Origin of the sequence: Pseudomonas sp. FP198 (assembly GCF_030687895.1) — a bacterium.
In the GTDB taxonomy this organism is placed as follows: domain Bacteria; phylum Pseudomonadota; class Gammaproteobacteria; order Pseudomonadales; family Pseudomonadaceae; genus Aquipseudomonas.
The window spans coordinates 113473-170819 of record NZ_CP117452.1 but is presented as its reverse complement, the minus strand read 5'-3'; the positions used below and the strand labels follow the sequence as shown (position 1 = coordinate 170819).

The window sequence follows — 57347 nt, the reverse complement described above, 5'->3', positions numbered from 1 at the left end:
CTACTGCAACCCGGACCTGGACAAACTGATCAGTGCCGGCAAGACCACCAGCGAACAAGGCGTGCGCACCAAACTCTACGAACAGGCCCAGGCACAGATCCAGCAACAAGCGCTTTGGCTGCCGCTGGCGCACCCGACGGCATTCGCGCTGACCCGCAAGGATGTGCAGGGTTATACGGTGAGCCCGTTCGGGCGGCAGGATTACTCCAAGGTCAGCCTCAAGTAACCCGGCCTAGCCCCAGCCCCCTTGTGGGAGCGAGCCTGCTCGCGAAATCGGTTTGTCAGCCAATTTTGAGTCAACTGATACACCGCATTCGCGAGCAGGCTCGCTCCCACAAAGGCTCCATATTGTCAGCCCCTGCCTACATCCACCCACGCTCCGCCATCGACAACGGCTCCCCATCGCCGACGATAAAATGGTCGAGCACCCGCACATCGATCAGCTCCAGCGCGTCCTGGAGCCGCTCGGTGAGCATTCGGTCGGCCTGGCTGGGCTCGGTGCTGCCGGAGGGGTGGTTGTGGCACAGGATCACGGCGGCGGCGTTGTGGGCCAGGGCGCGCTTGACCACTTGCCGGGGGTGAACACTGGTGCAGGCGATAGAACCACGAAAAAGCGCCTCGAATGCCAACACCTGATGTCGTGAGTTGAGAAACAGGCAACCAAAAACCTCGTGGGGTTCGTGGCGCAGCATTGACTTGAGATAGTCGCGAACAGCCTGCGGATCTTCCAGCATCGACTTCTGTCGAGTCCGCGCCGCCAGATGTCGCCGGCCCATTTCGAGCACCGCGCGCAACTGGGCGAATTTCGCCGGGCCCAGCCCCATATGGCTGCTGAACGTGAGCTGATCTGCCTCAAGCAGCGCCCGCAGGCAGCCAAATTGGGACAACAGATGTCGAGCCAGATCCACCGCGCTTTTACCCGACACACCCGTGCGTAAAAATATCGCCAGCAGCTCGGCGTCTGAAAGACTCTCCGCCCCCGACACCAACAATCTCTCCCGTGGCCGCTCGGCCACCGGCCAGTCCCGAATACTCATGGCATCTCCCTGATAATGGGCGCCGCTGTTCCGTAGCGGACGCTGTGATATCTTAGCCCATCTTTTTTGCAGGCGATTTGTACCCAGGCAGGCTGCTGCCGAGGGTTCGCCCCGCACTGACCATTAAAATCGAAAGGCAGGCCTATGCAGCGGCTGTATCGGAAACGCATCGTTCTGGGCGTCGGCGGCGGCATTGCCGCCTACAAGAGCGCCGAGCTGGTTCGCAGGCTTATCGACCAGGGCGCCGAAGTACGGGTCGTCATGACCCGCGGCGGCAGTGAGTTCATCACCCCGCTGACCATGCAGGCCTTGTCCGGACACCCGGTCCACCTGGATCTGCTCGACCCGGCGGCCGAGGCCGCCATGGGTCATATCGAGCTGGCCAAATGGGCTGACCTGGTGCTGATCGCCCCGGCCACGGCCGACCTGATCGCCCGCCTGGCCCAGGGCATCGCCAACGACCTGCTGACCACCCTCGTACTCGCTACCGACGCCGTGGTCGCCGTGGCGCCGGCCATGAACCAGGCCATGTGGCGCGACCCCGCCACCCAGGCCAACCTGCAACTGCTCGAAAGCCGCGATCTGAAAGTCTTTGGCCCAGCCTCTGGCAGCCAGGCCTGCGGCGATGTCGGCATGGGCCGCATGCTCGAAGCCAACGACCTGGTTCAGTGCGCCGCCGACTGCTTCCAGCGCCAGGCGCTGACCGGCAAGCATGTGCTGATTACCGCCGGCCCGACCCAGGAAAACATCGACCCGGTGCGCTACATCACCAACCACAGCTCGGGGAAAATGGGCTTCGCACTGGCCGAAGCCGCGGTCGAGGCGGGTGCGCGGGTGACGCTGATCACCGGGCCGGTGCACCTGCCGACCCCGGATCGGGTGACCCGCATCGACGTCGTCAGCGCCCGGGACATGCTTGCGGCCTGTGAGGCATCGATCCCGTGCGACCTGTTCATCGCCTCGGCGGCGGTGGCGGACTACCGCCCCGAAGTCGTTGCGCCGCAAAAATTGAAGAAAGACCCTACGAGCGGCGATGGCCTGCTCCTGCAAATGGTACGCAACCCGGACATCCTGGCCACCATCGCCACCCGTCCCGATCGTCCATTCAGCGTCGGTTTTGCCGCCGAAACCGAACACCTCCTCGATTACGCCGCGCGCAAGCTCAAGGACAAGAATCTGGACCTGATCGTCGCCAACGACGTCGCCAACCCGAGCATCGGCTTCAACAGCGAAGAGAACGCCTGCAGCGTGATCGACCGCCAGTTGCACGCCACGCTTTTCGCCCAGACCAGCAAGGGCAAGATTGCCCGCCAACTGATCACTTTCATCGCCGAACGGCTGAACCAGGTTTAATTTCAATGCACGCTCTACAAGCCAAGATCCTCGACCCTCGCATCGGCAGTGAATTCCCGCTGCCGCAGTACGCCACGCCGGGCTCAGCCGGCCTCGATCTGCGGGCGATGCTCAAGCAGGACACGATCCTGGAACCGGGCCAGACCCTACTGATACCCACCGGCCTGTCGGTCTACATCGGCGATCCGGGCCTCGCCGCGCTGATTCTGCCGCGCTCGGGCCTGGGCCATAAGCACGGCATCGTGCTGGGCAACCTGGTGGGCCTGATCGACTCCGACTACCAGGGCGAACTGATGGTGTCCTGCTGGAATCGCGGCCAGACCGCTTTCAACATCGCCGTGGGCGAACGCATTGCCCAACTGGTGCTGGTGCCGGTGGTCCAGGCCCATTTCGAATTGGTCGAGGAATTCGACGAGAGCCAGCGCGGCGCCGGCGGTTTCGGCCACTCCGGTAGCCACTGATCCGGCTGCTCGGGCCGGACAGCAGGCCCGGCCGCTTTATTAAGCTTCTGTTTCAGGACGAAAAATGCGCAACGGCTCCAGGCGACGTTTCCCATCCGGAATCAACGTTTTAGACCGTTCGGGCTGGGGTAACGCTGTCTCATGGCACTTTCCCACCGCGAACTCTCTGTCAAAAACGCCGTCATACCCTTCAGCTTGAGCCTGCCGACGCCCGTCGTCGGCCTGTCCAGTCACTTTCCTGATAGAGCGCCCCGCCCATGAACACCCCAGCCGCAATCGCCCCGATCTTCCCTGACAGCATCTTCCGCGCCTACGACATCCGTGGCGTCGTGCCGGAAACCCTGACGGCTGAAACCGCCTACTGGATCGGCCGCGCCATCGGCTCCCAGAGCCTGGCCCAGGGCGAACCGAACGTGAACGTCGGCCGCGACGGTCGCTTGTCCGGCCCGGAGCTGGTCGAGCAGTTGATCAAAGGCCTTGCCGACAGCGGTTGCCACGTCAGCGACGTCGGCCTGGTGCCGACCCCGGCGCTTTACTACGCCGCCAATGTCCTCGCCGGAAAATCCGGCGTGATGCTCACCGGCAGCCACAACCCGTCGAACTACAACGGCTTCAAGATCGTCATCGCCGGCGACACCCTCGCCAACGAGCAGATCCAGGCCCTGCACACCCGCCTCAAGACCAATGACCTGAGCAGTGGCCAGGGCAGCGTGACCAAGGTCGATATCCTCCCGCGCTACAACGACGAAATCGTCAAGGACGTGAAACTGGCCCGCCGCCTGAAAGTCGTGGTCGATTGCGGCAACGGCGCGGCCGGCGTCATCGCTCCGCAACTGATCGAAGCGCTGAACTGTGAAGTCATCCCGTTGTTCTGCGACGTCGACGGCAACTTCCCCAACCATCACCCGGATCCGGGCAAGCTGGAAAATCTTGAGGACCTGATCGCCAAGGTCAAGGAAACCAACGCTGACCTGGGCCTGGCCTTCGACGGCGACGGTGACCGCGTGGGTGTGGTGACCAATACCGGCAGCGTGGTGTTTCCGGACCGCCTGCTGATGCTGTTCGCCAAGGACGTGGTGGCACGCAACCCCGACGCCGAGATCATCTTCGACGTGAAGTGCACCCGTCGCCTGGTGCCGCTGATCAAGGAATATGGCGGTCGCCCACTCATGTGGAAAACCGGCCACTCGCTGATCAAGAAAAAAATGAAACAGAGCGGCGCCCTGCTGGCCGGCGAAATGAGCGGCCATATCTTCTTCAAGGAGCGCTGGTTCGGTTTTGATGACGGCATCTACAGCGCGGCACGCCTGCTGGAAATCCTCAGCAAGGAGAAATCCACCGCCGAAGAACTGTTCGCGACCTTCCCGAACGATATTTCTACGCCGGAAATCAATATCCATGTGACCGAAGAGAGCAAATTCAGCATCATTGATGCACTGCACGACGCCCAGTGGGGCGAAGGCGCCGAACTGACCACCATCGACGGTGTGCGGGTCGACTACCCACAAGGCTGGGGCCTGGTTCGCGCCTCCAACACCACACCGGTGCTGGTGCTGCGTTTCGAGGCCGACAACGAGGCTGAACTGCAGCGCATCAAGGATGTGTTCCACAGCCAACTCAAGCGTGTTGCACCTGATCTCCAACTACCGTTCTGATTTGAATCACCACCGGAGCCCTGAATGACCCTCGAACGCGAAGCCGCCGCCAACACCGCCAAGGTCCTGTCCGAAGCGTTGCCTTACATCCGACGCTACGTCGGCAAGACCCTGGTGATCAAGTACGGCGGCAACGCAATGGAAAGCGAGGAGCTCAAGACCGGCTTCGCCCGCGACATCGTGCTGATGAAGGCGGTGGGCATCAACCCGGTGGTGGTTCACGGCGGCGGTCCGCAAATCGGTGACCTGCTCAAGCGCCTGTCGATCGAAAGCCACTTCATCGACGGCATGCGCGTGACCGACGCCCAGACCATGGATGTGGTGGAGATGGTCCTCGGCGGCCAGGTGAACAAGGACATCGTCAATCTGATCAACCGCCACGGCGGCAGCGCCATCGGCCTGACCGGCAAGGACGCCGAACTGATCCGGGCGAAGAAACTCACCGTAACCCGCCAGACGCCGGAGATGACCCAGCCGGAAATCATCGACATCGGCCAGGTGGGCGAAGTGGTCGGCATCAACACCGACCTGCTGAACCTGTTGGTCAAGGGCGACTTCATTCCGGTCATCGCGCCGATCGGCGTGGGCGCCAATGGCGAGTCGTATAACATCAACGCCGACCTGGTGGCGGGCAAGGTTGCCGAGGCACTGAAAGCTGAAAAGCTGATGCTGCTGACCAACATCGCCGGCCTGATGGACAAGACCGGCAAGGTCCTGACCGGGCTGTCGACCCAGCAAGTCGACGACCTGATCGCCGATGGCACCATCTACGGCGGCATGCTGCCGAAGATCCGTTGCGCGCTGGAAGCGGTCCAGGGCGGCGTTGGCAGTTCGCTGATCATCGACGGCCGCGTGCCGAATGCGATCCTGCTGGAGATCTTCACCGATACCGGCGTGGGTACGTTGATCAGCAATCGCAAGCGTCACTAAGCGACACCTGTAAAAAAAGACCCCGCTCAACCTGGTTGAGCGGGGTCTTTTTATTTCACTTTTCAGATGAGCTTTTGTGGCGAGGGAGCTTGCTCCCTCGCCACAAGATCAAAAACCATTTAAACGCCGAACTGGGCGCGATAGGCCTCAACCGCCGGCAAATGCTGCTTGAGCTGCGGATCGTCAGCCAAGAACTCCAGCACCTGGTTCAGCGACACAATGCTGATCACCGGGATACCGAAGTCGCGCTCCACTTCCTGGATCGCCGACAGCTCGCCGTTGCCGCGCTCCTGGCGGTTCAGGGCGATCAGCACGCCGGCAGCCTTGGCGCCTTCCTGGGAAGCGATGATCTGCATCACCTCGCGAATGGCGGTACCGGCGGTGATGACGTCGTCGATGATCAGCACTTCGCCGGTCAACGGCGCGCCGACCAGGCTTCCGCCTTCACCGTGAGCCTTGGCTTCCTTGCGGTTGAAGCACCAGGGCAGGTCACGGTCATGGTGCTCGGCCAGGGCGACGGCGGTAGTGGCGGCCAATGGGATGCCCTTGTAGGCCGGGCCGAACAGCACGTCGAACGGAATGCCGCTTTCAACGATGGCCGCGGCATAGAAGCGGCCCAACTGCGCCAGGGCGGTTCCGCTGTTGAACAGGCCGGCGTTGAAGAAGTACGGGCTGGTGCGCCCGGACTTGAGGGTGAATTCACCGAAGCGCAAAACGCCGCGATCGATGGCAAAGCGAATGAAATCGCGCTGATACGCCTGCATGAAAAAAGCCTCAAATACCGCGGATTTAGCTAAATAGGTAGACGGCGTGTATCATACACGCACGTGATTTTTGGGGCCATTTATGCGGATCATCAGTGTGAACGTCAATGGTATTCAGGCTGCAGTGGAGCGTGGTTTGCTCAGTTGGCTGCAAGCACAGAATGCCGACGTCATCTGCCTGCAGGACACCCGCGCCTCCGCCTTTGAACTGGACGATGCAGCCTTCCAACTGGACGGTTACTTCCTTTACGCCTGCGATGCCGAAGTCCCCGCCCAGGGTGGCGTGGCTTTGTACTCGCGGCTGCAACCGAAGGCTGTCATCAACGGTCTCGGTTTCGAGACGGCGGACCGCTACGGGCGCTACCTGCAAGCCGATTTCGACAAGGTCAGCATCGCGACCTTGCTGCTCCCTTCGGGGCAGAACGGCGATGAAGATTTGAATCAGAAATTCAAGTTGATGGACGACTTCGCCCGTTACCTTGATAAACAGCGGCGCAAACGTCGCGAGTACATCTACTGTGGCTCGCTGTACGTGGCGCAACAGAAGCTGGATATCAAGAACTGGCGCGACAGCCAGCAGTCGCCTGGCTTCCTGGCGCCGGAACGGGCCTGGATGGACGAGATCATCGGCAACATGGGTTATGTCGATGCCTTGCGCGAAGTCAGCCGCGAAGGCGACCAGTACAGCTGGTGGCCGGATAACGAGCAGGCAGAGATGCTCAACCTCGGCTGGCGCTTCGACTACCAGCTGCTGACGCCCGGGCTGCGCCGCTTCGTCCGCAGCGCCCGCCTGCCACGCCAGCCGCGGTTCTCGCAGCATGCGCCGCTGATCGTGGATTACGACTGGACGCTGACCATCTAAGCGTCCTTTCACCCACAAAAAAACCGACAGTAATGTCGGTTTTTTTGTGAGCGCCGGAAACCACTGTGGGAGCGAGCCTGCTCGCGAAAGCGATGGGTCAGCCGACATCAATATTGACTGATAGATCGCCATCGCGAGCAGGCTCGCTCCCACAGGGCAGGTTTTTGCTGATCGTTATTTGACCAACCGCCAGGTAAACGGATACCGATATGGCTGCCCTTCATTGGCCTTCACGCCAGCAATGATGGTCAGCACCAACGCACCAATGGCCACCAGGCCAAACAGGAAGAAACCAATCACCACGATCATCAGCAGCAGACTGATCGCCGCGGCGATCGCCACAGTGATCTGGAAGTTCAGCGCTTCCTTGCCTTGGGCATCGATGAACGGGTCGGATTCACGCTTGACCTGCCAGATGACCAGCGGCGCGATCAGCGAACCGAACGGAATGAAAATGCCCAATAGTGCAGACAGGTGACAAAACATTGCCCACTGCCGCGCTTCTCTGCTCGGCTGGGGCAACAGGACTTGCTCATCACTCATGACACTCTCCTTGTCTGAAGCGCAAAAAAAATCAGTCGGCCAACGCGGCCTTTTGCAATTCGAAGATTTCGCTCATGCCTTTCTTCGCCAGCTCCAGCATAGCGGTCAATTCTTCCGGCTGGAACGGCGCGCCTTCGGCGGTGCCCTGAACCTCAATGAATCCGCCAGCGCTGGTCATGACCACGTTCAGGTCGGTCTCGGCGGCGGAGTCCTCCAGGTAATCCAGGTCCAGCACCGGCTCGCCCTGGTACATGCCCACCGACACCGCGGCGATCATTTGCTTGAGCGGATCGCCGCCCTTGAGGCCGCCACGCTTCTTGATCACTTTCAAGGCATCGGCCAGCGCAACCATGGCACCGGTGATGGAGGCGGTGCGGGTGCCGCCGTCAGCCTGGATCACGTCGCAATCGACATACAGCGTCACATCGCCCAGCTTGGACATGTCCAGCGCGGCACGCAGCGAACGACCGATCAGACGCTGGATTTCCAGGGTCCGTCCGCCCTGCTTGCCACGACTGGCCTCGCGCTGGTTCCGCTCGCCGGTAGCCCGCGGCAGCATGCCGTATTCGGCAGTCAACCAACCCTGGCCCTGGCCCTTGAGGAAACGAGGCACGCCGTTTTCGACGCTGACGGTGCAGATGACCTTGGTATCACCGAACTCCACCAGTACAGATCCCTCGGCGTGTTTGGTGTAGTTGCGGGTAATGCGGATCGAGCGAAGCTGATCGGCAGCGCGACCACTTGGACGTTTCATAGGGAACACCTGTACAGAGGACGGAAAACTGCCGGCATTATAGAGCCGCGAATCGTCATAGGGCAGTTCTAATAAACTGACGCGACGGGTGAACGCACTCAAAGCCCCGGCCGACGGGCTGCAGCGCTTTGTAACCGGAGCTGTTTGGGCGCTTGCGTCCCACTGCGCTACAATCCTGCGCCTTTGCTGCCCTTCGGCATCCACCCACAGATCCCAGGCCCCACAATCAACGGTTGTGGCCGGCCTGCATTGCGAGGAACCCCAATGGTGCACAGCATGACCGCCTTCGCCCGCGTCGAAAAGGCCGGCGCCCAAGGCACGCTGAGCTGGGAGCTGCGCTCGGTCAACAGCCGTTACCTGGAGCCGCACCTGCGCTTGCCCGAGTCCTTCCGCGACCTCGAAGGCGGCGTGCGTGAAGCGCTGCGCCAGGGCCTGTCCCGGGGCAAACTGGAGTGCACCCTGCGCTTTACCGAAGAGAGCAGCGGCAAAACCTTGCAAGTGGACCGCGAGCGCGCCGCGCAATTGGTCGCCGCCGCCGAAACCGTCGCCAGCCTGATCAACAATCCCGCCGCCCTGAACCCACTGGAAGTCCTGGCCTGGCCGGGCGTACTTGTGGGCGACGCGAGCGACCCGCAGGCGCTGAACGCCGAGGCGCTGGCGCTGTTCAATCAAGGGCTGAACGAGCTCAAGGCCGGCCGCGAGCGCGAAGGCGCGGAACTGGCCCGACTGATCAACGAGCGCCTGACCTCCATTGAAGAAGACGTCGCCACCCTGCGCGAACTCGTTCCGCAGATGCTCGCCACCCAGCGCCAGAAAGTCCTCGACCGCTTCGCCGACATGAAGGCGGAGCTGGACCCGCAGCGCCTGGAACAGGAAATGGTCATGCTCGCCCAGAAGAGCGACGTGGCCGAAGAACTGGATCGCCTGAGCACCCACATCATCGAAGTCCGCCGGGTGCTCAAGTCCGGTGGCGCGGCCGGCCGCCGCCTCGACTTCCTGATGCAGGAGCTCAACCGCGAAGCCAATACACTGGGCTCCAAAGCCTTCGACCCGCGTAGCACCCAGGCGGCGGTCAACCTCAAGGTGTTGATCGAACAAATGCGCGAACAAGTGCAGAACATTGAGTAAGGCTAAACCGACATGACCCACAGCACCGGCACCCTCTACATCATTTCCGCGCCCTCCGGCGCCGGCAAGACCAGCCTGGTCAAGGCGTTGATCGACGCCGAACCGCAGATTCGCGTCTCGGTCTCCCACACCACCCGCGCCATGCGTCCTGGTGAAGTGAACGGCGTGAACTATCACTTCGTCGACCGCGAAGAATTCGTGCGGATGGCCGAGCACGGCGACTTCCTGGAGCGCGCCGAAGTCTTCGGCAACCTCTACGGCACCTCGCAAAGCGTTCTCCAGCAGACCTTGGACGAAGGCCACGACCTGATCCTGGAAATCGACTGGCAAGGCGCCGAGCAGGTGCGCAAGTTGATGCCCCAGGCCCGCTCGATCTTTATCCTGCCGCCGAGCCAGCAGGCCTTGCGCCAGCGCCTGACCAACCGTGGCCAGGACAGCGACGAGATCATCGAAGGGCGGATGCGTGAAGCAGTCAGCGAAATGAGCCACTACGTTGACTACGATTATCTGATCATCAACGACGATTTCTCCCACGCGCTGGACGATCTGAAGGCGATTTTCCGCGCCAGCCAGCTCCAGCAGAAACGCCAGCAGCAACGTTTCGGTAAATTACTGGCCGAACTGCTGGGCTGAACAGCCCTTCCCAAAACCGCTGCGACGGCTTTACATTGGTAGTCGCAGCGCGCCGAGGGGTTTGCTCAAAAAATCAGCGCTTCCCTAAACGCTGGTGTTTTTTTAAACTGTCGAGTCCGCTCGCCCAACCGGGCAGCGCGCATATTGCATTCGCTCCGAGGAATACCATGGCCCGCGTAACCGTTGAAGACTGCCTAGAACACGTGGAAAACCGCTTTGAGCTGGTCATGCTCTCTACCAAGCGTGCCCGTCAACTGGCCACCGGTGGCAAAGAGCCGTTGGTCCAGTGGGAAAACGACAAGCCTACCGTGGTAGCGCTGCGTGAAATCGCCGAAGGCCTGATGAGCTACGAGTTCATCGCCAACGCTGAAATCGTTGAAGACGAACCGCTGTTCGCAGCGTTCGAGGACGAGTCCAACGAGGCGGTCTAAGCCTATGCCTGGTCGACGTAGCACGGCGCGGGGTCACAGCAGACGGCAGGAGTCATCATCATGCCGAGCATAGACGCCCTCGCCGATCGCTTATCGGCCTACCTCGGCACGGACCAGGTCAACCTGGTCCGCCGAGCCTATTTCTACGCCGAACAAGCCCACGACGGCCAGCGCCGCCGCAGCGGCGAGGCGTACGTCACGCACCCGCTTGCGGTGGCGAATATTCTTGCCGACATGCACATGGACCATCAGAGCCTGATGGCGGCGATGCTGCATGACGTGATCGAAGACACCGGCATTGCCAAGGAAGCGCTGCAAGCGCAGTTCGGCGAAACCGTGGCCGAGCTGGTCGACGGGGTCAGCAAGCTGACCCAGATGAACTTCGAGACCAAGGCCGAGGCCCAGGCCGAGAACTTCCAGAAGATGGCCATGGCCATGGCGCGCGACATCCGGGTGATCCTGGTCAAGCTCGCCGACCGCTTGCACAACATGCGCACCCTGGAAGTGCTGTCCGGCGAAAAGCGCCGGCGCATCGCCAAGGAAACCCTGGAAATCTATGCCCCCATCGCCAACCGACTGGGGATGCACGCGATCCGCATCGAGTTCGAGGACCTGGGTTTCAAGGCCATGCACCCGATGCGTTCGGCGCGGATCAACCAGGCCGTCAAGCGCGCCCGGGGCAACCGCAAGGAAATCGTCAACAAGATCGAAGAGTCGCTGAGTCATTGCCTGGCGATCGACGGCATCGAAGGCGAAGTCAGCGGGCGGCAGAAACACCTCTACGGCATCTACAAGAAAATGCGCGGCAAGCGCCGGGCCTTCAACGAGATCATGGACGTCTATGCGTTCCGGATCATCGTCGACAAGGTCGATACCTGCTACCGCGTGCTCGGTGCTGTGCATAATCTGTACAAGCCATTGCCGGGGCGCTTCAAGGACTACATCGCGATCCCCAAGGCCAACGGCTACCAGTCGCTGCACACGACGCTGTTCGGCATGCATGGCGTACCGATCGAAATACAGATCCGTACCCGTGAAATGGAAGAGATGGCCAACAACGGCATCGCCGCCCACTGGCTGTACAAATCCAGCGGCGATGAACAGCCCAAGAGCACTCACGCCCGCGCCCGTCAGTGGGTCAAGGGTGTGCTGGAAATGCAGCAACGCGCCGGCAACTCCCTGGAATTCATCGAGAGCGTCAAGATCGACCTGTTCCCGGACGAGGTCTACGTCTTCACGCCCAAGGGCCGGATCATGGAGTTGCCCAAAGGCTCCACCGCCGTGGATTTCGCCTACGCCGTGCACACCGACGTCGGCAACAGCTGCATCGCCTGTCGCATCAATCGCCGCCTGGCCCCGTTGTCCGAACCGCTGCAAAGCGGCTCGACGGTGGAGATCGTCAGCGCCCCCGGCGCGCGGCCCAACCCGGCGTGGCTCAATTTCGTGGTCACCGGCAAGGCCCGCACGCACATCCGTCACGCGCTGAAGCTGCAACGTCGCTCCGAATCCATCAGCCTTGGCGAGCGCCTGCTGAACAAAGTGCTGAACGGTTTCGACAGTTCGCTGGACAAGATCCCGGCCGAGCGCGTGCAGATCATGCTCAACGAGTACCGTCTCGAATTGATCGAAGACCTGCTCGAAGACATCGGCCTGGGCAACCGCATGGCCTATGTCGTCGCCCGCCGCCTGCTCGGCGAAGGCGAACAGCTGCCAAGCCCCGAAGGTCCGCTGGCGATTCGCGGTACCGAGGGCCTGGTGCTCAGCTACGCCAAGTGCTGCACACCGATCCCGGGCGACCCGATCGTCGGCCACCTGTCCGCCGGCAAGGGGATGGTGGTGCACCTGGACAACTGTCGCAACATCAGCGAAATCCGCCACAACCCGGAAAAATGCATCCAGCTTTCGTGGGCCAAGGATGTCACCGGCGAATTCAACGTCGAGCTGCGCGTCGAACTCGAACACCAGCGCGGCCTGATCGCCTTGCTGGCGAGCAGCGTCAACGCCGCCGACGGCAACATCGAGAAAATCAGCATGGACGAACGCGACGGCCGGATCAGCGTCGTCCAACTGGTGGTCAGCGTGCACGACCGTGTGCACCTGGCCCGCGTGATCAAGAAACTGCGCGCCCTGACCGGGGTCATTCGCATCACCCGCATGCGCGCATAGCTCCCAATAGCCGCCCTCATTACAAGGAGTCATGAATGACCAAGACCGTTATTTCCAGCGACAAGGCCCCGGCCGCCATCGGTACTTATTCCCAGGCGATCAAGGCGGGCAACACGGTGTACATGTCGGGCCAGATCCCGCTGGACCCGAAAACCATGGAGCTGGTCGAGGGCTTCGAAGCCCAGACCGTGCAGGTCTTCGAGAACCTGAAGGCCGTGGCCGAAGCTGCCGGCGGTTCGTTCAAGGACATCGTCAAGCTCAACATATTCCTCACCGACCTGAGCCACTTCGCCAAGGTCAACGAGATCATGGGCAAGTATTTCGACCAGCCTTACCCTGCCCGCGCCGCCATTGGCGTGGCCGCCCTGCCGAAGGGTGCTCAGGTCGAGATGGACGCCATCCTGGTCATCGAGTAATAAACCCGGCGCAGCTTCCCCCGCTGCGCCGTTTTCGTTCTGAAAGGATTCCTCCATGCGCAACGCGCTTGCTTTCTCGCTGCTCGCCCTGATTCTCGGCGGTTGCGCCAGCGACCCTGCCGACCGTGACATCAGCGGCACCTGGATCAACCAGGCCGCCATCGACGCCGCCGCCAAGGGCGGGCCGCTGCGCGAAGCGCTGCAAGGCTACGGCCCGAACCTGGAATGGGACGTCAACACCCGGGCCGGCCAGGCGCGCTATACCAACGGCTTTGAAAACGTCGAAGGCAAGCTGCTCGGCGAAGAAGACGGCGCCTGGAAAGTCGATTTTTATGGCAGCTCGGCGAGCGAACTGAAGCGCGACGGCGACCAACTGAGCCAGGCTGCCACCGAAAACGAACCGCAGCAGGTATTCGAGCGCGCCAAGGTGCAGGTCCCGGACGGCGCGCCCATCGGCGCCAGCTTCGAGCGGGCGCTGTATGGCGCCTACCTGGGCGGCACCTGGAACATCACCGAAGGCCCCGGCCAGGGCGCCACGGTGCAATTCCAGCCCGATGGCCAGGTCAGCGGCCTGCCGGGTGCTGATCGCTACGCCTTGTGTCTCGCCGGCGACTGCGCCTCGATGAGTGGCGGTAACGACAACATCTGGCTGCAGCAGAACGGCCAGGGCAATACCTGGATCTTCGCCCGCAATGGCAAGAAGCTGGAAATCTTCCAGACCGTGAATGCAGCGCTGGCCGATGAGATGCCTTCGTTCACGCCGGGTGATCGGCGCTGGGTACTGGAGAAACAGTAATCACTGTGGGGCGGAATGCTGTTCATCGAAGATGATGAGCTGTGGCGAGGGAGCTTGCTCCCGCTGGGCCGCGAAGCGGCCCCGAAACCTGCCGAATGCGGAGCATCAGGCACACCGCGCCCGCCGGTCTACGACTGCTTCGCAGCCGAGCGGGAGCGAGCTCCCTCGCCACGGGTTGGTCGATTGTCTTAGTGGAACAATAATCCCTGTGGGAGGGCTGGAAAATCAGCAACGCCCTTCCAGGATCGCCGCATACCCCTCGCGAAAACTCGGATAACGCGGTGTCCAGCCCAGGGCCTTCGCCCGGGCATTGCTGCAGCGCTTGCTGCCGGCGCGGCGCACGCTGGCGTCCTCGGCCCACTCGGTGATGCCCATATACTCGCGCAACCAGCCCACCACTTCCGCCAACGGCGCGGGAGCGTCGTCAACGCCGATGTAGCAGTCCTCCAAAGCCCGGCCTTGATGATCGGCCTTGAGCAGGAATGCCAGCAGGCCGGCGGCATCGTCCGCGTGGATGCGATTGGCGTACAGCGGCGGATCGGTCACCACTCGATAACCCTGGCGCACCTGGCTGAGCAGCCACTCCCGGCCCGGCCCGTAGATGCCGGTCAGGCGTACACGACTGGCCGGGATGCCACTGTCCAGCGCCACTTGCTCGGCTTCGAGCATGACCCGCCCGGAATAACCACCCGCCTCGGTAGGCGAGCTTTCATCGACCCACTCGCCGTTCTGTTGTCCATAGACGCTGCTGCTGGACACGAAAAGCAAGCGCTTGGGTTGCTGACCATGTTGCTTCAACCAGCCCAACACATGTTGCAACCCTTCGACGTAAGCCATGCGGTAGCCCGCTTCGTCATGGTCGGTGGCGGCAGCACTGTAGACCAGGTAATCCAATGGCCCGCTGGGCCAATCGGTGGGGCATCGCTCGTTGAACAAGTCGCCCGTGACACCGATGACTCCCGCCGGCAGGTTCGCAACCGTGCGCCGCAAGCCGTGCACCCGCCAATGTTCGGTCACCAGTTGGCTGGCCAAACGGCCGCCGATATCACCACAGCCGGCAATTAGAACAGAAGGCGCGGACATCAGAATCTCCTCTGGCAAAGCCGCAGACTAGCTGCCAGAGAGGACGAGCGGCTAGCATTCTACGAAAAAAAGATACTGTATTACTTTTGTTAACAAGAATTACTTGCAATAATGCTCGCCACTTTTGTTCTCGGCCTCACGAGGCCTGGAAGAACATCAACCTTCTTTTTTCTCTCAGGTCCGGCCAGCATGACACGCTCTCTCTCCTCCGCTTCGCCAACCAATCGACCTCGCGCCTGGAGCGCTGTGGCAGCGTTGCTGTTCAGCCTGCTGCTGACGCCTGCCGCCGCATTCGCCGATGCCCAGACGCCGGCCAGCACGTCCACCACGGCACCCGCCGCCACCCAGGCGCCGGCCGACACGACAGCACCTGTAGCCGCCCCCGCAGCCAGCGACCCGGCCCAGGCCGTCGAAGCCAGCGCAGCCGACGCGCCTCAAATGCTTGAAGCCGACAACACCCTGGGCATGGCCCACGACCTGTCGCCCTGGGGCATGTACAAAAACGCCGACGTCGTCGTCAAAGCCGTGATGATCGGCCTGGCCATCGCCTCGATCATCACCTGGACCATCTGGATCGCCAAAGGCTTCGAGCTGCTGGGTGCCAAGCGCCGCTTGCGTGGCGAGATCGCCGCCCTGAAAAAAGCCGCCACCCTCAAGGAAGCCAGCGCCACCGCCGGCAAGGAAGGCACCCTCGCCAACCTGCTGGTGCACGATGCGCTCGAAGAGATGCGCCTGTCGGCCAACAGCCGCGAGAAGGAAGGCATCAAGGAACGCGTGAGCTTCCGTCTCGAGCGCCTGGTCGCGGCCTGCGGTCGCAACATGAGCAGCGGCACCGGCGTGCTCGCCACCATCGGTTCCACCGCGCCCTTCGTCGGCCTGTTCGGCACCGTGTGGGGGATCATGAACAGCTTCATCGGCATCGCCAAGACCCAGACCACCAACCTCGCCGTCGTTGCTCCCGGCATCGCCGAAGCTCTGCTGGCGACGGCTTTGGGCCTGGTCGCAGCGATCCCGGCCGTGGTCATCTATAACGTCTTCGCCCGCTCCATCGCCGGCTACAAGGCCCAGGTCTCCGACGCTTCGGCCGAAGTCCTGCTGCTGGTCAGTCGCGACCTCGACCACCTGCCGCCCGAGCGCAGCTCGCAACCGCACATGGTGAAAGTGGGGTAATCGGCCATGGGCCTGCATTTGAAAGAAGGCGCAGACGACGATCTGGCCGAGAACCACGAAATCAACGTCACGCCATTCATTGACGTGATGCTGGTGCTGTTGATCATCTTCATGGTGGCCGCCCCGCTCGCCACCGTGGACATCAAGGTTGACCTCCCCGCATCGACGGCCAAGCCGTCGCCACGCCCGGAGAAACCGGTGTTCCTGAGCGTCAAGGCCGACCAGCGCCTGTTCCTCGGTGAAGAGGAAATCAAGGTCGACAGCCTCGGCGCGACCCTGGACGCCAAGACCCAGGGCAAGAAAGACACGACGATCTTCTTCCAGGCCGACAAAGGCGTGGACTACGGCGACCTGATGAGCGTGATGGACGCCCTGCGTGGCGCCGGCTACCTGAAGGTCGGTCTGGTCGGACTCGAGACGGCGCCGAAGAAATGATCACGACGCGCCAAAAGCTGACGCGTTACAGCGGTAGCCTGGCCGTGGTGCTGGGCGTGCATGCGCTTGCCATCGCACTGGCGCTGAACTGGACGACGCGTGCGCCCATCGAATTGCCTCCCCAGGCGATGATGGTCGAACTGGCGCCGGTTCCAGCACCGCCACCGCCTGCACCGCCAAAAGTCGTCACGCCGCCGCAACCGCCCGAGCCGGTCGAAGAGCTGCCGCTGCCCAAACTGGCCGAGGCACCGAAGGCGGAAATCGCCGTGCCCAAACCGGTCAAGCCCAAGCCAAAGCCACAACCGCCCAAGCCCAAGCCGGTGGAGAAAAAGCCCGAGCCGCCGAAGGAAACGCCGTCGGAGCAAAAGCCCGCCGACACTCAGCCGACCCAGGCACCGACCGAGAAGTCCGCGCAACCGGCCCCTGGCCCATCGCCCGCGCAGATGGCCGCCAAGGCCAGTTGGCAAGGTACGTTGCTGGCGCACCTGGGCAAGTACAAGAAGTACCCGGCCAGCGCCCAGGCACGCGGCAAGGAAGGCATGAACCGCTTGCGGTTCGTGGTGGACGCCGAAGGCAACGTGGTGTCGTTCGAACTGGTGGGCAAGTCAGGCAACGCCGATCTGGACCGGGCTACCCTGGAAATGATCCGTCGCGCCCAACCGCTGCCCAAGCCACCGGCCGACCTGCTGAGCAACGGTACGGTCGAACTGACGGCACCGTTCCTGTACTCCATCGACAAGCGCCGGCGCTGACCTCAAATTGCAAGCCCCTGTTTCAGGGGCTTCTTATTTGTGGCGAGGGGATTTATCCCCGCTGGGGCGCGTAGCGGCCCTAAAAAAGCTGACATGCCACCGGCTTTCCCGTCGCCAGTCCTGTTTTTGGGGCCGCTTCGCAGCCCAACGGGGCGGTGCGACGTTTCGCTAAATCCCCTCGCCACATCAGGCATTCGCCAGTGTCGCACCGCGCCTCCAGTCTGATAACGTGCGTCTATCGATTGCAGCCGGTATGCTTGGCTCGCAACTTCACGGACGCTCGCCATGACCCTCACAGAATTACGCTACATCGTGACCCTCGCCCAAGAGCAGCACTTCGGCCATGCGGCCGAGCGTTGCCATGTCAGCCAGCCGACGCTGTCGGTGGGCGTGAAAAAGCTTGAAGACGAACTCGGTGTGCTTATTTTCGAGCGCAGCAAAAGCGCGGTGCGCCTGACGCCGGTCGGCGAAGGCATCGTCGCCCAGGCACAAAAAGTCCTGGAACAGGCCCAGGGCATTCGCGAGCTGGCCCAGGCCGGCAAGAACCAACTGACCGCCCCACTGAAAGTCGGCGCGATCTACACCGTCGGCCCGTACCTGTTCCCGCACCTGATCCCGCAACTGCACCGGGTCGCCCCGCAGATGCCGTTGTATATCGAAGAAAATTTCACCCATGTGCTGCGCGACAAGCTGCGCAACGGCGAACTGGACGCGATCATCATCGCCCTGCCGTTCAACGAAGCCGATGTCCTGACCCTGCCGCTCTACGACGAGCCGTTCTACGTCCTGATGCCGGCCCAGCACCCGTGGACCCAGAAAAAAACCATCGACGCCGCCCTGCTCAATGACAAGAGCCTGCTGTTGCTCGGCGAAGGCCACTGCTTCCGCGACCAGGTGCTCGAAGCCTGCCCGACCCTGGCCAAGGGCAGCGAAGGCGCCAAGCACACCACGGTGGAATCCAGCTCCCTGGAAACCATTCGCCACATGGTCGCCTCCGGCCTGGGCATTTCGATCCTGCCGCTGTCGGCGGTGGACAGCCATCACTATTCACCCGGCGTGATCGAAGTCCGCCCATTGACTGCGCCCGTGCCGTTCCGCACCGTTGCCATCGCCTGGCGCGCCAGCTTCCCGCGACCCAAGGCCATCGAGATCCTCGCCGACTCGATCCGCCTGTGCTCCGTGGCCAAGCCGCCCGCCGCCAAGTAAGCCGCTGCCATGACTGAGCTGTCGAAAGTGCCGGTCACGGCACTCAAGGGTGTCGGTGAAGCCATGGCCGAGAAACTCGCCAAGGTCGGCCTGGAAACCCTCCAGGACGTGCTGTTCCACCTGCCGCTGCGTTACCAGGATCGCACCCGCGTGGTGCCCATCGGCCATTTGCGACCCGGGCAGGATGCGGTGGTGGAAGGCACCGTCAGCGGCGCCGACGTGGTCATGGGCCGGCGGCGCAGCCTGGTGGTGCGCCTGCATGACGGCACGGGTGGGCTCAGCCTGCGCTTCTACCATTTCAGCAACGCGCAAAAGGAAGGCCTCAAGCGGGGCACCCGCGTGCGCTGCTACGGCGAGGCGCGGCCCGGCGCCTCGGGGCTGGAAATCTATCACCCGGAATACCGCGCGATTACCGGCGATGAGCCGCCACCCGTGGCTGAAACCCTGACGCCGGTCTACCCGCTCACCGAAGGCCTGACCCAACAGCGCTTGCGCCAGCTCTGCCAGCAGACCCTGACGATGCTCGGCCCCACCAGCCTGCCGGACTGGCTGCCCAAGGAACTGGCGCGGGACTATCAATTGGCGCCGTTGGCCGACGCGATTCGTTATCTGCACCACCCGCCCGCCGATGCCGACGTCGAAGAACTCGCCCTTGGGCATCACTGGGCCCAGCATCGCCTGGCGTTTGAAGAACTGCTGACCCATCAACTGTCCCAGCAACGCTTGCGTGAGAGCCTGCGCTCGCTGCGCGCCCCGGCCATGCCCAAGGCGACAAAACTGCCGGGTCGCTACCTGGCCAATCTCGGTTTCGCGCCCACCGGCGCCCAACAACGGGTCGGCAATGAAATTGCCTATGACCTGAGCCAGCCCGAGCCCATGCTGCGGTTGATCCAGGGCGACGTCGGCGCCGGCAAGACCGTGGTCGCCGCTCTCGCCGCGCTGCAAGCGCTGGAGTCGGGTTATCAGGTGGCGTTGATGGCGCCAACCGAGATTCTCGCCGAACAGCACTTCATCACGTTCCAGCGCTGGCTCGAACCGCTGGGCATCGAAGTCGCCTGGCTGGCCGGCAAGCTCAAGGGCAAGAACCGCGTCGCCGCCCTGGCACAGATCGCCGAGGGCGCGCCGATGGTGGTCGGCACGCACGCCCTGTTCCAGAACGAAGTGCAGTTCAAGAACCTGGCCTTGGTGATCATCGACGAACAACACCGCTTCGGCGTCCAGCAACGCCTGGCCCTGCGGCAGAAAGGCGTGGGCGGACGAATGTGCCCGCACCAGTTGATCATGACCGCCACACCGATTCCGCGGACCCTGGCGATGAGCGCCTACGCCGACCTCGACACCTCGATCCTCGACGAACTGCCGCCCGGCCGCACGCCGGTCAACACCGTGCTGGTCACCGACACCCGGCGGGTCGAAGTGATCGAGCGCGTGCGCAGCGCCTGCGCCGAAGGCCGGCAAGCCTATTGGGTGTGCACCTTGATCGAAGAATCGGAAGAGCTGACCTGCCAGGCGGCTGAAACCACTTTCGAGGACCTCACCGCCGCCCTCGGCGAGCTGAAGGTCGGGCTGATCCACGGTCGCATGAAGCCTGCCGAGAAAGCCGCGGTCATGGCCGAATTCAAGGCCGGTGCCCTGCAATTGCTGGTTGCGACCACCGTGATCGAGGTCGGCGTCGACGTGCCCAACGCCAGCCTGATGATCATCGAGAACCCCGAGCGCCTGGGCCTGGCGCAGTTGCACCAGTTGCGTGGCCGGGTCGGCCGGGGCAGCGCGGCCAGCCATTGCGTGTTGCTGTATCACCCGCCGCTGTCACAGATCGGCCGCCAGCGGCTGGGCATCATGCGTGAAACCAACGACGGTTTCGTCATCGCCGAAAAAGACCTCGAACTGCGCGGCCCGGGTGAAATGCTCGGCACGCGCCAGACCGGTCTGCTTCAATTCAAGGTAGCCGACCTGATGCGCGACGCCGACCTGCTCCCTGCGGTCCGCGACGCCGCCCAGGCGTTGCTGGAGCGCTGGCCGGACCACGTCAGCCCGCTGTTGGATCGCTGGTTGCGCCACGGGCAGCAATACGGCCAAGTGTGAGCACGCGCTCAGTTTTCTGGACGCGCCTGCCCGACAAGCTGGTTATACTGACCAACTTGTAGGAAAACGGATACAGACCATGACCGAAGCTGCCCTCGTCCCAGAAACCCCGCACGCTCCGTCTGTTATTCGGCAGTTGCTCGAGAAATTGGGCATCGCCTTTGACGAAGTCATCGAGCGACCGGGCTTGAACCCCGCTCGTAAAGTGCAGGCCGTGCTGCTGCACGACGCTGTCGGCGCGCTCATGGTCCTGTTTCCGCAAAACCAGTTGCTGGACCTCAACCGGCTGGCCGAACTCACCGGTCGTAAGCTCACGGCAGTGCCGACCGAGCGCCTGGAGCGCATGCTCGGCAAGCACAACCTGAGCCTGCTGCCCGGCCTGCCAGCGCTGACCAGTTCGCCGTGCCTGTATGAAGAAGGCCTGCTGCGCGAGCCGAAACTGCTGATCAATTCCGGCGAGCCGGGACTGCTGCTGGAAGTCACCAGCGAAGCCTTCAAGACCATGCTCACCAAGGCCAGCGCCGCGACGTTCGGCGAGCCTTTGAGCAATATCACGCCAAACCTGGACCGCCCGGACGACGACCGCAAGGAAATCACCATGGCCGTGCAGGCCTTCACCGCGCGGCGTATCCAGCAACGCCTGGAAGAAACCATCGAGATTCCGCCGCTGGCCGAAACCGCGCAGAAGATCATCAAGTTGCGGGTCGATCCCGATGCGACCATCGATGACATCACCGGCGTGGTGGAAACCGACCCGGCCCTGGCCGCGCAGGTGGTGAGCTGGGCCGCGTCGCCGTACTACGCCTCGCCAGGCAAGATTCGCTCGGTGGAAGACGCCATTGTCCGGGTGCTGGGCTTCGACCTGGTGATCAACTTGGCGCTGGGCCTGGCCCTAGGCAAGACCCTGAGCCTGCCCAAGGACCACCCGCAACACACCACGCCTTACTGGCAGCAGTCGATCTACACCGCCGCCGTCATCGAAGGCCTGACCCGCGCCATGCCGCGCGCCCAGCGCCCCGAAGGCGGCCTGACTTACCTGTCGGGGCTGCTGCACAACTTCGGCTATCTGTTGCTGGCCCACGTGTTCCCGCCGCATTTCTCACTGATCTGCCGGCACCTGGAGGTCAACCCGCACCTGTGCCACAGCTACGTGGAACAGCACCTGCTGGGTATCAGTCGCGAGCAGATTGGCGCCTGGCTGATGCGCTACTGGGACATGCCCGACGAACTGGCCACCGCCCTGCGCTTCCAGCACGACCCGCACTACGACGGCGAATACGCCGCTTATCCGAACCTGGTGTGCCTGGCCGTGCGCCTGCTGCGCTCGCGCAGCATCGGCTCGGGCCCGGACGAGGACATCCCGGACTCGCTGCTCGAACGCGTGGGGCTGAGCCGGGAAAAGGCCAACGACGTGGTCAGCAAAGTGCTCGAAGCCGAAGTGCTGCTGCGGGAACTGGCGTCGCAGTTCAGCCATTGATTACTGAGACAGGCAGCAGAGCTTTTGTGGCGAGGGGATTTATCCCCGCTGGGCTGCGAAGCAACCCTAAAACCTGCCTCCTCGGTTAAGCAGGCTCACCGCACTTAGCCCTTTGGGGCCTGCTGCGCAGTCCAGCGGGGATAAATCCCCTCGCCACAGCCATCCCCTTGCTACCATGATCCGCTCGGCTAAACCTTCTTCGGTTTCTTCGGCTTCAGGTACTTCATCAACCCCTGAAACCAGATCACCAGCGCCGGGTTGCCCTTGATCTGGATCGACTTGTCCTGGATCCCGGTCATGAATGCCAACTGCTTGTTCTTCGCCTGCATCGTGGCGAAGCCATAGGCTGCATCCTTGAACGCGATGGCAAAAGCCGGCGTCGGGTAGACACCGGAGTGGCTGGTGATGCGCTGGTTCTTCACGGTGTAATGCCTGGCGACCTTGCCGTCCAGGGTTTGCAGCTGGAACACCAGCTCCCGGTCGGCCAGCTGTTGCTGGAACGCCGGATTGTTACGACTGGCCTTGCCCATCAACAACCCGAGCATCCATAGCAGCAAACGAAATTTCATGGGCACAGCCTCGTGAGAAAATGAACGGCCGGCGCAGTTTAGCGATTCCGCGCGAGAACGCCATCATCGAATCCGTTTTGCGGAAGATAGCCCTCGAATCCAGCATGATGACTGCCAAGTCACGTTTTTAAGTTGATGCCGACTGAACGGACGCTTTCGCGAGCAGGCTCGCTCCCACAGGGGATTTGGGTTTGATGCGGATCTTTCAGCCACACACAACCAACTGTGGGAGCGAGCCTACTCGCGAAAGCGGTGCATCAGTCGACATCGATGCCAACTGAACGGACGCCATCGCGAGCAAGCTCGCTCCCACAGGGAACTGGGGTTGATGCGGATCTTCAGCCACACAAAAAACATTTGTGGGAGCGAGCCTGCTCGCGAAAGCGGTGCATCAGTCGACATCGATGCCAACTGAACGGACGCTATCGCGAGCAAGCTCGCTCCCACAGGTTTTACAGGGTGGTCACTTCCTGGAGGAGTGACCAACCATCATCACTCAGACATTCGGGCAAGGTACCGGTGCCCAGTCGCCCAGGTCCGGGTTTTTGCACATGCTGTTGACCTGGGTGGTGCCGGCGCTGGCGACCTGCTTGCCTTCATCCTGCTTGGCCTTGGCGGTCTGCAGGGTCTTCTCGGTGGCGACCGCTTCTTTCGGCACGGTTGGCAGCTCTTTCTTCTTCGCCGGCGTCACTTTCTTTTTATTCTTGGTGCTGGTCTGCGCCGCCACGACTTGCGTGGTATCAGCAGTGGCCACGGTCACCACGTCGGTACGCTGCACACCCACTTGCTGCAGGTCTTTTTCATAGGCCTGGGTGTAGTTGTTCAGGTCTTCGGCGGCTTTGCCGTTCACGGCGACGATCAGGTCGTTGGACTCTTTCAGGCCGGCAACGATTTCCGCCAGGCGCTTGCGGCCTTCGGTGTCGTTGACGGTCTTGGCCTTGCGGTCGGCGACCAGTTTGCTGAACGCGTTCTGGTAGCACTGTTGCGAAGCCTTGGCGTACGCGGTGCTGCGGTCGATGTCAGAAGCGCTTTTGCTGACATCGGCGGCGTAGGAGGCGATGCGCATGTTGTCATCGGCGATCTGCTTCTGGCGCTCGGTGTAGTAACCGGCTGCGCCACCGGCCAGGGCGCCGCCCGCGGCACCGATGGCGGCATTGCGGCCACGGTCTTCCTTGTCAGCGGTCAGCGCGCCCAGCAAGGCACCGCCGACGGCGCCGACGGCTGCGCCGGTGACAACCGACTTGGTCATGTTGCCTTCAGTGGAGCGCAGGTGCTGCACCGGCTCGTAGCAGTTCGGGTAGTACTCGACCTTGGTGCTCGAAGCGACCTTGGACGTCGGCGACGTGGCGCAGCCGGTCAGCACGGTGCTGAAGCCAACAGCGACCATCAGCAAATGACGCTTGGAAACCGAAGCAAAAGGTTTACGGGAGAAAAGCATAGTTGTGTTCTCGTTTAAGTTTTGACCAGCTCAGCACAGCCCTATCGCCGCCTGAGTCCCTTCCAAGCTCGCTGACAACGAACACTCAAGACCGCTGAGCGCTCGATGCGAGCAATTCCTTCAATATCGCCGCCGGGTCGGCTCGTTTCTGCTGACGATAATCCCCGACATGACGAACGAATAACGTTGCACGCGCCACCAGGCTCTTGCCCAGTACCGGTTTGCGCTCCAACTCTTCCTTGATGCGCTGGAACTGCGCCTGGATCACGGCATCGGTGTAGCGCGTGCCGGTTGCCAGGTTGTCGATGTAGATCGCCACTGCGCCATCCAGCGCGCTGCGGCCGTTGTCGATGGCCGTGGCGAACAACGTGGCACTGGCCTCGTCCTTGGCGTCCAGGGCCGCCTGCCGGCTGTTTTGCAGGTTGGTCAGGCGAATGTTGTAGTTGTTGATGGTCTCCGCCACCAGGGCCGAAGACTGGATCAGGTTGCCCGCCGCTTCCTCGCGCTGCTGGGCGATGAGCGAGACGTTGCGTTTGAGTTCTTCGTTGACCAGTCCCAGCTCGGCTTGCAGGCGCGGGTCGGCGCTGGCGGCGATGATGCTGTCCAGGCGCTTGGTCGGGTCTTCGGCATCGTCGATGGCATCGGTGAGGGAGGCGAGCCGGCCTTCCTTCTGCCATTGGGCGAACAATTCCTTGTAGCGCGAGCGCGGCGCCGACAACGCCCCGACGGCCACGCGAAAGCCGGTGGTTTCGTTGCTCTGTTCGGTGCCGTCGGCGGCGAACAACGGGTACTCGCGGCGCATGCCGGTAAACAACGTGCCCTCGCCTTCCAGGTAGTTGCCACCCTTGACCACAAAACCGCCATAGGCGCCCTGACGGCGGCCGGCATGTACAAGCTGGAAGGATTCCTGGACCATCTCGGCGGCGTTGCCGACCACGTCGAACAACCCGATCGGGTTCGGCAGTTTGGTGCCGATGGGCATCAGTCGCGCCGCCTGGCCGGTGCCGCCGGCGACCTGGTTGAACACCGCCCACTCGGCCAATGGCCCGTCGCTTTCGCTGCCTTCCAGGCGTCGGGGAAACAATCGCCCTTCCAGGTCCTGGCGGCTCACGGCATGCCCACCACGGGCGGCGAATTCCCATTCCACCTCGGTGGGCAGGCGCACGAAGCCCAGCCCGCCGTCTTCAGCGGAAGTACCGCGACCACTCACCGGCAACAGGTCCTTGTGGTACTTCATCAGCCAGGCGCTGTACACCGCTGAGAAGCGCTCGGCCTCGAACTTCGACAGCTTCACCTTGGGCAAGCGCCCGGCCATGCCTTGGGGCAACTCGCCCAGCAGCGCCTCGCAGGCCGGCGCCGGCTCGCCGCTGGCCAGCGATTGCGCCTGCGCCATGACCTGGGCGTACTGGCGGGCGGTGACCTCGTATTTGCCGATGAAGTACAGCATCGGCTTGAGCGGCGTCTTGGCGTCAGTCATGGGCATCAACGGCGTGATGGTCTTGTTCCAGTCCTTGGGCAAATCCTTGAGGGTGAACTGGCCGTTGATGAAGTCGCGCCGGTAGCCGGAAATGAACGACTGTTGATAGCCCGCCTCGCCTTCGCTGAACGGGTAGCCGAGGCTGATCTCGCGGTCGTCCAGGGTGCCCTGGGCGAGGATGTAGACGTAGCGGAACACCATCTGCCCCTCGCACGGCAGCGGCAGGCTGACGTCGTCGGGCAATGGCTTGGGGTTGTCCAGTTTGTCCGTGCCTTCATCAGCCCAGACCAAGCCGGCCAGGCTCAGCGCCACGGCGGCGCCCAATACCTTATACATCGCGAATTCCTTCACACGCCTGGATGCGCGCCACCCGCCAGCCGCCACAGGCCGCCGCGACGGCACTGACGCCGAGCACGGCCACCAGGGCCAAGGTGTAATGACGCATCAGCAGATGGCTGGCGTATTCGCCGGGCAGCTGCGCAAATAAATGATTCAGGCCCGACTGCGCCAGGCCATACAGGCCAGCACTCAGCAGGGCCGCAAACGTGGCGCTGTAGAGCGCCTGCAAGACCACGAACAACAATAGCGCCGCGGTGGACACACCCAACAGGCGCAACACCGACAGCTCCCGGCGCTTGCGCTCGACGGCCGCCAGGGCACCGGCAAAAATCGCCGCGAACGCACCGGCGAGTGCCAAGCCGGCGATGATCCAGAACACGATCGACAGGTTGCGGCTCAACGATTGCACTTGTGCGATGGTCTGGGCCTGGGTCGACACCAGCAGGTTCTGCCCGGCGAAGTACTGGCGCAGCGGCTCGACATCGCCAAGGCTGCGGGCATACAAACGAAACGCCGGATACACCCGCTGCCCGGCCTCGCCCAGCGCATCGCCAGGCCAGCCGAAAGCGGGCACGGCACGGCCGTCGCGGTAATCCTCGGCCGCCTCGAGCAATGCCAGTGGCGCGAACAAACCATCCCGGGCGAAGGCCTCCAGCGGCAGCACCTGCAGCACCTGCACCCGTGTGCGCTGCGCCTCGCTGCGACCGGCCACCTGCCGGCCGAAACTGGCCTGCAACCAATCGCCAGCCCTGGCGCCAAGTTTTTCCGCGGCGGTCTGGCTGAGCACCACTTGCTCCAGGCCTTGCGGCACCGGCAGTTGGTCGAACAGCGGATCGCCCATCGCGGTGGGAATCATTTCGACCGTGACCGCCGAAGCCTCTTTGCTCAGGTCCGCCGTGGCTGCGATCTGCCGGGTACGTGGCAAGGCGAAGGCGACGTCGCTGCGCTGCCCCAGTTGTTCGACGAATCGAGCGCTGAAACGGCCACCTCCCAAGGGGATGATTTCCCGGGTCGCCGGGTCACGCTCCAGGCGCTCGGTCAGACTGCTGACCAGGCCGAACTTCAGGCCGAACAACACCAGCAACGGCGCCACCACGGCGACCAGTGCCAGCACCGAACAGGCCGACAGCCAGGCGTCGTTGCGATAATCCTGCCAGGCCAGGGAAGCCACCAGCGCGCCGCGCATCAGCAAGCCTCCCCAAGGGTGGCGGTGACGCCGCCGTCCGTGTCGCGACGGCAGCTGATGCGCCGCACCTGCAAGCCGCTGGCGCGGGCCAGCGCCTCGTCATGGGTGGCAACGACGCAGCACACACCCTGCTCACGGGCCTGGGACACCAGCAACTGCATGACGCGCTCGGCATTCAACGGGTCCAGCGCGGCGGTCGGCTCATCGGCCAATAGCAGGCGCGGGCCATGGGCCAAAGCGCGGGCGCAACTGACCCGCTGGCGCTGACCCACGGACAGGTCCGTCGGTTTCTTGTCCAGTTGATCGGCGATGTCCAGTTGTCCAGCCAGGCGCGTCACGCTGCCGTCATCCTTCAAGCCCAGCAATTTGCGCGACAACGCGATGTTGCCGCGCACGTCCAGGAAGCCCAGCAGGCCTCCGGTTTGCAGAACATAGCCCAGGTGACGGCTGCGCAGCTCGGCCAAGGTGTCCTGTTGCGACGCACGCCACAGTTTGGCGATGTCCAGTGGCGTATTGGCGGGCGTGAAGTCGAATTGCCCGGCCTGATCCGGCGCCAGCACCAGGGCGAGCAAGTCCAGCAAGGTACTCTTGCCGCAGCCGCTGGGGCCGACCACCGCCAGCTGTTCACCGCCACGCAGTTGCAGCCGTGGAATCACCAGGCTGTAGCGCTGGCTGCCGGTGCCCCGGCTTTTGTGCACGGCGTTCAGGTTCAGCATCACGGCAGCGTCGACAACGGAACGCGGTACAAGGCATCGCCCGGCTCGGCATCGCCGAAACGCACCCAGTTGGCGAGATCGTTGTGGAAGGTTTCGTAGAGACGGATCTTCGACTCCAGCTCGTCGATGAAATCTTCCTGCTCGGCCACGCTCAAGGACAGCCACAGGTCCTGGGTCATGTTCAGCGATTTGCTGCGATACGGCAGCCCTTCCAGGTACTCGCCGAGGATGCCGCCGGTGGCGAGGTTGCCGCCCTTGCGCAGGGCCGACGGGTCGCGGCTCATGTAGGCGCTGGCACTGGCGATTTCCTGGAAGAAATCCTTGGGCGAACTTTGGGTCTTGCGGGCCGCGTCGACGATCAGCTTCAGCGATTGCTGCAGGTCGTTGAGCTGCAGCTTGGTCAGCATCACGCAGACCTGGAATGCCGGCAGGGCCGGGTTGGTCAGGTCGCGGTCGGCGGTCCAGGCGCTGACCAGTTGCGGCGCCTGGCTGGCGCTCTTGCGGCCGAGGAAATCCATGTGCATGGCGTAGCCGACTGCCGCCGATTTGTCCGCCAGGCTTGGCGCGGCGCTGAGCAGCGGCACGCTTTGCGGCTTGTTGCTGCGCACCTGGTGCACGAGATCGGCGAACACCGAACCGATCTCGTCGACCCGCTCGCCGAACTTGCGCACGTCAGCGCCCGGCACCGGGATGTACAGGTCGCCGATCTGCGGGTTGGCGTCGGCGGTCAGGGTGCGGTATTGGGTCTGGGCGCCGGCATGGGTTTTCTTGCCGGCGTCGCTGAGCAGGTGCAGGGCGTAGATCTTGATCTGCTTGCCCAACGCGGCCTGGCGCACTTCGGCCTCGTTCATCTGCGTCGCGGCAAACGGGTCGTTCTTGCGCAGGGCACCGGCATCGGTTACCAGCAGGATCAGGCGCCCGCCGTAACCGGACCAGTCCATGCCCTCCACGGCTTCCATGACCCCGGCAAACGCATCCTCGTTGAACGAATGGCTCGACACGGTAGACGCCTTGACCTGCCGCGCCATCTCCAGGAAGCGTTGCGGGTCGCGACCCTGCTCCAGCGTGATCAGAGTCTTGGCGGTGTACTCCAGGCCCGGGGTTTTCTTGATGCTGCTGCGAAAACCGACCATGCCGAAGCTGACGCTGTCCAACTCGCCACGTTCGCCGATGCGAGTCTGCAACTGATGCACCACGTCGCGGACCTGATCGATATAGGGCTGCATGGACACGGTGGTGTCCACCACCAGCACCACGGCGGTACGGAATGCGTCGGCGTTAGCGGTGGTGACCGGCGTGTTGGTCGCGGCCTTTTGCGTGTTGCCGGGGTCGATGGAGGCGACGTTCAACAACTGCACCGGCTGGCCGTTGTCGTCGAAGCTTTCGCGCGAATCGAAGATCGGCAACAGGTAGAACTGGTTTTGCGGCACGGCGCTGGCAGCCGGTTCCAGGGCCAGGACCTGCTGGTTGTCCTGGGGGCTTTGTTGGGCCTTGAGCAACGCATTTTTCGCGGCCGAAGGGTTCGCCAGGAGCTTTTCCACTTCGCCGGGCTGGCGCAGGAACATCACCGGCGCACGGCCGGAGCGTTCGGTGAACTTGAGCACCAGGCTCTGCTTCCAGTCGCTGACCTGGGCGGCAGGCAACCAGCCGTCGCTGCGCCCGTCGGTGGCCGCGCCGACCCGCACCCAGGCGCTGCCATCCACGTCCTTGCGCTGATACACATACAGCACCGAGAGCGCCGGCAGCGACTTGCCCGCTGCGGCGCCCGGCGCGTCGGCGAGTTTCGCCCCCGGCTTGCTGAGCACACGCTGGAACAGGGTTTTCTTGCCGGCCATCAGCAATGGTCGCTGGCCGCCATCGGCCTCGGTCGCCACGGGCGGCTGTGCCGGAGGGGCCACGGGTGGCTTGACCGCCGGCACTTCCGGGACCTTCGGTGGCTTCACTTCCGGTGGCTTGACCGAGGTGGTCGTAGTCACTGGCGTCTTCACTTGTTTGCCATCGTCACCGGCCAACCACCAATAACCTGCGCCGCCCAAGGCCAGCGCCACGGCGACCGCAACGGCGGCCAGGGCGAACACCGGTTTCTTGCGCTGCTCCGACCCCGTCGACTGAGGCGTCGGTTGTACCGGCGGCGGGACCGGCTTGGGCTGCGGTTGTGCGTAAGCCGGGCCACTGGGAATGTCGATGGACATGGGCGTCAAGCCCGCCAAGTCATCCACCGGAGGCGGCGCGACAGGCAGTTCAAACGACAACGGCCGGATCAGCGTCGCTTCCGACGATTCCTCTGGCAAGTTATCCAATGCCCGCAACAACGCCGCCGCATCGGCGAAACGCTCCGCCGGATCCTTCGCCAGCAGCTTGCGCAGCACTTCCTGGTAACGACCGTGGTGCACCGGCAATTCCGGCAGCGGTTCGGTCAGGTGGGCCAGGGCCGTGGACAGCGCGTCGTTGCCGATATACGGCAGCTTGCCGACGAGGATCTCGTAGAGCACCACGCCCAGGGCGTACAGGTCGGCGCGGCCATCGATGTCTTGCCCACGGGCTTGCTCAGGGCTCATGTAGCTCGGTGTGCCGACGGCAAACCCGGCTTGGGTGAACTGGGTGCGATCGTCCAGGGACTTGGCGATGCCGAAGTCCGACAGTACCGCCGTGCCATCGGCGCGAAACAGGATGTTGGCCGGCTTGACGTCACGGTGCACCAGGCCCAGGCCGTGGGCGTAACCCAGGGCCGAAGCGATCTGGCGGATGTAGGTCAGGCCCTGCTCCGGCGTCAGGCCCGCGGCGATGCGTTCCTTGAGCGTGCCGTTGGGCAGGTATTCCATCGCCATGTAGTACAGCTCACCGACATTGCCGATGTCATGGATGGTGACGGTGTGCGGGTGCGACAGGCGCGCCAGGGTCTTGCCCTCGCGCAAGAAGCGCTCGCAGAAAGTCGGGTCGGCCGCGAGCGCCGCGGCCATGACTTTCAACGCGACCTTGCGCTCAAGCGAACGCTGGGTCGCCAGGTACACGCTGGCCATCGCGCCTTCGCCGATCTCGCCGTCGATGTCGTAGCCAGGGATGACAATATTCAGCGGCAAGCTCATGACGGCACCTTCACAACGACCACGGTGATATTGTCCGGCGCGCCGCGCATCAGGCCCAGGGACACCAGGCTGCTGGCGATTTCGCCGGGCTCGTCGTGGCTCAGGACTTCTCGGATTTCTTCGTCCTCGACGGTCTTGGTCAGGCCGTCGCTGCACAGCAGGTAGCTGTCGCCGGGCACCAGCAGCAGCTCGGTCATCGCCAGGTTCAATTGCGCCTCGACGCCGATGGCGCGGGTGACAATGTTGGCCCGCGGATGCACGCGGGCTTCGGCCTCGCTGAGCAGGCCGCTGTCCTGCAGATCCTGGACGTAGCTGTGGTCGCGCGAGATGCCTTCCAGCACGCCGTCGCGCAAGCGGTACAAGCGGCTATCACCAGCCCACAGGCACATGCCGCGCAGGTCGCGCGTGGCCAGCACCACCACGGTGCTGCCCATCATGGTCACGCCACGGTTGGCGGTTTCTTCGCGCACGGCGGCGTTGACCCGCAGCAGGTCGCTTTGCAGCGCCGCGATGTATTCGTCCAGGGAACGGCCCAGCGCAATGCTACGCAGGCTGTCGACAATCAGGCTGCTGACGTAGTCGCCCGCCGCGTGCCCGCCCATGCCGTCGGCGACCACCCACAAACCGTTTTCCGGCAGGTCCAGGCAGGCGTCCTCGTTGACCTGGCGGACCATGCCGACATGGCTTTTGCTTGCAGACTTGAAGGCTTTTCCAGCACTTGGACGCATCTACACAACACCTTCTTGGCCGAGCAAAAATTGCGCAAAATCAGCGGCGGCCGGCAGTCCCTGGCACCGCATCAAACCGGGCGCGATGCGCTCCGAACCCTGGCCCCACCACAGGCTGACGCCTTCGCAAGCGGACTCGGCGAGGGCGCTCATTCGCCGCTGCGAATCGGTGGCATCGAAGCGATGCAGGCTGGCGAAGCGACTGCTTGGGGTGCGCGGCAGGTACATCGGGCCATCCAGGGTTTCCAGCTCCGCGTTGAAGGCTTCGAAACTGGCCTCCACGTTCAGTGTGCTCAACAGCAGGTTCTCGACCCGCTCGAACCAGTCGTCCGTGCCGCCGACCACCGAGGCCGGGTCGGCATCCGGGTCGAGCAACGCTGCAACGGTCAACGGGAAATACCGGCCGACCCGGTCGATGCTTGGCATCACCACGCCAACCGCAGCGTCCGGCCCGCACACGCCGGGCGCGACCATGAAGCGCCACAGCGGGCTGACCAGATAGGCATCCAGCCAACGCTCGCCGAGGCTGGCCTGGCTGGCGAGCAAACCCGCCGCCAGCCACGAGTCCCAAGGGCCAATAAAACTCTGCGGCAAGCCACGGCTGACGAAGTCCCCCCGGCTGGCCAATTTTCCATAGAAACCCGCTGTACTCATAAACGCTCCGGCAGGCTGAAGCCACTGAGTACCCGGCTCTTGAACGGGTTGAAGGCGCTGTTGGCCCGCAACTCGTAAGAGGCGCTGGCGCCATCGACCCGCAGCCGCAGGTTGAAGCGATCCGGCGAGTTGCCGGCGGTCAGGTCTGACTGCTCCAGCAATCGGAACCAGGCCCATGGCCCATCCAAGGTGATGCCGGAACGACCGCTGGACGAGGGCGGCATGATCGAGATGCGCACCACGCCGATGCTGCCCGGGTTCGGCCATTGCATGGCGGTCGGCCGGCTCGGGCCGTGGTCGTAGCTCAACTGCTGGCCGTCGAGGTCGAGCAGGAATTGGGTGATGGTCGAATCCATCGCCACCGGCTTGAGCTCGAAGCGCACCATCGGCTGCGTGCCGCCGGAACGGAAGAACGCATCGCGAATGGTCGCCGCGCGCTGGAAGGTTTGCAGCACACCAGGGGCGATGCCGAGCTTCTGCGCGGCGCCCGGCTGCCAACGCCAGGTCGGAGCCGAGGTATCGACGTAGGGTTGCAGGTACTTGCGGAAGTAGTTGTCCATCACCCCGCCGACGCCGAAGAACTGGCCGAAGTCATCGAGGGTCGCGTCCCGCGCGCTGCCCGGGGACATCGGATAACGCCCGGCCAGGGATTGGCGGTAGATATTCACCACTTCGCTGGTCCAGGCAGCATTCAATTGATTGCGTACGCCGCCCATCATGGTGTTGGTGGTGGAGTTGACCACCGACTTGACCAGACCCTGCACCAGCGGCGGCTGGCGTTCGGCGTTGAGGCTGACGCGGGTGGCGGCGGCCGACGCCTGGTTCTTCGCTTCGCCGAGCAAGGCGTCGCCGCTGGCGCCGACCATGGCGCTGACCTGCACATACAGGGCGTTCATGTCGGACAGCAGGCCGTCGATGGCCGCCGGTTCGCCTTCGCTCCTTGCTGACGATGCTGTTGAGCTCGGCGAAGTGCGCGGTGATCGGGTCATCGCTGGTTTGCGGCGCGTTTGGCGTTGCCTGCTCCTGGCCGAGCAAGCTGCCGAGGCGCTCCTTGAGCTTGTCCACGCCGTCGCCCGCCGGTATGCCTTGGGCGGCGAGCAGGCGTTCGTCCTGTTGCAGGTCGGTTTCCTTCGCCACCGCCACCAGCAGCTTTTTCAGCGGCGAGGTCGGCCCGGAAAGCACCCGCAGCACATCGGCGGCCTGGGCCACGCTGGTGATCGGCACAAAGTCGATGTCGGCCAGCAAGGCGTCCCACTGGCGCTGGTAATCCTGGAAGTACAGGCGCCGCACATCGGCGGCGAGGCTGGCGACGTTCTGCTGGTCGGCCTGCTCAAAGCCCAGCACCCATTGCTCTTCAGCGAGGGTGCCGGTCTGGCTCAGGCTGGAGAGCAAGAAGCCCTGACGGTAACCCTTGACCGTGAAGAAGCCGCTCAGCGGCTCGCCCAACGGCTTGCCGCTCTTGCGGCTGAACACCAGCGCGGCGTCACGCCCGGCGGCCTCGTTGATGCGGAAGTCGGGGATGCCGTCGGGCAGTTTCTGCCGTTTGATGCGGTCGTAGACGCGCTGGGCCACCGGCAGTTGTTGCAGTTGGCGGCGCAGGTCCTCGATCAGGCGTGGGTCCAGGCGCGCGGTTGGCGGACGCCGCTCGAACAGCGCCTGCAGGTGCCCGGTCAAAGCCTGACGCTGTTCGGCCGGCAGGTCGCGCGGCAGGCTGCGATCCCAATCGAGGGCGATCCAGGCCTTGATGAAGTCGGCGTCGTAATGCTCGTTGTCGGCGAGCATCAGGTAGGCCTTCAGCCCCTCGTAGAGGAAGTCCGAATTGCCGCCGCCGTGCAGTTGCTCTTCGATGCGCGTCAGCAGGCGCGGCGCGAACACCGCGATCAGCAGCTTGCGATAGACGCTACTGGACTCGGCTTCGAGCATGTCGCCCTGGTACAGGCCCAAGCCTTCGGCCCAGTCCGGGGCATCGTCGGCCAGATGCTTCACGGCATTGAGCAGCGGCAATACCGCGAGTACGTCGCGCTGGGCCGGGCTGAGGTTCTGCACGGTCTGGCCCAGCGGCGCGACTTTCTGGTCGACCTGAGCGATATAGGCCTGGTTGGCGCGGTAGCTGACCCACCACAACGTGCCGACCACCAGCACCACCAGTACGGTAGACGCCAGCACGCCGCGGGCGATCCACTTGCGCCGGCGCTCGACTTTCGGGTCCACCCCCACCAGCCCACGCTCGGCGAAGGCCACGGCGGTGAAGAGTTTTTCGATGAAATAACTGCGCCCGGTGCCGGTCTGGCGCGCCAGGTGCTGGCGGTCCAGGTTCATGCTCTGGGCCATCGAGCCGATCAGGCGATCGATCGGGCTGCCTTCCTGGGTGCCGCTGGTGAAATACACGCCGCGCAGCAACACACGCTCCTCGAACGCATTGGGTTTGAACACGCCGTCGAGGAAACTTTGCAGGCAATCCTTCAATGCACCGAACTGCTGCGGGAAACCGTAGATCAGGTCGCGTCGCGCCGGGTCGCGCTCTTGTTGCAAGCGCTCGACCAGGCGATCGTTGAGGCGCTGCTCGAGCAGGGCGAATTCACTCTGCAGGTGCGCCAGCGGGCTGTCGTTGCTCTTGCCATCGTCCAGGTTGAAAGTCATGCCCCAGACCTGGGCGCGCTCTTCCTTGCTCAGGTTGTCGAAGTACTCCATGAACCCCGGCACCAGGTCGAGCTTGGTGAGCATCAGGTACACCGGGAAACGCACGCCCAGCTGCGTGTACAACTCCTGGATCCGCAGGCGGATTGCCGCCGCGTGGGCGGCACGTTCGGCGTCGCTGCCCAACAGCAGGTCCGAGAGGCTGATGGCGATGAAGGCGCCATCGATCGGGCGTCGTGCCCGCTGTTTTTTCAGCAGGCCGAGGAAGCCCAGCCACGCGGCCTTATCCACGGTCGCGTCGCTGTCCTGGGTGGTGTAGCGACCGGCGGTGTCGAGCAACACCGCCTCGTCGGTAAACCACCAGTCGCAGTTACGCGTGCCACCGACACCGCGCACCGCGCCGGCGCCCAATTGCGCCGCCAGCGGGAAATGCAGCCCGGAGTTGACCAGCGCAGTGGTCTTGCCCGAGCCCGGTGGGCCGATGATCACGTACCACGGCAACTCGTAGAGGTTACGGCGCTCGTCACCACCGAGCTTGGCTTTCTTGAGCAGGGCCAGGGCCTCGTCCATGCGCTGGCGCAGGGTTTCGAGCTCTTCGGCGGTGGCGATGCTGGTCGGGTCCGGCGGAGTCTGCGCAGCCAGGCTGCGCATGACTTCGGCGGCCTGCCGGCGGGCCTGGATGATGCGGAACAGGCGATAGGCGATCCATACCGCAAACACCAGGATGATCAGCGCCCAGCGGCGCCCTTCAGGCACCAGCCAATCGAGCAGCGGGCCGACGAACCAGATGATCAGGCTCAGGGCGATCAGCCCCAGCAACGGGATGACCCAACGGGTCATGAAACTGAAAAACGCCTTCACTCGACCCCCTCCGCCAATACTGTGATTTCAACCCGACGATTGCGCGCACGCCCCTCGGTCGTGGCGTTGGACGCCAACGGCTCGGTGTCGCTGCGGCCTTCGGCACTGAAGCGCTCGGGCTGGCCGGTCTTGGCCGAAAGAATGTCCAGCACCGACCTGGCCCGTGCTTCGGACAAGGCCCAGTTGGACGGAAACCGCAAGGTGGCGATCGGGCGATTGTCGCTGTGGCCGGTCACCAGCACCTGGCCCTTGACCTTGCGCACCGCATCGGCGATGCGCAGCATCAACGGCTGGAAGTCATCCTTGATGCTGGCGCTGCCGGAGGCGAACAGTTCATCGCCACGGATGGTCACTACCGAGCGGTCGACGGCGTCTTCCACAGCAATCCGGCCGGCCCTGATTTCATCGGCGAGGAACCCGGCCAGGCGTGGACGTTCGATCACTTTCGGCTGGACCACCGGACGGTCGATGGTCTGCACCGGGATTTCGCCGAGGAAATGAATATTCTTGAACACCGGCTCGGCATCAGCGGCCAGCTTCATGCGCAGGCCGAACAGCAACGCCAGCAACAGGGCGACGCCAATGGCCACGGCGATCCATGGCGGCATGAACTGCGCCAGGCGATCGCGGGCCACGGTGACCCCACGCCAGTGCGGCGACAGCTCGCGTTCGTAGTCGCCACGGGCGCTGCGGATGACCGCTGCGGTGCGTTCGCGCAGCGCTTCCAGTTGGCTGCGACCGTCGTTCATGACCCGATAGCGCCCTTCGAAACCCAGGCACATGCACAGGTACAAAAGCTCCAGCAGGTACAGACGCTCGCGCGGGCTTTGCAGGCAGTGCTCCAGCAGCTGGAAGACTTTTTCGCCGCCCCAGGCTTCGTTGTGCACGGTGATCAACAGGCTCTGCTTGCCCCAGTCGCTGGTGCCGCCCCAAGGCGTGCTCAGCACTGCCTCATCCAGCGCGGTGCACAAGGCGTAGCGGGCCAGCAAGACGTCGTTGCGCACCACGCCGGCGGCTTCGGCGCGCTCTTCGAACTGGCGCAGGTAGGCCAGCAATTGGGCGCGCAAACTGGCCGGCGCCGGGTGGGCGATGGTGCTGCGCAAGCGCGTCAGCAGGGCCAACAGCGGGCCGGCGGCGCTCTCCAGCGGGTTGAGGCCCTGGGCCTTGCCGGTCAGCAGCGGTGCGGCCGGCATCGACAGCGGCGCCGCCGCGGGTGTCGGTTGCGGGCGCCCCGGGTCCGGGCGGAAAGGGTCCGCGCCACGGCCACCGGGGGTCGGCATGAACTGGGTACGATCGTCGTTGCTCATCGCGGTTTATCCTCGGATCGCCCAGAAAGCCAGGTTCAGCCCCGGGAACTGGCCGGCGATGTGGAACGCAAAGCCGCCGGAGTTGCTCAACTGCTGCCAGTGATCGCTGCCCCGGTCCAACTCGTAATAGGTGGATCCGGCGTGGTACGGAAGCTGGCGTGGCGCCACCGGCAACGGCAGCAGGCCAATGCCTGGCAGTTGCAGGTTGACCAGGTCGCGAATGTGCTCTACCGAGCCGACTTTGCTCTGCTGGCCGAAGCGGCCGCGCAGGGTTTCGGCGGGAACGTCGGCGCGCACCACGAGAATGAAACTGGCGCTGTCGAGCAGGGTCTTGTCGGCCAGCATCGCTACATGGATGCCGTAGGCTTTCTCGACAATCGGAATCGGCGTGGCCTTGCTGTCGATGAGCATCGACAGCGCCTCGCGCAGAGCCTGCATCACCGGCGTGAAACTCAGCACCAGGTCATCGTGCTGGTACTGCGGATATTCCTGCGGACGGCGGCCGGATGCGGTAAAGGTCGAGAACTCCCCGGCCAGGCTCACCAGCTCGCTGTAGAAACGCTCGGGATGCAGCGGACTCAACTGGCTCAGGTGCTGGATCAGCGGCTGGGCCCGGTTGACCAGTTGCAGCAGCATGAAATCGGCGATCTCCGAGGCCCCACCAGCGCCGGAAGCCACGACCCGTCCGGCCAGGGCTTCGCCACGCTGGTGCAACAGGCCCAGCAGCTCACTGCGAAACGCTGCCAGGGACTTCGAAGCCGCTACGTCCAGCAGCGGCGGGATGTAATTTTCATCCAGCACCAGGGCCCGGTCGGCACGTTTTTCCTTGATGCGCACCACGCCAATCGCGGCGTAATCACCAATGCCATCCTGGGCGGTCAGCAAGCGCAGCGCCCGGGAACCCACGGCCACCGGTGCGCGGTTTTCGAACGGCGCATTGTCATCACGTACTTCGCAGACCTGGCTCACGTAGCGCGCGGCGCCCAAGGGCTCACCTTCGTCCACCGTGTCGCGGGCGCCGGCGCGCTTGAGCGGCAGGGCCAGGTACACCAGGCCGTCACGCAGGTTGTCGTCGACGTTCAACGGAGTCGGCGCAACGTCGTCCTGGGGAATATTGAAAGGCGTGCCGTCGGGCAGCAGGCCCTTGGCCGAAATGATCGCCAGCTTGCCCTGGGCCAGCAGGCCCTGATCGATCAGCAATTCGGAAAAACCCCACGCGCCCGCCGACAGCGGACGGCTGCGGGAATCGATGAGGTTTTCCAGGTAACGGTCATGCTGCTGGAAGTGCTGCGTTCCAATGAACATGCCTTCCGACCAGACCACGCGATTGTTCCAGGACATGGGGGCTCCGATTGCTTATTGGGCAGGGCTGGATGGGGGGACGACGACGGCGCTGCGCACGGCACGCACATCGAGGCTGATCTGGTATTCGGTGTATTGGCGCGCCGGGACATTCATCACCGTGCGCCACAGCGACTGGTCCAGCTCGCGATAGCCCACCAGGATTCCGATGTGCCGGGTGGCCGGGTCGAGATCGCGTTGCAGGCTCAGTTGCTGGTCTGGCTGGATCAGCACCTCGTCCTGGTCGATCAGGTCAGCCCCCAATGTCGCCTGCGCCCGTTCGGCCAGGGCGAAATAGTCGGCGCGGGCAAAAGTGGCGGCGTTCTTCAATTCGAAAATGCGCACCCGTACCGGCGCCGGCTGGCCGCTGGCGCCGGGGTTGAGCCCGGCGATGGCGTGGAAGTGCAACTCGACGGCGGCGGTGTCGGCTTCAGCCTCTTCGGGCTGGGGAGCGGCCGCATCCTTGGCGCACGCCGTCAGCAGAAGTGCTGTGGCGACTGCGAGTAAAAACCTGGAAATCATCCTGCGTCCTCAATGACGTTTGAGCTATCCGTTGTGTGCTTGAAAAGTGTTGTCTGGCCCGGTGACGTTCAACGACGTCGCTGTCGCGTGCTGTGTTCTTCGTAGGCGCGGCTGAACTCCCGACCGAACAGGTCCTGGAAGTCTTCCTGGGCCTCGCGGGAAATATTGCTGTAGAGCTCGGTGAATTGCTGCCAGTACTGGGCCTGGCGCGACCCGCTGAAAATCCCCGACAACCCGCCGGGCTTGCCCATGCGTTCTTCCAGCTGGGCCGGCTCGAAACGCGCCAGCAGATGCTTGATGGCCGCTTCCACACCGGCCATTACCGCCAGTTGATGGGCGCGCAAATCGTCAAAGCTGTCACGCACCGCCACGTCCGGCGCCATGAAGGCCTGGTTGCCGTGGCGCAACAGCAACAGCAGCGCTTCGTCGACGTTCGGGGCAAATTTGAGCGGGTTGTTTTCCACCGGCTGGATCATCGTCTGCTGGATGCGGAATTCACCCTTGAGGCTGCTGCGGGCGCGCAGCACATCGATCAGGCCCTCGACCATCAATCGATAGCTGCGCCCGATGCTTTCCATCTGCGCCTCAGCCTGGGCTTTGTCCAGGCGCAACTGATCCAGCCCGGCGCCGCGCAGGAACGCCTGCAGCAGGTCGGGGCCAGAGGTGTCGGTTGGGGTGGCCGTCGGCTCGACGCGGCTGACCGGCGCTTCGCGTGGTGGTGCCGGTTCAATCGGCGCAACGACTTGCGGGATCGGCGGCGCGGGAACGGGCTCGATCACCGGCAATGGCGGCACGGAAACCGGCTCCGGCAGCGGCGCCACGGGAATCGGCGCAACCGGCGCAGGCGTGTCGCTGAACAGGTCCCAATCATCCGGGATAACCGGAGCAGGCGTCATCGGCAGCGGCTGGACCACTGGCGGCGGGCTCGGGCGCGGAATCGGCGTGGGCGGGCGGAAATCATGTTGCTCGGCCGGAACATGATCGGGCTGGGTGGCCGGAGGTACGCTGCCTGGAGCGAGGAAGTCGAACAGGTCCGGCAGCGTGTCCATGGACGACACGCCCTGGAAATGCGCAGGCGTGGCCACGGGTATCGGCGCCGGCGTATTCACGGCAGCACCCTGGCGCCCCATCAAGGCTTCGAAGCTGCTAGGCGCTTCGGCGAACGGGTTGCTGTCGGTGACCGGAAGGCTGAAATCCACGCGCGCCTGGATCTCGTAATCACCGATGCGAATGACTTCGCCATCCTGCAGCGGCTCGCTGTTGCCTTTGCGCAGGCGAATGCCGGCCTTGACCAATTCCACGCCATTGGTGCTGTTATCGGTCAGATAATAGCGCCCGTCCTTGTATTGGATAACGCAATGTTGTCCAGAAACCAGGCGCTCCGGGTCAGGCAATACCCAGTCATTATCGGAATTACGGCCAATTGCCATCACGCCTTGGTTCAGGGTCTTTTCAGAACACTGTCCAGGGGTAATCTTGTGATAACTAGTGATAGTCAAACACAGCGGCATCTTGCCTCCTTGCTGATTACTTCTTTTCGCCGACGGAACAATGGACTGAGCCCCCCGGCTGCGCGCTAAAAACCTTGCAAACAACCCGGAACGGCGTTTTGCCAGCATGATTGCTGATCTTAACCGGCCTGCGTGACAAAAAAACCTGCATCGGTGCCTGCTTCGACCTACCGGTCGCGCGGGTTGTTAAGCACCTCACAACTGTCACATCGGCGAAATAGCTTACCTTGACAAGGGATAAGTACTACACCAAAAATGCACAACTTCTTGAATATACATGATGGCACTATAAGATCATCTCGCACTTATAGCGCCATTACGGTCAAGGAACATGTGAAGTTTCATCCGAAACTTTCATGTGCACTGCCCGACTTCTTCAGCGGGTGATAGGGAGATCGATCCAAGTGGATGTGCCTTTGCTGCTCGCCGCCGTTTCCGCGAATTCGCCTTGCGGTGAAGACCTGGAATATGACGCGGATTTCTTGCGCCTGGAACGCGATTCCCGAGGCCAGCCCGAGCGCAGCATGGGCGACTCGATCCTGCCTGCAGAACCCCCTGAATGGCGCAGCATCCAACAGCAAAGCCTGGACCTGCTTGCGCGCAGCAAAGACCTGCGCATCACCCATTTCCTGCTGCAAAGCTCCCTGGCCCTGGAAGGCATTCCCGGCCTGGCCCGTGTATTGACGCTGATCAACGAGTTGCTCAAGCAATACTGGGCCGACCTGCACCCGCGCCTGGATGCCGATGATGACAACGACCCTACCGTGCGCATCAATGCCCTTGCCGGCCTGACGTCGGACGTCACCATCCGCCTGCTGCGCGAAAGCATCCTGGCTCGCTCGCGCACGTTCGGCAACGTCAGCCTGCGCGCCGCCGCCAACGCCAGCGGCTTGCAGAGTTTCCCTGATGAAAGCCTCGGCGCCGAACAACTCGCCGGCGCCCTGCTCGACAGCGATCCCGAGCAGTTGGAAGTCATTCGTGCCGCCCTGCTGGAAGCCCGCAGCGCCGCGGAGTCCATCGAACAGCAAGTCAGCGACCAGGTCGGTTCCGCCCAAGGCGTGGACCTCGGCCCGCTGAAACAACCGCTGAAGATGGCCTTGCAGAGATTCTCGGTCAGTTCGCCCCGCAGAGCGGCGACAGTGCCCTTGCCGATCCCGTCGAAGCCGACAACGCCGCGCCGGTTGAATACGCCAGCGCACCCAGCACGCCGCGCAGTACCGTCGCCGGAGAAATCAACAACCGCGACGATGTCCTGCGCAGCCTGGACCGGATCCTGGCGTACTACACCCGTCATGAGCCCTCCAGCCCGCTGCCGGTGCTGTTGAACCGGGCGAAGAATCTGGTGCACGCCGATTTCGCGGCGATCGTGCGCAACCTGATTCCCGACGGCATGAGTCAATTTGAAAACCTGCGCGGCCCGGAAAGCGAATAAAAAGCGAGCGGATCACGCAGTCACGTCATAGGTACCCCCGATGACGCCAACACCGTCGCTCAAGCGACCAGGAGCAGCAACGTGGCGAAGCAAAGTTCTCAGAAATTCATCGCGCGCAACCGCGCGCCTCGAGTGCAGATCGAGTACGACGTCGAGCTCTACGGCGCCGAGAAAAAGGTCCAGTTGCCCTTCGTCATGGGGGTAATGGCGGACCTGGCCGGCAAGCCCGCGGAGCCTCTGGCGCCGGTGGCCGATCGCAAGTTCCTCGAGATCGACGTCGACAACTTCGACTCGCGTCTCAAGGCCATGCAGCCTCGCGTGGCGTTCCATGTGCCTAACGAACTGACCGGCGAAGGCAACCTGAGCCTGGACCTGACGTTCGAAAGCATGGACGACTTCAGCCCTGCGGCCGTGGCCCGCAAGATCGATTCGCTGAACAAGCTGCTCGAAGCGCGCACCCAACTGGCCAACCTGCTGACCTACATGGACGGCAAGACCGGCGCCGAGGAAATCATCATGAAGGCGATCAAGGACCCAGCGCTGCTGCAGGCCCTTGCCAGCGCGCCGAAGCCCGCCGATGCAGAGCCCAAGGCTTAAGGACAAACGATCATGAACGATTTGGTACGCGACAATCAGCCCCAGAACCTGGGCGCCACCGAAGAAACCAGCGAGTTCGCCTCGCTGCTGCTGCAAGAATTCAAGCCCAAGACCGAACGCGCCCGCGAAGCCGTCGAGACCGCCGTGCGCACGCTGGCCGAGCAGGCCCTGGCGCAGACCGACCTGGTGTCCAACGACGCCATCAAGTCGATCGAGTCGATCATCGCCGCGATCGACGCCAAGCTCACCGCCCAGGTCAACCAGGTCATCCACCACCCGGACTTCCAGCAACTGGAAAGCGCCTGGCGTGGCCTGCACTACCTGGTCAACAACACCGAGACCGATGAGCAGCTCAAGATCCGCGTGCTCAACATCTCCAAGACCGACCTGCACAAGACCCTGAAGAAATTCAAGGGCACCGCGTGGGACCAGAGCCCGCTCTTCAAGAAGATGTACGAAGAAGAATACGGCCAGTTCGGCGGCGAGCCTTACGGCTGCCTGGTCGGCGACTACTACTTCGACCAGTCGCCACCGGACGTGGAACTGCTGGGCGAGCTGTCGAAAGTCTGCGCCGCCATGCACGCGCCATTCATTGCCGCCGCCTCGCCAACCGTCATGGGCATGGGCTCGTGGCAGGAACTGTCGAACCCGCGCGACCTGACCAAGATCTTCACCACGCCGGAATACGCCGGCTGGCGTTCGCTGCGTGAATCGGAAGACTCGCGCTACATCGGCCTGACCATGCCGCGCTTCCTGGCGCGCCTGCCGTACGGCGCCAAGACCGACCCGGTGGAAGCCTTCGCCTTCGAAGAAAGCACCGACGGCGCCGACAGCTCCAAGTACACCTGGGCCAACGCCGCGTATGCGATGGCCGTGAACATCAACCGCTCGTTCAAACACTTCGGCTGGTGCTCGCGCATCCGCGGCGTTGAGTCCGGCGGTGAAGTGGAAAACCTGCCGGCCCACACGTTCCCGACCGATGACGGTGGCGTGGACATGAAGTGCCCGACCGAAATCGCCATTTCGGACCGCCGTGAAGCGGAACTGGCGAAGAACGGTTTCATGCCGCTGCTGCACAAGAAGAACACCGACTTTGCCGCCTTCATCGGCGCCCAGTCGTTGCAGAAACCGGCCGAATACGACGACCCGGACGCCACCGCCAACGCCAACCTGGCCGCGCGCCTGCCGTACCTGTTCGCCACCTGCCGTTTCGCCCATTACCTGAAGTGCATCGTGCGCGACAAGATCGGCTCCTTCAAAGAGAAGGACGAGATGCAGCGCTGGTTGCAGGACTGGATCCTCAACTACGTCGATGGCGATCCGGCGCACTCCACCGAGACCACCAAGGCCCAGCATCCACTGGCTGCCGCCGAAGTGATCGTCGAAGAAGTCGAAGGCAACCCGGGGTACTACAACTCCAAGTTCTACCTGCGCCCGCACTATCAGCTCGAAGGGCTGACCGTGTCGTTGCGCCTGGTATCGAAACTGCCGTCGGCCAAGGGCGCGTAAGGATTTACTGAACGTTACAAAGCCAATGTGGGAGCGAGCTTGCTCGCGATGGCGGTGGATCAGTTGTCATGTCTGTATCTGACACTCCGCTATCGCGAGCAAGCTCGCTCCCACAGGGGATCTTCAGTGGGTTGGAGATCGCCTTCGTAGCGTTCAATGGCAGTAATTTCGCAAGGTCAGCGTCAACCAAACAATGTGGTAAAGACCACACAGGGAGAAAACATGGCTGTTGATATTTTCATCAAGATCGGCGACATCAAGGGCGAGTCCATGGACAAGGTCCACAAGGATGAGATCGACGTCCTGAACTGGAGCTGGGGCATGTCCCAGACCGGTAACATGCACGTCGGCAGTGGCGGTGGCGCGGGCAAGGTGAGCATCCAGGACCTGTCGCTGACCAAGTACGTCGACAAGGCTTCGCCGAACCTGATGATGCACTGCGCCAGCGGCAAGCACGTCGACAAGGTCAAGCTGACCGTGCGCAAGGCCGGCGGCGAAAGCCAGGTCGAGTACATGATCATCAACCTGGAAGAAGTACTGATCACTTCCCTGAGCACTGGCGGCTCGGGCGGCGATGATCGCCTGACTGAAAACGTCACGCTGAACTTCGCCAAGGTGCTGGTGGATTACCAGCCACAGAAAGCCGACGGCACCAAGGAAGGCGGTCCGGTCAAGTTCGGCTGGAACATCCGTCAGAACGTCAAGGTGTAATCGAACACGCCCCCGGCGCCACGCGCCGGGGGTGTTTGGTGCTTGCTCGCAACCCATCCTTTCCCTTCCGGTGTCTGAGTCATGGCCAAGCCTGCGTTTATCAATTTGTGGAAAGCCTATTCCGATTTGCTGGTCACCCATCCCGACGCGAAACCTTGCGACGGCCCTTGGGCAAACCAATGCGCGATTCGCATGAGCCTGACGCTCAATGCGGAAAAGACCATCAAGGTCAACAAGTCCACCTACACCGAACCCAAGTGCGCACATGAACACGCCAGGGGCGCCGAATCGCTGGCGAACTGGTTGTGGAAGCACCATTTGGGACGTCCAACCATCCTCAGCAATAGCCCCGCCGACCGGCAGAAGTTGATGGGCAAGACCGGGTTGATTTTCTTCAAGGATTGTTTCCAACAGTCAGGAGAGACCCCGGAAGGTCGTAGCGGCGACCATATCGATTTATGGAATCGTGGTCTGACCCAGACCAGCGACCTGTTCTACCGTTCCAAGAAGGTCTGGTTCTGGGAGCTCATCTAATGAAGAAGCCCGCGCTCGCCCTATGCCTGGCGACAAGCCTGATCAGCCTGAGCGCATGCGCCGAGCATGCCGATACGCTGACCACGCAAGCCGATTTTGTTGGTCAGCAGCTCAAGCTAGTCGACGAGCAAGGCCAGTGCACCCTGGTAAAACCTGACCAGAGTCGCATGAAACTGGACATGGAATGGCCTTGCGGCTTTAGTCTGGATAAACAGCAGAAACTGCGCGTGGAAATGTTCAACAACACCCCCATATTTGCCGTTTGGCGCAGCGAACACATGCCGGCCCCCAGCCGCGATTGCCTGAGCAAAATGCAGGCTATTCGTCAAACAGCAAAAGGTTTCGAGGCGGGAATGGTCAGCCTTTATGCGTCTTGCGGCTCCGGCGGAGACCAGAAAATGTATGTGGCACCCTTTACGTGGTAACCGAAATCGCCACCCGTGATCGTCTGCAACCGTCCCTGCTGGACCGGCTGACCGACGACGATCCGAGCAACCCGAAGGAAAGCGCCGACAAGCGCGTGCTGTCCCTTACCCAATTAAAAGCCTCGGTGCTGCGTGACCTGGCGTGGCTGCTCAACACCACGTCGTTGCTCGACGCCGATGCCACGCTGCACACCCCGGCGGGCACCTCGGTGGTAAATTTCGGGCTGCCGGCGCTGGCCGGCAACAGCGCCTCGAACATCGATGTGCCTGCGCTGGAAACGTTAATCCACCAGGCCATCGCCACGTTCGAGCCGCGTATCTTGCGCCACACCCTGCGCGTGCGCGCCCGGGCAACCGCCGAGATGAACCATAACGCCCTGAGCTTCGAGATCGAAGGCGATCTCTGGGCCCAGCCGGTACCGCTGCGCCTGATGCTGCAAACCGACCTGGATCTGGAAACCGGCCACGTGCGCGTAGTCAACGCCGACCAGCGGAGACGCCCATGAACCCGCGCCTGCTGGAGCTGTACAACCAGGAACTGCACCACGTGCGCGAAAGCGCGGCGGAGTTCGCCCAGGAATACCCGAAGATCGCCAGCCGGTTGTCGCTGGCCGGCATGGACTGCGCCGACCCGTACGTCGAGCGCCTGCTGGAAGGCTTCGCTTATCTGACCGCACGGGTGCAGCTCAAGCTCGACGCCGAATACCCGACGTTCACCCACAACCTGTTGGAAATCGCCTATCCGCATTACTTGGCACCGACGCCGTCGATGACCGTGGTGCAGATGCAGGCCGACCCCGATGAAGGTTCACTGAGCAGCGGTTTCCCGCTGCCCCGTGACACCGTCCTGCGCGCCGCCCTGGGTCGCGAATCCCAGACCTGCTGCGAGTACCGCACCGCCCACGCAGTGACGTTGTGGCCGTTGCAGGTCAGCCAGGCCGAGTACTTCGGCAACCCGTCCGCGGTGCTCGGGCGCCTGGCCGCCAGCGAACCGAAAGCCAAGGCCGGCCTGCGCCTGACCCTGCGCACCGGCGCTGAACTGCCGTTCAACAGCCTGGCCCTGGACAACCTGCCGCTGTACTTGAGCGGCGCCGACGAACAGCCCTTCCGCCTCTACGAACAACTGCTGGGCAATGCCTGCGCGGTGTTCGCCCGCCAGCCCGGCGGCAACTGGGTCGAACGGTTGCCGCAGGATGCGTTGCGCGCGCAAGGCTTCGATGACGCCGAGGCCGCGCTGCCGGTGGTGTCGCGGGCGTTCCAGGGTTATCGCCTGCTGCAGGAATATTTCGCCCTGCCGCACCGTTTCCTGTTCGTCGATTTCACCCAGCTCGGTCGCGCGGTCAAGCGTTGCGATGGCCAGGAGCTTGAGCTGATCGTGCTGTTCGACCGCCACGATCCGAGCCTGGAAGGCAGCGTCGGCGCTGCGCAGTTCCTGCCGTTCTGCACGCCGGCGATCAATCTGTTTCCCAAGCGCCTGGACCGCATTCACTTGTCGGACCGGGTCAACGAACATCATGTGATTGCCGACCGCACCCGGCCGATGGATTTCGAAGTGCATTCGCTGACCGGGCTGGCCGGCCACGGCACCGGCCCGGAGCAGCCGTTCCTGCCCTTCTACGCCGTCCGTGATCCGTCCCGCTATGGCCGCGACAAGGCCTATTACACGGTGCGCCGCGAACCGCGCGTGCTGTCCAGCGATCAACGCCGCAACGGCCCGCGCTCCACCTATATCGGCAGCGAGACCTTCGTCAGCCTGGTGGACAGCCAGCAAACGCCCTATCGCCACGACCTGCGTCAATTGGGCGTGACCGCGCTGTGCACCAACCGCGACCTGCCGCTGTTCATGAGCGTGGGCAACGGCAAGACCGACTTCACCCTGGCCGACAGCGCGCCGGTGGGCGCGGTGCGCTGCGTCGCCGGGCCGAGTCGCCCGAGGGCCAGCCATGCCCACGACGCCAAGGCCTGGCGGCTGATCAGCCAGCTGTCGCTGAACTACCTGTCCTTGAGCGAACAAGGCCAGGGCGCGGCCGCCCTGCGCGAACTGCTGCGCCTGTATGGCGACAGCAACGATGCGGCGCTGCAATTGCAGATCGAAGGCCTGCGCGAAGTCAGCAGCAAGGCCTGCACCCGGCGCCTGCCGATGCCCGGCCCGATCGTGTTTGGTCGCGGCCTGGAGATCACCCTGGAATTCGATGAAAACGCGTTTCGCGGCACCGGGGTGTTCCTGCTCGGCGCGGTGTTCGAACGCTTCCTGGCACGCTACGTGTCGATCAACAGTTTTACCGAGACGGTGATCCGTACCACCGAACGCGGCGAGATCATGCGATGGAAAGCCAAGCCCGGACGTCGTCCGACCCTGTGAGCACCCTGGAAGCGATGCACCAGGAACCCTGGGAATACGACTTCTTCCAGGCGTTGCGGCGCATCGAGTGCGAATCCCCCGAACTGCCGCGCCTGGGCCATTCCCTGCGCCTGGCCGATGATCCGCTGCGCCTCGGGCAACAGGCCGAGTGCACTTTCGCGCCGGCGACCCTGGCCTCGGTGCAACCGGGCGTCGACGGTGCGCCGGCGCGCCTGGAGCAATTTTTCTTCGGCCTCGGCGGCCCCAACGGCCCGATGCCGCTGCACATCACCGAATACGTGCGCGAACGCCAGCGCAACAATGGCGACAGCACCAGCAAACGTTTTCTCGACGTCTTCCATCATCGCCTGCTCAGCCTGTTCTACCGGGCCTGGGCCGAAGCACGGCCGACGGTCAGCCATGATCGCCCGGACGATGATTACTGGTCCGCGCGCCTGGCGGCACTCAGCGGCCGGGGCATGCCGAGCCTGCTCAACCAGGGGCTGATTCCCGACACGGCGAAGCTGCACTACAGCGGTCACCTGTCGGCGCAAACCCGCTACCCGGACGGTTTGAAAGCGATCCTCGGCGAGTACTTCGGCCTGCCGGTGGAAATCGAAGAATACGTCGGCCAATGGCTGGAACTGCCGGAGCGCAGCCGCGTCGGCGTCAGCGCCCATCAACTGGGCGTGGACTTCTGCCTGGGCCGCTACGTGTGGGATCGCCAGCACAAATTCCGCATTCGCCTGGGACCGCTCAAGCTCGTCGACTACATGGGCATGCTGCCCGGCAGCCAACCGTTCAATGAGCTGGTGGCCTGGGTCGCCGAATATCTCGGGCACGAACTGGACTGGGACCTGAACCTGGTCCTGGAGCAGCCCGAAGTGCCTGCACTACAACTCAATGGCCGTTTCCGGCTGGGTTTCAACACCTGGCTGGGACGCCCCGAAAAAGATGCCAACGATCTAATACTGGCCCGGCATTACGCCGAACAGGCCAACACCTCACAGACCTCAAGGAGCCATGAGCATGGGTGAAATCAGTCGCGCCGCGTTGTTCGGCAAACTCAACAGCGTGGCCTACAAAGCCATCGAAGCCGCCACCGTGTTCTGCAAGTTGCGCGGTAACCCTTATGTGGAACTGGCCCACTGGTTTCATCAGTTGCTGCAACTGCAGGACTCGGACCTGCACCGCATCATCCGCCAGTTCAACATCGAGCCGGCGCGCCTGGCCCGCGACCTGACCGACGCACTGGATCGTTTGCCAAGGGGGTCGACCTCCATCACCGACCTGTCGTCCCATGTGGAAGAGGCCGTGGAACGCGGCTGGGTCTACGGCAGCCTGATGTTCGGCGAAAGCCAGGTGCGCACCGGTTACCTGGTGCTGGGCATCCTCAAGACGCCGAGCCTGCGTCATGCGCTGCTGGGCCTGTCGTCGGAATTCGACAAGGTCAAGGTCGAAGCCCTGAGCGAACGGTTTGACGAATACGTCGGCGACTCGCCGGAAAACGCCCTGACCGCCAGCGACGGCTTCAACGCCGGTGCCGTGCCCGGCGAAGCCAGCGGCGCGATGGCCCCCAGCGCCATGGGCAAGCAGGAAGCGCTCAAGCGTTTTACCGTCGACCTCACCGAACAGGCCCGCAGCGGCAAGCTCGATCCGATCGTCGGCCGTGACGAAGAGATCCGCCAACTGGTGGATATTCTCATGCGCCGTCGGCAGAACAACCCAATCCTCACCGGTGAAGCCGGCGTCGGCAAGACCGCGGTGGTCGAAGGTTTTGCCCTGCGCATCGTCGCCGGTGACGTGCCGCCTTCGCTCAAGGACGTGGAGCTGCGCAGCCTCGACGTTGGCCTGTTGCAGGCCGGCGCGAGCATGAAAGGTGAATTCGAGCAGCGCCTGCGTCAGGTCATCGAAGACGTCCAGGCCTCGCCGAAACCGATCATCCTGTTCATCGACGAAGCCCACACGCTGGTGGGTGCCGGTGGCGCCGCCGGCACGGGCGACGCGGCCAACCTGCTCAAGCCGGCCCTGGCCCGCGGCACCTTGCGCACCGTCGCCGCCACGACCTGGGCCGAGTACAAGAAGCACATCGAAAAGGACCCGGCGCTGACCCGGCGTTTCCAGGTGGTGCAAGTCGCTGAGCCGTCGGAAGACAAGGCTTTGCTGATGATGCGCGGCGTGGCCTCGACCATGGAAAAACACCATCAGGTGCAAATCCTCGACGAAGCCCTCGAAGCCTCGGTCAAGCTGTCCCACCGCTACATTCCCGCGCGCCAGTTGCCGGACAAGTCCGTGAGCCTGCTGGACACTGCCTGCGCCCGCGTCGCCATCAGCCTGCACGCCGTACCGGCCGAAGTGGACGACAGTCGCCGGCGCATCGAAGCGCTGGAAACCGAGCTGCAGATCATCGCCCGTGAACATGCGATCGGTATCGCCATCGGCACCCGCCAGACCCAGACCGAAAGCCTGCTCGCCGCCGAGCGCGAACGCCTGGCCGAGCTGGAAAGCCGTTGGGCCGAAGAGAAAACCCTGGTCGACGAACTGCTGGAAACCCGCGCCACCCTGCGCGAGCGCGTCGGCCTGGTGGACAGCGAGGACGGCAGCGAAGCTTCCGACAACGACAGCCAGGCCCTGCGCGAGAAACTGGTGGACCTGCAACAGCGCCTGACCGCCCTGCAAGGCGAGACCCCGCTGATCCTGCCGACCGTAGATTACCAGGCCGTGGCCTCGGTGGTCGCCGACTGGACCGGAATCCCGGTGGGCCGCATGGCCCGCAACGAACTGGAGACCGTGCTCAACCTCGACCAGCACCTGAAAAAACGCATCATCGGCCAGGACCACGCCTTGCAGATGATCGCCAAGCGCATCCAGACCTCGCGCGCCGGCCTCGACAATCCGAGCAAGCCGATCGGCGTGTTCATGCTCGCCGGCACCTCCGGCGTGGGCAAGACCGAAACCGCCCTGGCCCTGGCCGAAGCCATGTACGGCGGCGAACAGAACGTCATCACCATCAACATGAGCGAGTTCCAGGAAGCCCACACCGTGTCCACCCTCAAGGGTGCGCCACCGGGCTACATCGGTTATGGCGAAGGCGGCGTGCTGACCGAAGCCGTGCGGCGCAAACCGTACAGCGTGGTGTTGCTGGACGAGGTGGAGAAAGCCCACCCGGACGTGCATGAGATTTTCTTCCAGGTGTTCGACAAAGGCGTGATGGAGGACGGCGAAGGCCGGGTGATCGACTTCAAGAACACCTTGATCCTGCTGACCACCAACGCCGGCACCGAGCTGATCGCCCAGGTCTGCAAGGACCCGCAGAACGTGCCCGAGCCGGAAGAAATCGCCAAGGCCCTGCGCCAGCCGCTGCTGGAAATCTTCCCGCCGGCGCTGCTCGGCCGCCTGGTGACGATCCCCTACTATCCGCTCAGCGACGAGATGCTCAAGGCCATCACCCGCCTGCAACTCAACCGCATCAAGAAGCGCGTGGAGAGCACCCACAAAGTGGCCTTCGATTACGACGACGCGGTGATCGACCTGATCGTCTCGCGCTGCACCGAAACCGAAAGCGGCGGGCGCATGATCGACACCATCCTGACCAACAGCCTGCTGCCGGACATGAGCCGCGAGTTCCTGACTCGCATGCTCGAAGGCAAGGCCATGGCCGGCGTCCGAATCAGCGCCGTGGATAACGAACTGCAATACGATTTCAGCGACGCGGGCTGAGTTCAGGGAACACCGCACGACCCCTGTGGGAGCGAGCTTGCTCGCGATAGCGCAGTCACATTCAACATCCACGTTGACTGACATACCGCTATCGCGAGCAAGCTCGCTCCCACAGTTGATTGCGTTACTCCATTTACACAACTTGCACGAGACATCCGATGTTATTCAACCAAGCCTCCCGCCTGGCGAAAATCACCAGCCCCCTCGGGCCCGAGGTGCTGCTGCTCAAGGACATGGGCGGCGGCGAAGAGCTGGGGCGGCTGTTCAACTATGAGTTGCAGCTGCACTCGCTGGACAACGCCATCGACCTCAATCAACTGCTCGGCAAGCCCATGTGCGTGAGCCTGCAGCTCGATGGCGGTGGCGAGCGCTACTTCCATGGCATCGTCGCCCGTTGCAGCCAGAACGTCGACCAGGGCCAGTTCGCCAGCTACCAGGCCACCTTGCGCCCGTGGTTTTGGCTGCTGACCCGCACCTCCGATTGCCGCATTTTTCAGAACCTGACCATCCCGCAGATCATCAAGCAGGTGTTCCGCGACCTGGGTTTCTCCGACTTCGAAGACGCCCTCAGCCGCCCGTATCGCGAGTGGGAATATTGCGTCCAGTACCGTGAGACCAGCTTCGATTTCGTCAGCCGGCTGATGGAACAGGAAGGCATCTACTACTTCTTCCGCCATGAACAGGGTCGCCATGTACTGGTGCTGGCCGACGCCTACGGCGCCCATACCCAAGCGCCCGGCTACGCCTCGGTGCCGTACTACCCGAAGAACGAGCAGCAGCGTGAACGCGATCATATCCACGATTGGCACCTGGCCCAGGAAGTCCAGCCGGGGTCGCTTGAGCTCAACGATTACGACTTCCAACGCCCGAGTGCACACATCGACGTGCGCGCAGCCATGCCGCGCCCGCACACCGCTGGCGACTATCCGCTGTATGACTATCCCGGCACCTACGTGCAGAGCGAAGACGGCGAGCACTACGCCCGAACCCGCATCGAAGCCTTGCAGACCCTGCACGAGCAGGTCGAACTGGCGGGCAACGCCCGAGGCCTGGGCTCGGGGCATTTGTTCAGCCTGAGCGGTTTCAGCCGCCAGGACCAGAACCGCGAATACCTGATCGTCGGCGCGCGTTATTACCTTTCCCAGGAAAGCGGCGAGAGCGGCGTGGGCGCGCCTTCGGCACAGTTCGAAAGCAGCCTGACCTGCATCGACGCCCAGCAAAGCTTCCGTCCGATGGCGATCACCCACCGCCCGATCGTCAAAGGGCCGCAGACGGCTTTGGTGGTCGGGCCCAAGGGCGAGGAAATCTGGACCGACCAATTCGGCCGGGTGAAGGTGCATTTTTATTGGGATCGCCACGACCAGTCCAACGAAAACAGTTCGTGCTGGATTCGGGTGTCACAGGCTTGGGCCGGCAAGAATTGGGGATCGGTGCAGATCCCGCGCATCGGCCAGGAAGTGATTGTCAGTTTCCTTGAAGGGGATCCCGACAGGCCCATCGTCACCGGTCGTGTGTATAACGCCGAACAGACCGTCCCCTATGCGTTGCCCGCCAACGCCACCCAGAGCGGTACCAAGAGTCGTTCGAGCAAGGGCGGCACGCCGGCGAATTTCAACGAAATCCGCATGGAAGATAAAAAGGGCGCCGAGCAACTTTACATCCACGCCGAGCGCAACCAGGACATCGCCGTGGAAGTGGATGAAAGCCACTGGGTGGGTCGCGATCGCCGCAAGAACATCGACCGCAACGAAACTGTACGCATTGGCGAAGACCGGCTGCGGGCCGTGCAGCGCAACGATACGTTGCTCGTCGGCGGCGCCAAGAGCGACAGCATCGCGACCCAATACCTCATCGAGGCGGGTTCGCAGATTCGGCTGGTGTGTGGCAAAAGCGTGCTGGAGTTCAACGCCAGTGGCGAGATCAATATCTCCGGCACCGCGTTCAACCTCTACGCCAGTGGCAATGGCAACATCGACACCGGCGGCCGCCTGGACCTCAACTCCGGTGGCGCAAGCGCCGTGGACCCCAAGGGCAAGGGCATCAAGGGCGTGATCGAGGCGGCGGTGAAAGCTTTGTTTCCGGCAAAGGCCAAGCAGTGAGGTTCACCGCAGGAACAACCCCAGCCTGACTGCAACGCTGCTCACTCAAGAAAAACGCTGATCCCGTGGCGAGGGAGCTTGCTCCCGCTTGAGTGCGAAGAGCGTTCACAAAAGGGGCTGCTATGCAGCCCAGCGGGAGCAAGCTCCCTCGCCACGGGGTCTGTCTACGGCCATAGTGAAAAGCACTGCGGCCTCACCGGCCCTTTCGGCGATCAGATGGCTGTGCCGCGGCTCGTTCCCGGCTGGATAATCAACAGCTCGTCCAGCTCGCGCTTTTTACAACGAGCCACAAACGGCAACGCGGCATTCGGGTCACGTCTGAACAGCTCGAAGGTTGCGCGATCGATTTCATAATGTTCCTCGTAATCGACCATGCCGTTGCTGACCGGTATGGAGACATAGAATCGACCCGAGCACTGTTCCGTCCCCACACAGAGTCCATCTTCATGGTGGACCAGGGCATCTTGAAATTTCATGCGTTCGTAAGCAGATATTGCCCAGGCTGCGTCCATGCGACTCGCAGATATTTACCGCTCAGCAATTGCTCGTCACGAAGATACTCGAACACTTCGGAGGGACACCATTCCTTGCCCGCCGAAAAGGCCACCCCCAACGAACGGAGCTCATCGAATACCTTGGCCTTCTGGGTGTTGTCCGCGACGCGCAAAACGTAGATATCTTTCTCTGCCGCGTTTGAAAATCCGATAGCACGCAGGGACGAATCCAGCCCGTTATCAATTAATCGAACGCTGACAGAATCACCGTCCGCTCTTTCCACGTAGCCCTTCAGCATTCAAAGATTGGCCGGCACAAAATCAGGGCCGCCCAGCTTGTCCCGGACGACCAGGGCTGTGCGCATCAGCGGTCCCCACAGGCCGTTCTGGCTGTTCCAGCTGGCACCGGCCCAACGCGCATCCTGGACCAGCTCAGCCTTGTTGAGCTCAAGCTGCCGCTGGAGGGCCAGCGCCACGGCGCCCATGTCGATCTCGAACAGGTCGGCATAAAGCCCATCGGGTTGTGCCTGCTTTTTGCTCAGGCAAAACCGGTAGTACCAGACCCACACCGCTGCGACATAAATCGCCCGATTGCGGTCAGGGTAGGTCGCGAGGATCTTTAGCAAGGCCGCCACGAAGCGCCCGGGAAACTGGCTGTCGTGAGTCTGTTGCCAGTAACGCAGCAACAGTTGATCGAAAGCCGCGACGATGTTCTGCGGTTCAGCATTGTCATTCTTGGCTTCTTGAAAATAGAACGGCTCGCCGACGAGGAATTTATCCAACTCGTCATTGGCCAGGGCCAGCAGTAATACGTTGTCCAAGTTGGCATTCATTGGATTTTCACCACATCCGGGTTCGCGATCAGGAAATTGATGTCGTTGTTGTGCGGGATGCCCACGTTGTCCATGACCGCTTCGCGCATACCGCCAGGATGGGTCAGGCCGCCAGGACGCCATAGCGGGTTCGCCCCATATTCATTGCCGGTTGGCATGACTACCTTGGGGCTGCTCAAGTCCATCATGTAGATCTCCTTGCCGGCCAGGCTGCCCGGGTCATAGCCCAAGGCAGACTCTAACAGCGAAACGTCGCCGGTCTTCTTGAACTCAGCCACTACACCATGCAGATCTGACTTTGCCATGACGTATTTGTTAGGGCTAAAGGTCTGGTACATGGGGTTGGCGATGTCATCCGGCGTGAATAGAAAAGCACCGCCTTCATCCTGGAAGACCTTGAGGTGCTCGGCGATATAGGAGTCCTCAAGGTAATCAGCAGCACTCTTCGGTCTGCTGAACTTGGGCATCGAAGCGATATCGTCCGACGTGTAGCCCGGTTTGAAGCGCACCGTGGCCGGTTTGGGGCCAGCACCAATCTTCGCCATTTTCGGGCCAAGGCCCAACAGCGCCATTCCTGCCACGCCCTGGAGCAGGTCCCGGTACCCGGGTCCCAAGCGATCCCCCAGATCCCCCAGCAATGCCATGCCAGCCATCATCGTGCCGCCGATCACCACAAAGCCGACCAAAGCGGCCACGCCGGCCATGGCCGCCAGAATCGCCGCCCCCCCCATGGCCAGCATCCCCAACGCTTCCAACCCAGTGTGCATCCACCCTTCAAGATCCAGCACAAACGCCACCGACACCGTCGGTCCGCCGATGAAGGTGTTCGGGCTGCCGCTCTTGATGTGAGCACCGCAGACCATTTTGCTGTGCAGGCGCGCCGCTGGTTTGCCGTTGATGAACACCGTGGCGCTGCCTTCGGCGATCAGCACCGGGAAGGGCCAGATCGGATGATTCATCGGCAGCCCGGTGCAGGAAGAAGCGATGTCTTCGCCCGCCCGCATGGCATTTCGATCGTTGATATAGACGTTGAAGCTGCCCATGATCAACGCCCCCGTGGTCGGCTCGGGCAGGTTGAATATGGTGGACAGGCCCTTGACGATCTGGAACATCGACAAGCCGCCAGCCGCGATCGAGCCGGCCATGATCGCCAGCGCCACACCGCCCGTGGCCACCGTCGCGGCGACGACCGCAGCGCCGATCAAGGCGCCGGCCACGGCTCCGGCGACCATCGCGGCCAACCCGAACCCGTGGGCTATTTCGTCACCCAGACGGGCTGCTGCCTGTGCATCCATTGCGAAAAACTACCTTACGGGTGTGTACGACTGCACAGGGGATATCGATATCAGAGATCGCCGGTCTTGCCTTCAACGATCAGATGGCGGCGGATGATTCATTGCTCTTGCAGATAACGCAATGCCCGATGATATTTCGCGGCGCGTTCCAGGTCCTTGTCTCGCACGACGGGCAGCCGGGTGAGATCAAGATTGTCGTGGATGTCCGCTATTTTCACTTGGGTCGCCAGTGGATTGGGACGAATCCGCGCAATGAATTGTTCATAGGTCTCGCCCTGGCGCTTGGTCAAGCAATCGATAGCCGTCACCGCGGCCTCGGGAATGCCAAGCTCGCGCAGCTCATCCAGCGTGACATCGCCGTCTTCGACCACATCATGCAACAGGCTGACCAGTTGCTCTTCAAGCCCGTCGAACTTCATCATCAGGCGCAACGGGTGGAGAATGTAGGGCTTGCCGGCCTTATCCACCTGGCCCGCGTGGACCTTTGAAGCCAAGGCGATTGCAGCGTCCAGAATGCTCATCGGCGGTCAAAGCCCTTCTCGTATTGTTCTTTGGAAATCTCGCGACCATACAAGACGGCGTCGTTGTACAGCCTGTTGTCCGCGGGAACCGGTTGTTCGCTTTCGGCAGCATAAAACTTCCTGAATACGGTCCCGGTGCGATGATCCCAACGGAAGGTGACCTCTTCGTGGTCGTAGTCCAGGAATACATCCCGACTGGCGAAGGCACTCAATTCAATTCCCACCGTTCCCCCTGACTGCGTCGTAATAGGCCTTGCTCTTGTCCGCGATAGCTTGCGCCTGCGGACTGGCCTTGTCCAAGACCCGGAAGTCTTCGTAATACTTGTG

General features: G+C 63.0%; 51 protein-coding genes and 3 pseudogenes (2 of these 54 only partly in view). 29 read left to right on the top strand and 25 right to left on the bottom strand.

Annotated features, from left to right (window positions below; translation table 11 throughout):
• Window positions 1-226: the 3' portion of an ABC transporter substrate-binding protein gene (locus PSH78_RS00795; protein ID WP_305497918.1), read on the top strand. 1361 nt of this gene lie to the left of the window's left edge; 226 of the gene's 1587 nt are visible here — the last part of the coding sequence; the start codon falls outside the window, past its left edge; its stop codon occupies window positions 224-226.
• 136 nt (window positions 227-362) lie between these two features.
• Here the strand turns inward: PSH78_RS00795 and radC are convergent, their stop codons facing one another.
• Window positions 363-1037: a DNA repair protein RadC gene (gene radC, locus PSH78_RS00790; RefSeq protein WP_305497917.1), complete on the bottom strand. Its 675-nt coding sequence runs from the start codon at window positions 1035-1037 to the stop codon at window positions 363-365.
• Window positions 1038-1181: 144 nt separating this feature from the next.
• Between radC and coaBC the strand changes: the two genes are divergently transcribed.
• From coaBC to argB, 4 genes and pseudogenes are all read left to right on the top strand, one after another.
• A complete protein-coding gene (gene coaBC, locus PSH78_RS00785) occupies window positions 1182-2390 on the top strand; it encodes a bifunctional phosphopantothenoylcysteine decarboxylase/phosphopantothenate--cysteine ligase CoaBC (protein ID WP_305497916.1) in 1209 nt (402 codons plus the stop codon).
• A gap of 5 nt (window positions 2391-2395) precedes the next feature.
• Entirely contained in the window at window positions 2396-2851 is a 456-nt protein-coding gene (gene dut, locus PSH78_RS00780; RefSeq protein WP_053126549.1) for a dUTP diphosphatase, read from the top strand.
• A gap of 251 nt (window positions 2852-3102) precedes the next feature.
• Window positions 3103-4506: pseudogene (locus PSH78_RS00775) on the top strand (phosphomannomutase/phosphoglucomutase); the annotation flags it as partial.
• 24 nt (window positions 4507-4530) lie between these two features.
• Entirely contained in the window at window positions 4531-5436 is a 906-nt protein-coding gene (gene argB, locus PSH78_RS00770) for an acetylglutamate kinase (protein WP_305497915.1), read from the top strand.
• 119 nt (window positions 5437-5555) lie between these two features.
• Here the strand turns inward: argB and pyrE are convergent, their stop codons facing one another.
• Window positions 5556-6200, bottom strand: a complete 645-nt coding sequence (gene pyrE / locus PSH78_RS00765; RefSeq protein ID WP_186612653.1) for an orotate phosphoribosyltransferase — start codon at window positions 6198-6200, stop codon at window positions 5556-5558.
• Window positions 6201-6282: 82 nt separating this feature from the next.
• Here pyrE and PSH78_RS00760 point away from each other — a divergent pair, with 82 nt between their 5' ends.
• A complete protein-coding gene (locus tag PSH78_RS00760) occupies window positions 6283-7062 on the top strand; it encodes an exodeoxyribonuclease III (protein WP_013694557.1) in 780 nt (259 codons plus the stop codon).
• Between the two features lie 174 nt (window positions 7063-7236).
• On the opposite strand, the gene PSH78_RS00755 is transcribed toward PSH78_RS00760, so the two are convergent.
• Window positions 7237-7605: a DUF4870 domain-containing protein gene (locus PSH78_RS00755; RefSeq protein WP_305497913.1), complete on the bottom strand. Its 369-nt coding sequence runs from the start codon at window positions 7603-7605 to the stop codon at window positions 7237-7239.
• Between the two features lie 31 nt (window positions 7606-7636).
• On the bottom strand, window positions 7637-8359 hold the full coding sequence (gene rph / locus PSH78_RS00750) for a ribonuclease PH (RefSeq protein ID WP_305497912.1): 723 nt from the start codon (window positions 8357-8359) through the stop codon (window positions 7637-7639).
• Between the two features lie 264 nt (window positions 8360-8623).
• Between rph and PSH78_RS00745 the strand changes: the two genes are divergently transcribed.
• From PSH78_RS00745 to PSH78_RS00720, 6 genes are all read left to right on the top strand, one after another.
• Complete coding sequence (locus PSH78_RS00745) at window positions 8624-9487, top strand: YicC/YloC family endoribonuclease (protein WP_305497911.1); 864 nt, start codon at window positions 8624-8626, stop codon at window positions 9485-9487.
• 12 nt (window positions 9488-9499) lie between these two features.
• On the top strand, window positions 9500-10120 hold the full coding sequence (gmk, locus tag PSH78_RS00740) for a guanylate kinase (protein WP_305497909.1): 621 nt from the start codon (window positions 9500-9502) through the stop codon (window positions 10118-10120).
• A gap of 167 nt (window positions 10121-10287) precedes the next feature.
• A complete protein-coding gene (gene rpoZ, locus PSH78_RS00735) occupies window positions 10288-10551 on the top strand; it encodes a DNA-directed RNA polymerase subunit omega (RefSeq protein WP_003177259.1) in 264 nt (87 codons plus the stop codon).
• Window positions 10552-10611: 60 nt separating this feature from the next.
• On the top strand, window positions 10612-12717 hold the full coding sequence (gene spoT / locus PSH78_RS00730; protein ID WP_186615195.1) for a bifunctional GTP diphosphokinase/guanosine-3',5'-bis pyrophosphate 3'-pyrophosphohydrolase: 2106 nt from the start codon (window positions 10612-10614) through the stop codon (window positions 12715-12717).
• A 35-nt stretch (window positions 12718-12752) separates the two neighbouring features.
• Window positions 12753-13133 carry a RidA family protein gene (locus PSH78_RS00725; RefSeq protein ID WP_030142177.1) on the top strand — a complete coding sequence of 127 codons (381 nt, stop codon included), beginning with the start codon at window positions 12753-12755 and terminating at the stop codon, window positions 13131-13133.
• A gap of 55 nt (window positions 13134-13188) precedes the next feature.
• Window positions 13189-13929, top strand: coding sequence for a hypothetical protein (locus tag PSH78_RS00720; RefSeq protein ID WP_305497907.1), 741 nt, complete (start codon window positions 13189-13191; stop codon window positions 13927-13929).
• Window positions 13930-14154: 225 nt separating this feature from the next.
• Here PSH78_RS00720 and PSH78_RS00715 read toward each other — a convergent pair whose 3' ends face one another.
• The gene (locus PSH78_RS00715) at window positions 14155-15012 is read right to left on the bottom strand and encodes an SDR family oxidoreductase (RefSeq protein ID WP_305497906.1); all 858 of its coding nucleotides are present in this window, start codon (window positions 15010-15012) and stop codon (window positions 14155-14157) included.
• A 189-nt stretch (window positions 15013-15201) separates the two neighbouring features.
• Between PSH78_RS00715 and exbB the strand changes: the two genes are divergently transcribed.
• From exbB to PSH78_RS00685, 6 genes are all read left to right on the top strand, one after another.
• The gene (exbB, locus tag PSH78_RS00710; RefSeq protein WP_305497904.1) at window positions 15202-16182 is read left to right on the top strand and encodes a tonB-system energizer ExbB; all 981 of its coding nucleotides are present in this window, start codon (window positions 15202-15204) and stop codon (window positions 16180-16182) included.
• Between the two features lie 6 nt (window positions 16183-16188).
• On the top strand, window positions 16189-16617 hold the full coding sequence (exbD, locus tag PSH78_RS00705) for a TonB system transport protein ExbD (RefSeq protein WP_305497902.1): 429 nt from the start codon (window positions 16189-16191) through the stop codon (window positions 16615-16617).
• Window positions 16614-17369 (top strand): energy transducer TonB, encoded by a 756-nt coding sequence (locus PSH78_RS00700; RefSeq protein ID WP_305497900.1) that lies wholly within the window; start codon window positions 16614-16616, stop codon window positions 17367-17369. The genes exbD and PSH78_RS00700 overlap by 4 nt, the downstream gene beginning before the upstream one ends.
• Window positions 17370-17654: 285 nt before the next feature.
• Complete coding sequence (locus PSH78_RS00695; RefSeq protein ID WP_305497898.1) at window positions 17655-18575, top strand: hydrogen peroxide-inducible genes activator; 921 nt, start codon at window positions 17655-17657, stop codon at window positions 18573-18575.
• 9 nt (window positions 18576-18584) lie between these two features.
• The gene (recG, locus tag PSH78_RS00690; RefSeq protein WP_305497896.1) at window positions 18585-20660 is read left to right on the top strand and encodes an ATP-dependent DNA helicase RecG; all 2076 of its coding nucleotides are present in this window, start codon (window positions 18585-18587) and stop codon (window positions 20658-20660) included.
• A 79-nt stretch (window positions 20661-20739) separates the two neighbouring features.
• Window positions 20740-22137, top strand: a complete 1398-nt coding sequence (locus PSH78_RS00685; RefSeq protein WP_305497894.1) for an aminoacyl-tRNA deacylase and HDOD domain-containing protein — start codon at window positions 20740-20742, stop codon at window positions 22135-22137.
• A 188-nt stretch (window positions 22138-22325) separates the two neighbouring features.
• Here PSH78_RS00685 and PSH78_RS00680 read toward each other — a convergent pair whose 3' ends face one another.
• The 13 genes and pseudogenes from PSH78_RS00680 to tagH all read right to left on the bottom strand — a co-directional run bounded on the left by PSH78_RS00680 (window position 22326) and on the right by tagH (window position 40509).
• Window positions 22326-22706: a helicase gene (locus tag PSH78_RS00680; protein WP_305497892.1), complete on the bottom strand. Its 381-nt coding sequence runs from the start codon at window positions 22704-22706 to the stop codon at window positions 22326-22328.
• Between the two features lie 496 nt (window positions 22707-23202).
• Window positions 23203-24144, bottom strand: a complete 942-nt coding sequence (gene tagQ, locus PSH78_RS00675) for a type VI secretion system-associated lipoprotein TagQ (RefSeq protein WP_305497890.1) — start codon at window positions 24142-24144, stop codon at window positions 23203-23205.
• An 85-nt stretch (window positions 24145-24229) separates the two neighbouring features.
• Window positions 24230-25957 (bottom strand): SUMF1/EgtB/PvdO family nonheme iron enzyme, encoded by a 1728-nt coding sequence (locus tag PSH78_RS00670; RefSeq protein ID WP_305497888.1) that lies wholly within the window; start codon window positions 25955-25957, stop codon window positions 24230-24232.
• The gene (locus PSH78_RS00665; RefSeq protein ID WP_305497886.1) at window positions 25950-27146 is read right to left on the bottom strand and encodes an FtsX-like permease family protein; all 1197 of its coding nucleotides are present in this window, start codon (window positions 27144-27146) and stop codon (window positions 25950-25952) included. Before PSH78_RS00665 ends, PSH78_RS00670 begins: the two co-directional genes overlap by 8 nt.
• The gene (locus tag PSH78_RS00660) at window positions 27146-27862 is read right to left on the bottom strand and encodes an ABC transporter ATP-binding protein (RefSeq protein ID WP_305501425.1); all 717 of its coding nucleotides are present in this window, start codon (window positions 27860-27862) and stop codon (window positions 27146-27148) included. The genes PSH78_RS00665 and PSH78_RS00660 overlap by 1 nt, the downstream gene beginning before the upstream one ends.
• Entirely contained in the window at window positions 27862-30948 is a 3087-nt protein-coding gene (locus tag PSH78_RS00655) for a serine/threonine-protein kinase (protein WP_305497884.1), read from the bottom strand. The genes PSH78_RS00660 and PSH78_RS00655 overlap by 1 nt, the downstream gene beginning before the upstream one ends.
• Complete coding sequence (locus PSH78_RS00650; protein ID WP_305497882.1) at window positions 30945-31676, bottom strand: PP2C family serine/threonine-protein phosphatase; 732 nt, start codon at window positions 31674-31676, stop codon at window positions 30945-30947. The genes PSH78_RS00655 and PSH78_RS00650 overlap by 4 nt, the downstream gene beginning before the upstream one ends.
• Window positions 31677-32330, bottom strand: coding sequence for a type VI secretion system-associated protein TagF (gene tagF, locus PSH78_RS00645; RefSeq protein ID WP_305497881.1), 654 nt, complete (start codon window positions 32328-32330; stop codon window positions 31677-31679).
• Window positions 32327-35828: pseudogene (gene tssM / locus PSH78_RS00640) on the bottom strand (type VI secretion system membrane subunit TssM). Before tssM ends, tagF begins: the two are co-directional and overlap by 4 nt.
• Complete coding sequence (locus tag PSH78_RS00635; protein WP_305497880.1) at window positions 35825-37135, bottom strand: DotU family type VI secretion system protein; 1311 nt, start codon at window positions 37133-37135, stop codon at window positions 35825-35827. Before PSH78_RS00635 ends, tssM begins: the two are co-directional and overlap by 4 nt.
• Window positions 37136-37141: 6 nt before the next feature.
• Complete coding sequence (gene tssK, locus PSH78_RS00630) at window positions 37142-38476, bottom strand: type VI secretion system baseplate subunit TssK (protein ID WP_305497879.1); 1335 nt, start codon at window positions 38474-38476, stop codon at window positions 37142-37144.
• A 15-nt stretch (window positions 38477-38491) separates the two neighbouring features.
• Window positions 38492-38998, bottom strand: coding sequence for a type VI secretion system lipoprotein TssJ (gene tssJ / locus PSH78_RS00625; protein WP_305497877.1), 507 nt, complete (start codon window positions 38996-38998; stop codon window positions 38492-38494).
• Window positions 38999-39066: 68 nt separating this feature from the next.
• Window positions 39067-40509: a type VI secretion system-associated FHA domain protein TagH gene (tagH, locus tag PSH78_RS00620; protein ID WP_305497876.1), complete on the bottom strand. Its 1443-nt coding sequence runs from the start codon at window positions 40507-40509 to the stop codon at window positions 39067-39069.
• Window positions 40510-40913: 404 nt separating this feature from the next.
• Here tagH and tssA point away from each other — a divergent pair.
• From tssA to PSH78_RS00565, 11 genes and pseudogenes are all read left to right on the top strand, one after another.
• Window positions 40914-41941 (top strand): annotated as a pseudogene (gene tssA / locus PSH78_RS00615) (type VI secretion system protein TssA).
• Window positions 41942-42022: 81 nt separating this feature from the next.
• Window positions 42023-42538 carry a type VI secretion system contractile sheath small subunit gene (gene tssB, locus PSH78_RS00610; protein ID WP_186633609.1) on the top strand — a complete coding sequence of 172 codons (516 nt, stop codon included), beginning with the start codon at window positions 42023-42025 and terminating at the stop codon, window positions 42536-42538.
• Window positions 42539-42550: 12 nt separating this feature from the next.
• Entirely contained in the window at window positions 42551-44047 is a 1497-nt protein-coding gene (gene tssC, locus PSH78_RS00605) for a type VI secretion system contractile sheath large subunit (RefSeq protein WP_305497874.1), read from the top strand.
• A 222-nt stretch (window positions 44048-44269) separates the two neighbouring features.
• The gene (locus PSH78_RS00600; RefSeq protein WP_186615146.1) at window positions 44270-44758 is read left to right on the top strand and encodes a type VI secretion system tube protein Hcp; all 489 of its coding nucleotides are present in this window, start codon (window positions 44270-44272) and stop codon (window positions 44756-44758) included.
• Window positions 44759-44839: 81 nt separating this feature from the next.
• Window positions 44840-45292, top strand: a complete 453-nt coding sequence (locus tag PSH78_RS00595; RefSeq protein ID WP_305497872.1) for a type VI secretion system amidase effector protein Tae4 — start codon at window positions 44840-44842, stop codon at window positions 45290-45292.
• Window positions 45292-45717 carry a hypothetical protein gene (locus PSH78_RS00590; RefSeq protein ID WP_305497871.1) on the top strand — a complete coding sequence of 142 codons (426 nt, stop codon included), beginning with the start codon at window positions 45292-45294 and terminating at the stop codon, window positions 45715-45717. The genes PSH78_RS00595 and PSH78_RS00590 overlap by 1 nt, the downstream gene beginning before the upstream one ends.
• On the top strand, window positions 45711-46223 hold the full coding sequence (tssE, locus tag PSH78_RS00585; protein WP_305497870.1) for a type VI secretion system baseplate subunit TssE: 513 nt from the start codon (window positions 45711-45713) through the stop codon (window positions 46221-46223). Before PSH78_RS00590 ends, tssE begins: the two co-directional genes overlap by 7 nt.
• Window positions 46220-48079, top strand: coding sequence for a type VI secretion system baseplate subunit TssF (gene tssF / locus PSH78_RS00580; RefSeq protein WP_305497869.1), 1860 nt, complete (start codon window positions 46220-46222; stop codon window positions 48077-48079). Before tssE ends, tssF begins: the two co-directional genes overlap by 4 nt.
• Window positions 48043-49095 (top strand): type VI secretion system baseplate subunit TssG, encoded by a 1053-nt coding sequence (tssG, locus tag PSH78_RS00575; RefSeq protein WP_305497867.1) that lies wholly within the window; start codon window positions 48043-48045, stop codon window positions 49093-49095. The genes tssF and tssG overlap by 37 nt, the downstream gene beginning before the upstream one ends.
• Window positions 49088-51778 carry a type VI secretion system ATPase TssH gene (gene tssH / locus PSH78_RS00570; RefSeq protein WP_305497865.1) on the top strand — a complete coding sequence of 897 codons (2691 nt, stop codon included), beginning with the start codon at window positions 49088-49090 and terminating at the stop codon, window positions 51776-51778. The genes tssG and tssH overlap by 8 nt, the downstream gene beginning before the upstream one ends.
• 158 nt (window positions 51779-51936) lie before the next feature.
• Window positions 51937-53877 (top strand): type VI secretion system tip protein VgrG, encoded by a 1941-nt coding sequence (locus tag PSH78_RS00565; protein WP_305497863.1) that lies wholly within the window; start codon window positions 51937-51939, stop codon window positions 53875-53877.
• A gap of 212 nt (window positions 53878-54089) precedes the next feature.
• Here the strand turns inward: PSH78_RS00565 and PSH78_RS00560 are convergent, their stop codons facing one another.
• From PSH78_RS00560 to PSH78_RS00530, 7 genes are all read right to left on the bottom strand, one after another.
• On the bottom strand, window positions 54090-54353 hold the full coding sequence (locus PSH78_RS00560) for a hypothetical protein (protein WP_305497862.1): 264 nt from the start codon (window positions 54351-54353) through the stop codon (window positions 54090-54092).
• Window positions 54350-54670, bottom strand: a complete 321-nt coding sequence (locus PSH78_RS00555) for a hypothetical protein (protein ID WP_305497861.1) — start codon at window positions 54668-54670, stop codon at window positions 54350-54352. The genes PSH78_RS00560 and PSH78_RS00555 overlap by 4 nt, the downstream gene beginning before the upstream one ends.
• Window positions 54671-55204, bottom strand: coding sequence for a hypothetical protein (locus PSH78_RS00550; protein WP_305497860.1), 534 nt, complete (start codon window positions 55202-55204; stop codon window positions 54671-54673).
• Window positions 55201-56499 carry a PAAR domain-containing protein gene (locus PSH78_RS00545; protein ID WP_305497859.1) on the bottom strand — a complete coding sequence of 433 codons (1299 nt, stop codon included), beginning with the start codon at window positions 56497-56499 and terminating at the stop codon, window positions 55201-55203. The genes PSH78_RS00550 and PSH78_RS00545 overlap by 4 nt, the downstream gene beginning before the upstream one ends.
• A gap of 98 nt (window positions 56500-56597) precedes the next feature.
• Window positions 56598-57020 carry a GTP pyrophosphokinase gene (locus tag PSH78_RS00540; protein WP_305497857.1) on the bottom strand — a complete coding sequence of 141 codons (423 nt, stop codon included), beginning with the start codon at window positions 57018-57020 and terminating at the stop codon, window positions 56598-56600.
• Window positions 57017-57232 carry a hypothetical protein gene (locus tag PSH78_RS00535; RefSeq protein ID WP_305497856.1) on the bottom strand — a complete coding sequence of 72 codons (216 nt, stop codon included), beginning with the start codon at window positions 57230-57232 and terminating at the stop codon, window positions 57017-57019. Before PSH78_RS00535 ends, PSH78_RS00540 begins: the two co-directional genes overlap by 4 nt.
• 1 nt (window position 57233) lies before the next feature.
• On the bottom strand, window positions 57234-57347 hold the final stretch of the coding sequence (locus PSH78_RS00530; RefSeq protein WP_305497855.1) for a PAAR domain-containing protein. Its footprint extends 1260 nt past the window's final position; the window shows 114 of its 1374 coding nt (coding positions 1261-1374); its start codon lies beyond the right edge, outside the window; it ends in the stop codon at window positions 57234-57236.

Bases quoted from the DNA above. Each gene is read 5' to 3' on its own strand.
- radC (WP_305497917.1), bottom strand. From the start codon at position 1,037: ATGAGTATTCGGGACTGGCCGGTGGCCGAGCGGCCACGGGAGAGATTG.
- coaBC (WP_305497916.1), top strand. From the start codon at position 1,182: ATGCAGCGGCTGTATCGGAAACGCATCGTTCTGGGCGTCGGCGGCGGC.
- dut (WP_053126549.1), top strand. From the start codon at position 2,396: ATGCACGCTCTACAAGCCAAGATCCTCGACCCTCGCATCGGCAGTGAA.
- argB (WP_305497915.1), top strand. From the start codon at position 4,531: ATGACCCTCGAACGCGAAGCCGCCGCCAACACCGCCAAGGTCCTGTCC.
- pyrE (WP_186612653.1), bottom strand. From the start codon at position 6,200: ATGCAGGCGTATCAGCGCGATTTCATTCGCTTTGCCATCGATCGCGGC.
- PSH78_RS00760 (WP_013694557.1), top strand. From the start codon at position 6,283: ATGCGGATCATCAGTGTGAACGTCAATGGTATTCAGGCTGCAGTGGAG.
- PSH78_RS00755 (WP_305497913.1), bottom strand. From the start codon at position 7,605: ATGAGTGATGAGCAAGTCCTGTTGCCCCAGCCGAGCAGAGAAGCGCGG.
- rph (WP_305497912.1), bottom strand. From the start codon at position 8,359: ATGAAACGTCCAAGTGGTCGCGCTGCCGATCAGCTTCGCTCGATCCGC.
- PSH78_RS00745 (WP_305497911.1), top strand. From the start codon at position 8,624: ATGGTGCACAGCATGACCGCCTTCGCCCGCGTCGAAAAGGCCGGCGCC.
- gmk (WP_305497909.1), top strand. From the start codon at position 9,500: ATGACCCACAGCACCGGCACCCTCTACATCATTTCCGCGCCCTCCGGC.
- rpoZ (WP_003177259.1), top strand. From the start codon at position 10,288: ATGGCCCGCGTAACCGTTGAAGACTGCCTAGAACACGTGGAAAACCGC.
- spoT (WP_186615195.1), top strand. From the start codon at position 10,612: ATGCCGAGCATAGACGCCCTCGCCGATCGCTTATCGGCCTACCTCGGC.
- PSH78_RS00725 (WP_030142177.1), top strand. From the start codon at position 12,753: ATGACCAAGACCGTTATTTCCAGCGACAAGGCCCCGGCCGCCATCGGT.
- PSH78_RS00720 (WP_305497907.1), top strand. From the start codon at position 13,189: ATGCGCAACGCGCTTGCTTTCTCGCTGCTCGCCCTGATTCTCGGCGGT.
- PSH78_RS00715 (WP_305497906.1), bottom strand. From the start codon at position 15,012: ATGTCCGCGCCTTCTGTTCTAATTGCCGGCTGTGGTGATATCGGCGGC.
- exbB (WP_305497904.1), top strand. From the start codon at position 15,202: ATGACACGCTCTCTCTCCTCCGCTTCGCCAACCAATCGACCTCGCGCC.
- exbD (WP_305497902.1), top strand. From the start codon at position 16,189: ATGGGCCTGCATTTGAAAGAAGGCGCAGACGACGATCTGGCCGAGAAC.
- PSH78_RS00700 (WP_305497900.1), top strand. From the start codon at position 16,614: ATGATCACGACGCGCCAAAAGCTGACGCGTTACAGCGGTAGCCTGGCC.
- PSH78_RS00695 (WP_305497898.1), top strand. From the start codon at position 17,655: ATGACCCTCACAGAATTACGCTACATCGTGACCCTCGCCCAAGAGCAG.
- recG (WP_305497896.1), top strand. From the start codon at position 18,585: ATGACTGAGCTGTCGAAAGTGCCGGTCACGGCACTCAAGGGTGTCGGT.
- PSH78_RS00685 (WP_305497894.1), top strand. From the start codon at position 20,740: ATGACCGAAGCTGCCCTCGTCCCAGAAACCCCGCACGCTCCGTCTGTT.
- PSH78_RS00680 (WP_305497892.1), bottom strand. From the start codon at position 22,706: ATGAAATTTCGTTTGCTGCTATGGATGCTCGGGTTGTTGATGGGCAAG.
- tagQ (WP_305497890.1), bottom strand. From the start codon at position 24,144: ATGCTTTTCTCCCGTAAACCTTTTGCTTCGGTTTCCAAGCGTCATTTG.
- PSH78_RS00670 (WP_305497888.1), bottom strand. From the start codon at position 25,957: ATGTATAAGGTATTGGGCGCCGCCGTGGCGCTGAGCCTGGCCGGCTTG.
- PSH78_RS00665 (WP_305497886.1), bottom strand. From the start codon at position 27,146: ATGCGCGGCGCGCTGGTGGCTTCCCTGGCCTGGCAGGATTATCGCAAC.
- PSH78_RS00660 (WP_305501425.1), bottom strand. From the start codon at position 27,862: ATGCTGAACCTGAACGCCGTGCACAAAAGCCGGGGCACCGGCAGCCAG.
- PSH78_RS00655 (WP_305497884.1), bottom strand. From the start codon at position 30,948: ATGAGCTTGCCGCTGAATATTGTCATCCCTGGCTACGACATCGACGGC.
- PSH78_RS00650 (WP_305497882.1), bottom strand. From the start codon at position 31,676: ATGCGTCCAAGTGCTGGAAAAGCCTTCAAGTCTGCAAGCAAAAGCCAT.
- tagF (WP_305497881.1), bottom strand. From the start codon at position 32,330: ATGAGTACAGCGGGTTTCTATGGAAAATTGGCCAGCCGGGGGGACTTC.
- PSH78_RS00635 (WP_305497880.1), bottom strand. From the start codon at position 37,135: ATGAGCAACGACGATCGTACCCAGTTCATGCCGACCCCCGGTGGCCGT.
- tssK (WP_305497879.1), bottom strand. From the start codon at position 38,476: ATGTCCTGGAACAATCGCGTGGTCTGGTCGGAAGGCATGTTCATTGGA.
- tssJ (WP_305497877.1), bottom strand. From the start codon at position 38,998: ATGATTTCCAGGTTTTTACTCGCAGTCGCCACAGCACTTCTGCTGACG.
- tagH (WP_305497876.1), bottom strand. From the start codon at position 40,509: ATGCCGCTGTGTTTGACTATCACTAGTTATCACAAGATTACCCCTGGA.
- tssC (WP_305497874.1), top strand. From the start codon at position 42,551: ATGAACGATTTGGTACGCGACAATCAGCCCCAGAACCTGGGCGCCACC.
- PSH78_RS00600 (WP_186615146.1), top strand. From the start codon at position 44,270: ATGGCTGTTGATATTTTCATCAAGATCGGCGACATCAAGGGCGAGTCC.
- PSH78_RS00595 (WP_305497872.1), top strand. From the start codon at position 44,840: ATGGCCAAGCCTGCGTTTATCAATTTGTGGAAAGCCTATTCCGATTTG.
- PSH78_RS00590 (WP_305497871.1), top strand. From the start codon at position 45,292: ATGAAGAAGCCCGCGCTCGCCCTATGCCTGGCGACAAGCCTGATCAGC.
- tssF (WP_305497869.1), top strand. From the start codon at position 46,220: ATGAACCCGCGCCTGCTGGAGCTGTACAACCAGGAACTGCACCACGTG.
- tssG (WP_305497867.1), top strand. From the start codon at position 48,043: ATGGAAAGCCAAGCCCGGACGTCGTCCGACCCTGTGAGCACCCTGGAA.
- tssH (WP_305497865.1), top strand. From the start codon at position 49,088: ATGGGTGAAATCAGTCGCGCCGCGTTGTTCGGCAAACTCAACAGCGTG.
- PSH78_RS00565 (WP_305497863.1), top strand. From the start codon at position 51,937: ATGTTATTCAACCAAGCCTCCCGCCTGGCGAAAATCACCAGCCCCCTC.
- PSH78_RS00560 (WP_305497862.1), bottom strand. From the start codon at position 54,353: ATGAAATTTCAAGATGCCCTGGTCCACCATGAAGATGGACTCTGTGTG.
- PSH78_RS00555 (WP_305497861.1), bottom strand. From the start codon at position 54,670: ATGCTGAAGGGCTACGTGGAAAGAGCGGACGGTGATTCTGTCAGCGTT.
- PSH78_RS00550 (WP_305497860.1), bottom strand. From the start codon at position 55,204: ATGAATGCCAACTTGGACAACGTATTACTGCTGGCCCTGGCCAATGAC.
- PSH78_RS00545 (WP_305497859.1), bottom strand. From the start codon at position 56,499: ATGGATGCACAGGCAGCAGCCCGTCTGGGTGACGAAATAGCCCACGGG.
- PSH78_RS00540 (WP_305497857.1), bottom strand. From the start codon at position 57,020: ATGAGCATTCTGGACGCTGCAATCGCCTTGGCTTCAAAGGTCCACGCG.